The 57,149-nt window shown below is 64.1% G+C and carries 53 protein-coding genes (1 of these 53 only partly in view); 39 read left to right on the forward strand and 14 right to left on the reverse strand.

Annotation, left to right across the window (positions count from 1 at the left end; genetic code table 11):
- From CK215_RS22905 to CK215_RS22915, 3 genes are all read right to left on the reverse strand, one after another.
- A protein-coding gene (locus tag CK215_RS22905) for a glutamate--cysteine ligase (RefSeq protein ID WP_095832257.1) crosses the window boundary here: on the reverse strand, window positions 1-233 show its 5' end (the start). The gene continues 1,141 nt to the left of window position 1, outside the view; 233 of the gene's 1,374 nt are visible here — the first part of the coding sequence; its start codon is at window positions 231-233; its stop codon lies off the left edge, out of view.
- 105 nt (window positions 234-338) lie between these two features.
- Window positions 339-1,073, reverse strand: a complete 735-nt coding sequence (locus tag CK215_RS22910; protein WP_095832258.1) for a 16S rRNA (uracil(1498)-N(3))-methyltransferase — start codon at window positions 1,071-1,073, stop codon at window positions 339-341.
- A 31-nt stretch (window positions 1,074-1,104) separates the two neighbouring features.
- Window positions 1,105-1,752, reverse strand: a complete 648-nt coding sequence (locus CK215_RS22915) for a hypothetical protein (RefSeq protein WP_095832259.1) — start codon at window positions 1,750-1,752, stop codon at window positions 1,105-1,107.
- Window positions 1,753-1,840: 88 nt separating this feature from the next.
- Here CK215_RS22915 and CK215_RS22920 point away from each other — a divergent pair, with 88 nt between their 5' ends.
- Together CK215_RS22920 and CK215_RS32285 are read left to right on the forward strand one after the other, a co-directional pair.
- Window positions 1,841-2,539: a type 1 glutamine amidotransferase gene (locus CK215_RS22920; protein WP_095832260.1), complete on the forward strand. Its 699-nt coding sequence runs from the start codon at window positions 1,841-1,843 to the stop codon at window positions 2,537-2,539.
- Between the two features lie 288 nt (window positions 2,540-2,827).
- Window positions 2,828-2,959 carry a hypothetical protein gene (locus CK215_RS32285; RefSeq protein ID WP_275955501.1) on the forward strand — a complete coding sequence of 44 codons (132 nt, stop codon included), beginning with the start codon at window positions 2,828-2,830 and terminating at the stop codon, window positions 2,957-2,959.
- Window positions 2,960-3,005: 46 nt separating this feature from the next.
- Here the strand turns inward: CK215_RS32285 and CK215_RS22930 are convergent, their stop codons facing one another.
- The 3 genes from CK215_RS22930 to CK215_RS22940 are packed head-to-tail and all read right to left on the reverse strand — an operon-like array spanning window position 3,006 to window position 5,805.
- Window positions 3,006-3,782, reverse strand: coding sequence for a metallophosphoesterase (locus tag CK215_RS22930; RefSeq protein ID WP_095826931.1), 777 nt, complete (start codon window positions 3,780-3,782; stop codon window positions 3,006-3,008).
- 59 nt (window positions 3,783-3,841) lie between these two features.
- Window positions 3,842-4,978 (reverse strand): alpha-hydroxy acid oxidase, encoded by a 1,137-nt coding sequence (locus CK215_RS22935; RefSeq protein WP_095832261.1) that lies wholly within the window; start codon window positions 4,976-4,978, stop codon window positions 3,842-3,844.
- Between the two features lie 23 nt (window positions 4,979-5,001).
- Entirely contained in the window at window positions 5,002-5,805 is an 804-nt protein-coding gene (locus CK215_RS22940) for an FCD domain-containing protein (RefSeq protein WP_067327345.1), read from the reverse strand.
- A 208-nt stretch (window positions 5,806-6,013) separates the two neighbouring features.
- Here CK215_RS22940 and CK215_RS22945 point away from each other — a divergent pair, with 208 nt between their 5' ends.
- The 5 genes from CK215_RS22945 to glcF all read left to right on the forward strand — a co-directional run bounded on the left by CK215_RS22945 (window position 6,014) and on the right by glcF (window position 12,215).
- Window positions 6,014-7,330 carry a DUF3422 family protein gene (locus CK215_RS22945; protein WP_095832262.1) on the forward strand — a complete coding sequence of 439 codons (1,317 nt, stop codon included), beginning with the start codon at window positions 6,014-6,016 and terminating at the stop codon, window positions 7,328-7,330.
- A gap of 286 nt (window positions 7,331-7,616) precedes the next feature.
- The gene (locus CK215_RS22950; protein WP_095832263.1) at window positions 7,617-9,113 is read left to right on the forward strand and encodes an FAD-linked oxidase C-terminal domain-containing protein; all 1,497 of its coding nucleotides are present in this window, start codon (window positions 7,617-7,619) and stop codon (window positions 9,111-9,113) included.
- A 64-nt stretch (window positions 9,114-9,177) separates the two neighbouring features.
- Entirely contained in the window at window positions 9,178-10,434 is a 1,257-nt protein-coding gene (gene glcE / locus CK215_RS22955) for a glycolate oxidase subunit GlcE (RefSeq protein ID WP_095832264.1), read from the forward strand.
- On the forward strand, window positions 10,431-10,820 hold the full coding sequence (locus tag CK215_RS22960) for a DUF4870 domain-containing protein (protein WP_095826935.1): 390 nt from the start codon (window positions 10,431-10,433) through the stop codon (window positions 10,818-10,820). The genes glcE and CK215_RS22960 overlap by 4 nt, the downstream gene beginning before the upstream one ends.
- 69 nt (window positions 10,821-10,889) lie before the next feature.
- Window positions 10,890-12,215, forward strand: coding sequence for a glycolate oxidase subunit GlcF (gene glcF, locus CK215_RS22965; protein ID WP_095832265.1), 1,326 nt, complete (start codon window positions 10,890-10,892; stop codon window positions 12,213-12,215).
- Here glcF and CK215_RS22970 read toward each other — a convergent pair whose 3' ends face one another.
- On the reverse strand, window positions 12,216-13,136 hold the full coding sequence (locus CK215_RS22970) for a bifunctional 5,10-methylenetetrahydrofolate dehydrogenase/5,10-methenyltetrahydrofolate cyclohydrolase (protein WP_095781901.1): 921 nt from the start codon (window positions 13,134-13,136) through the stop codon (window positions 12,216-12,218). It abuts the gene before it with no gap.
- Window positions 13,137-13,476: 340 nt separating this feature from the next.
- Window positions 13,477-14,217, reverse strand: coding sequence for a L,D-transpeptidase (locus tag CK215_RS22975; protein WP_095832266.1), 741 nt, complete (start codon window positions 14,215-14,217; stop codon window positions 13,477-13,479).
- A gap of 215 nt (window positions 14,218-14,432) precedes the next feature.
- On the opposite strand from CK215_RS22975, the gene CK215_RS22980 reads away from it, so the two are divergent.
- A complete protein-coding gene (locus tag CK215_RS22980; RefSeq protein ID WP_095781899.1) occupies window positions 14,433-15,071 on the forward strand; it encodes a DNA-3-methyladenine glycosylase I in 639 nt (212 codons plus the stop codon).
- Window positions 15,072-15,196: 125 nt separating this feature from the next.
- Here the strand turns inward: CK215_RS22980 and CK215_RS22985 are convergent, their stop codons facing one another.
- Entirely contained in the window at window positions 15,197-15,433 is a 237-nt protein-coding gene (locus CK215_RS22985) for a hypothetical protein (RefSeq protein ID WP_066989234.1), read from the reverse strand.
- Between the two features lie 229 nt (window positions 15,434-15,662).
- Here CK215_RS22985 and hisS point away from each other — a divergent pair, with 229 nt between their 5' ends.
- The 6 genes from hisS (at window position 15,663) to CK215_RS23015 (ending at window position 23,079) form a co-directional block, all read left to right on the forward strand.
- Window positions 15,663-17,165: a histidine--tRNA ligase gene (gene hisS / locus CK215_RS22990; RefSeq protein WP_095832267.1), complete on the forward strand. Its 1,503-nt coding sequence runs from the start codon at window positions 15,663-15,665 to the stop codon at window positions 17,163-17,165.
- 174 nt (window positions 17,166-17,339) lie between these two features.
- Window positions 17,340-18,461: an ATP phosphoribosyltransferase regulatory subunit gene (locus tag CK215_RS22995; RefSeq protein WP_095832268.1), complete on the forward strand. Its 1,122-nt coding sequence runs from the start codon at window positions 17,340-17,342 to the stop codon at window positions 18,459-18,461.
- Window positions 18,458-19,156, forward strand: a complete 699-nt coding sequence (gene hisG / locus CK215_RS23000) for an ATP phosphoribosyltransferase (protein WP_095832269.1) — start codon at window positions 18,458-18,460, stop codon at window positions 19,154-19,156. Before CK215_RS22995 ends, hisG begins: the two co-directional genes overlap by 4 nt.
- A 70-nt stretch (window positions 19,157-19,226) precedes the next feature.
- On the forward strand, window positions 19,227-20,993 hold the full coding sequence (locus CK215_RS23005; RefSeq protein WP_095832270.1) for an AMP-binding protein: 1,767 nt from the start codon (window positions 19,227-19,229) through the stop codon (window positions 20,991-20,993).
- An 81-nt stretch (window positions 20,994-21,074) separates the two neighbouring features.
- Window positions 21,075-21,689 (forward strand): poly-gamma-glutamate hydrolase family protein, encoded by a 615-nt coding sequence (locus CK215_RS23010; protein ID WP_095832271.1) that lies wholly within the window; start codon window positions 21,075-21,077, stop codon window positions 21,687-21,689.
- 286 nt (window positions 21,690-21,975) lie between these two features.
- The gene (locus CK215_RS23015) at window positions 21,976-23,079 is read left to right on the forward strand and encodes a calcium:proton antiporter (RefSeq protein WP_095826944.1); all 1,104 of its coding nucleotides are present in this window, start codon (window positions 21,976-21,978) and stop codon (window positions 23,077-23,079) included.
- Between the two features lie 153 nt (window positions 23,080-23,232).
- Here CK215_RS23015 and CK215_RS23020 read toward each other — a convergent pair whose 3' ends face one another.
- Window positions 23,233-24,141: a hydrogen peroxide-inducible genes activator gene (locus CK215_RS23020; protein ID WP_095832272.1), complete on the reverse strand. Its 909-nt coding sequence runs from the start codon at window positions 24,139-24,141 to the stop codon at window positions 23,233-23,235.
- A 151-nt stretch (window positions 24,142-24,292) separates the two neighbouring features.
- Between CK215_RS23020 and katG the strand changes: the two genes are divergently transcribed.
- The gene (katG, locus tag CK215_RS23025; protein WP_095832273.1) at window positions 24,293-26,506 is read left to right on the forward strand and encodes a catalase/peroxidase HPI; all 2,214 of its coding nucleotides are present in this window, start codon (window positions 24,293-24,295) and stop codon (window positions 26,504-26,506) included.
- Between the two features lie 142 nt (window positions 26,507-26,648).
- Here katG and CK215_RS23030 read toward each other — a convergent pair whose 3' ends face one another.
- Entirely contained in the window at window positions 26,649-27,326 is a 678-nt protein-coding gene (locus tag CK215_RS23030; RefSeq protein ID WP_095832274.1) for an MIP family channel protein, read from the reverse strand.
- Between the two features lie 332 nt (window positions 27,327-27,658).
- Here CK215_RS23030 and CK215_RS23035 point away from each other — a divergent pair, with 332 nt between their 5' ends.
- From CK215_RS23035 to CK215_RS23055, 5 genes are all read left to right on the forward strand, one after another.
- Window positions 27,659-28,948, forward strand: a complete 1,290-nt coding sequence (locus CK215_RS23035) for an RsmB/NOP family class I SAM-dependent RNA methyltransferase (RefSeq protein ID WP_095832275.1) — start codon at window positions 27,659-27,661, stop codon at window positions 28,946-28,948.
- A gap of 93 nt (window positions 28,949-29,041) precedes the next feature.
- Entirely contained in the window at window positions 29,042-29,500 is a 459-nt protein-coding gene (locus CK215_RS23040; RefSeq protein WP_066989431.1) for a PaaI family thioesterase, read from the forward strand.
- Window positions 29,501-29,503: 3 nt separating this feature from the next.
- Window positions 29,504-30,142, forward strand: coding sequence for a 5'-methylthioadenosine/S-adenosylhomocysteine nucleosidase (locus CK215_RS23045; RefSeq protein ID WP_095832276.1), 639 nt, complete (start codon window positions 29,504-29,506; stop codon window positions 30,140-30,142).
- Between the two features lie 173 nt (window positions 30,143-30,315).
- Entirely contained in the window at window positions 30,316-31,872 is a 1,557-nt protein-coding gene (guaA, locus tag CK215_RS23050; RefSeq protein WP_095825772.1) for a glutamine-hydrolyzing GMP synthase, read from the forward strand.
- A 294-nt stretch (window positions 31,873-32,166) separates the two neighbouring features.
- Window positions 32,167-33,423 carry a site-specific integrase gene (locus tag CK215_RS23055; protein WP_095832277.1) on the forward strand — a complete coding sequence of 419 codons (1,257 nt, stop codon included), beginning with the start codon at window positions 32,167-32,169 and terminating at the stop codon, window positions 33,421-33,423.
- On the opposite strand, the gene CK215_RS23060 is transcribed toward CK215_RS23055, so the two are convergent.
- Entirely contained in the window at window positions 33,377-33,673 is a 297-nt protein-coding gene (locus tag CK215_RS23060; RefSeq protein ID WP_095832278.1) for an AlpA family phage regulatory protein, read from the reverse strand. The genes CK215_RS23055 and CK215_RS23060 overlap by 47 nt on opposite strands.
- A gap of 475 nt (window positions 33,674-34,148) precedes the next feature.
- Between CK215_RS23060 and CK215_RS23065 the strand changes: the two genes are divergently transcribed.
- The 19 genes from CK215_RS23065 to CK215_RS23145 all read left to right on the forward strand — a co-directional run bounded on the left by CK215_RS23065 (window position 34,149) and on the right by CK215_RS23145 (window position 55,145).
- A complete protein-coding gene (locus CK215_RS23065; RefSeq protein WP_095832279.1) occupies window positions 34,149-35,099 on the forward strand; it encodes a zincin-like metallopeptidase domain-containing protein in 951 nt (316 codons plus the stop codon).
- A 159-nt stretch (window positions 35,100-35,258) separates the two neighbouring features.
- Complete coding sequence (locus tag CK215_RS23070) at window positions 35,259-37,388, forward strand: ParB/RepB/Spo0J family partition protein (protein WP_095832280.1); 2,130 nt, start codon at window positions 35,259-35,261, stop codon at window positions 37,386-37,388.
- 161 nt (window positions 37,389-37,549) lie between these two features.
- Window positions 37,550-41,863, forward strand: a complete 4,314-nt coding sequence (locus CK215_RS23075; protein ID WP_095832281.1) for a strawberry notch family protein — start codon at window positions 37,550-37,552, stop codon at window positions 41,861-41,863.
- Window positions 41,863-42,900: a toprim domain-containing protein gene (locus CK215_RS23080; RefSeq protein ID WP_095832282.1), complete on the forward strand. Its 1,038-nt coding sequence runs from the start codon at window positions 41,863-41,865 to the stop codon at window positions 42,898-42,900. Before CK215_RS23075 ends, CK215_RS23080 begins: the two co-directional genes overlap by 1 nt.
- 331 nt (window positions 42,901-43,231) lie before the next feature.
- Complete coding sequence (locus CK215_RS23085) at window positions 43,232-44,155, forward strand: DUF2493 domain-containing protein (protein ID WP_095832317.1); 924 nt, start codon at window positions 43,232-43,234, stop codon at window positions 44,153-44,155.
- Between the two features lie 756 nt (window positions 44,156-44,911).
- Window positions 44,912-45,079: a hypothetical protein gene (locus CK215_RS31400; protein ID WP_170950363.1), complete on the forward strand. Its 168-nt coding sequence runs from the start codon at window positions 44,912-44,914 to the stop codon at window positions 45,077-45,079.
- Window positions 45,080-45,305: 226 nt separating this feature from the next.
- Window positions 45,306-45,650, forward strand: a complete 345-nt coding sequence (locus CK215_RS23090; protein ID WP_348628612.1) for a hypothetical protein — start codon at window positions 45,306-45,308, stop codon at window positions 45,648-45,650.
- A 593-nt stretch (window positions 45,651-46,243) separates the two neighbouring features.
- Complete coding sequence (locus CK215_RS23095; protein WP_095832283.1) at window positions 46,244-46,567, forward strand: DUF736 domain-containing protein; 324 nt, start codon at window positions 46,244-46,246, stop codon at window positions 46,565-46,567.
- Window positions 46,568-46,748: 181 nt separating this feature from the next.
- Window positions 46,749-47,009: a DUF2285 domain-containing protein gene (locus tag CK215_RS23100; RefSeq protein ID WP_095832284.1), complete on the forward strand. Its 261-nt coding sequence runs from the start codon at window positions 46,749-46,751 to the stop codon at window positions 47,007-47,009.
- A gap of 132 nt (window positions 47,010-47,141) precedes the next feature.
- Entirely contained in the window at window positions 47,142-47,351 is a 210-nt protein-coding gene (locus CK215_RS31885; protein WP_245418771.1) for a DUF6499 domain-containing protein, read from the forward strand.
- 172 nt (window positions 47,352-47,523) lie between these two features.
- Entirely contained in the window at window positions 47,524-47,907 is a 384-nt protein-coding gene (locus tag CK215_RS23105; RefSeq protein ID WP_336619372.1) for a DUF2285 domain-containing protein, read from the forward strand.
- A 140-nt stretch (window positions 47,908-48,047) separates the two neighbouring features.
- Window positions 48,048-48,329 carry a helix-turn-helix domain-containing protein gene (locus CK215_RS23110; RefSeq protein ID WP_095832285.1) on the forward strand — a complete coding sequence of 94 codons (282 nt, stop codon included), beginning with the start codon at window positions 48,048-48,050 and terminating at the stop codon, window positions 48,327-48,329.
- Between the two features lie 116 nt (window positions 48,330-48,445).
- A complete protein-coding gene (locus CK215_RS23115) occupies window positions 48,446-48,967 on the forward strand; it encodes a DUF2840 domain-containing protein (protein WP_095832318.1) in 522 nt (173 codons plus the stop codon).
- On the forward strand, window positions 48,964-49,509 hold the full coding sequence (locus CK215_RS23120; RefSeq protein ID WP_095832286.1) for a S26 family signal peptidase: 546 nt from the start codon (window positions 48,964-48,966) through the stop codon (window positions 49,507-49,509). The genes CK215_RS23115 and CK215_RS23120 overlap by 4 nt, the downstream gene beginning before the upstream one ends.
- Window positions 49,510-49,576: 67 nt before the next feature.
- Window positions 49,577-49,912: a DUF736 domain-containing protein gene (locus CK215_RS23125; RefSeq protein ID WP_095832287.1), complete on the forward strand. Its 336-nt coding sequence runs from the start codon at window positions 49,577-49,579 to the stop codon at window positions 49,910-49,912.
- A gap of 3 nt (window positions 49,913-49,915) precedes the next feature.
- A complete protein-coding gene (locus tag CK215_RS23130; protein WP_095832288.1) occupies window positions 49,916-50,689 on the forward strand; it encodes a lytic transglycosylase domain-containing protein in 774 nt (257 codons plus the stop codon).
- Window positions 50,690-50,932: 243 nt separating this feature from the next.
- Window positions 50,933-52,672, forward strand: a complete 1,740-nt coding sequence (locus CK215_RS23135) for a VirD2 family relaxase/mobilization nuclease (RefSeq protein WP_095832289.1) — start codon at window positions 50,933-50,935, stop codon at window positions 52,670-52,672.
- A gap of 35 nt (window positions 52,673-52,707) precedes the next feature.
- Entirely contained in the window at window positions 52,708-54,696 is a 1,989-nt protein-coding gene (locus tag CK215_RS23140) for a conjugal transfer protein TraG (protein WP_095832290.1), read from the forward strand.
- A 5-nt stretch (window positions 54,697-54,701) separates the two neighbouring features.
- Window positions 54,702-55,145: a CopG family transcriptional regulator gene (locus tag CK215_RS23145; RefSeq protein WP_095832291.1), complete on the forward strand. Its 444-nt coding sequence runs from the start codon at window positions 54,702-54,704 to the stop codon at window positions 55,143-55,145.
- A gap of 216 nt (window positions 55,146-55,361) precedes the next feature.
- Here the strand turns inward: CK215_RS23145 and CK215_RS23150 are convergent, their stop codons facing one another.
- Together CK215_RS23150 and CK215_RS23155 are read right to left on the reverse strand one after the other, a co-directional pair.
- Window positions 55,362-56,672 carry a type II toxin-antitoxin system HipA family toxin gene (locus tag CK215_RS23150; RefSeq protein ID WP_095832292.1) on the reverse strand — a complete coding sequence of 437 codons (1,311 nt, stop codon included), beginning with the start codon at window positions 56,670-56,672 and terminating at the stop codon, window positions 55,362-55,364.
- Window positions 56,672-56,926 carry a helix-turn-helix transcriptional regulator gene (locus CK215_RS23155; protein ID WP_095832319.1) on the reverse strand — a complete coding sequence of 85 codons (255 nt, stop codon included), beginning with the start codon at window positions 56,924-56,926 and terminating at the stop codon, window positions 56,672-56,674. Before CK215_RS23155 ends, CK215_RS23150 begins: the two co-directional genes overlap by 1 nt.
- Window positions 56,927-57,149 lie beyond the last annotated feature (223 nt).

The raw sequence follows: 57,149 nt of genomic DNA on the forward strand, positions 1-57,149 counted from the left end.
CCGGCATCCATGATCGGATCCCAGCCGAGCTTTTCCTGCATGCCTTCCAGGATGGCGCGGATGCCGCGCTCGCCGCCATAGGGCACCGGCGCGTTGCCATCGACATAGAAGGGGAACTTCTCGTGCTCGGTGCCGATCCGCCATTTGTCGCGCGGCTTGTTGCCGGCCGCCAGATAGCCGACGAGTTCTTCGATGCCTTCGATGGGCTGGATATCGGTTGTGTCGCGCGCCATAAGAAAGCCCTCCGCAGCCGTCAGCTAGCCGCCGGGCGCTAGATGGACGAAATGCCAGTAGCCGATCAAGCGAAAAATCCTGAGCCACGCCTCAACTGGATTTGATCACCAGTCGCCGATCGTCGCCTGGATCGCCGCGAGCGCCGCGACCGCCGCGGTGTCGGCGCGCAGGATGCGCGGCCCGAGCGGAATGGCGCTGACGAAGGGCAGCGCCCGCAGCATCCTGCGCTCGTCATCGGAAAAGCCGCCCTCCGGCCCCACCAGCAGCGCGAGTTTCTTCTCGCTTACCTTCTGCAAGGCTGGCAGTGGATTGTTGGTCGAGGCATCCTCGTCGCAGAAGATCAGCCGCCGTTCCTTGTCCCAGCCGCCGAGCAGCCGCTCCAGCTTCTCTGCTTCGCACACCTTTGGCACCGCCAGGATGCCACATTGCTCGGCCGCTTCGACGACATTGGCGCGCAGCCGATCAATGCCAGGCTTGGCCACTTGTGTGTGCTGAGTGATGACCGGTTGCAGGATGCCGGCGCCCATTTCGACCGCTTTCTGCACCAGATAGTCGAGCCGGCCCTGCTTCAGCGGGGCGAAGCAATAGACAAGATCGGGCAGCGGCGGCTGCGGCCGCTGCAGGGTAAGCACCTTGAGCCGCACGGCTTTCTTGGTCTTGCCGGCGATCGAAGCCGACCACTCGCCGTCGCGGCCGTTGAAGAGCAGGACCTCCGCGCCTTCGCCGAGCCGCATCACATGCGCGAGATAGTGGCTCTGCTGCTGTCCAGCATCGAATTCGAAGCCCGGTCCGAGATCGTCCGGCACGAACAGCCGCTGCATTTTGTAGTTGGCGCGCATGGCCGAGCAATGGGCGAGGCGCGGGTTGTCGTCAAGTATCGGCGGACGGATGCCAGACCGGCGCGTAACCATGTCTCAGCACCGAAACACTTGTGGCAGGCGTGAGCAGTCGCAGCGATCGCCCGGCGAGGCGATTGAACAAGACGGGCTCGGCATAGCCTGCGAAGGACCATTCGAGCGCCTTGCCGGCGCGGAGCGCATAGGCGGTCTCCCCCTCGGCCACGACTGCTCCATCCGGCAAACCGGCGAGTTCGTCCGATGAGACGGCCGGCGGACGCCCGCCGGAGGCCAGCCGCTCCTTGTGCAGCCGCTTGTCGACCATCGGCGCGCGCGGTTCGGCAATGCCGAAGACCTTTCCGAAGCGCCGCACGAAATCTCTCGCTTGGTCGCGCCGGCAGTAGAAGCAGGGCCGGTGACCGGCCGCGAGCGCCGTCACCTCGTCGAGAAAGAACAGCTCGGTCCAGCCGGCCTTTCCTCCAGGCCGATTGCGGCCCATCGGCTCGCGTCGCACGCCGCGGAATTGGCAGACGCAGATGATCCAGGCCGGCAGCGCCCAACGCTTCGTCAGAAGCGTTTTAGTCTCGGGGTCATGGATGATACCGCGATTGCCGGTGAAGAGGCCGCGCTCGGGCACGGCATGGATGACGCCGAACGGATCGACCCGGTTCTGCAGTGGCATAGCTTTCTCTCCGGCGCGCGGCTTGGCTGAAACCGAGGCGGCATGATATCGCTCCCACCGTCATTTTCATGTCAGCAGGGATTCGCGGATGCGGGTGCTGGTGGTCCAGAACTACGACAATACCGGCCTCGGCCAAGTCGGCGCCGCTCTCGCGGAGGCTGGCGCCGAGCTTGACTTGCGCCGCCCCTACCAAGGCGATCCGCTGCCCCGGGACGCGAACGGTCACGATGCCATGGTGGTTCTGGGCGGGGGGCAGAATGCGCTGGCCGACGACGACTATCCCTATTTTCCCGCCTTGCTCGAATTGACACGCGATTTCGCCGGCAAGGACCGATCGGTGCTTGGCATCTGCCTCGGCGGCCAGCTCGTCGCCCGCGCCTTTGGCGCCGACAACCACATCGGCGGTGCGGTTGAATTCGGCTGGTGCGGGGTGTCGCTGACGGCCGAAGCCAAGCACGACCCTGTTCTCGGCGCCTTGCCGGAAAAGTTCCCGACTTTCCAATGGCACGACGATACGTTCGACCTGCCCGAGAAGGCCGTGCGGCTTGCGGGCAATGATGTCGCGGCGAACCAGGCTTTTCGTATTGGCCGCGCCGTCTATGGCTTCCAGTTCCATTTGGAGGCGGATCGCCCGCTGGTGCGCGACTGGAGCACCTCCTTCGCGGCGCTGATCGCCGAGCGCCATCCCGACTGGACCGGCAGGCTCGACTACGAGATGGCTAGCAACGGACCGCACGCCGACGCCGCAGGGCTCGCGATCGCGCGTGCATGGGTGGCGACGATCTGACCGTCGCACCGCCGCGGAGCGTGACATAATTGGCACGCGGCGGCAGTTCCGCCTGGGGAAAACGCACTTCATTCTTGGTTTGTGTCCGGCCGCCCGCCTAAGAGGGCGCCCTCTGTATCGTCCGTGCAACCGCGATGAATCTGTTGTGTGATCCAAGCGACACACCGGCGATACAGAATCTGCTTAGAAGCGCGAAATCGTCGAAACATTGAGACGCATTTTATCGTTTCAACGCATTGGTAACCGCCTCGTGCACAGATGCAGAAAGCTCAACCAGAGATGACGTCCGTGAAAGCAGCGCTTTTGTCCTTTGTAATGCTGTCTGCCATCGTCGTGTGCGGCCTCGGCATTTATTCTGCCGACGCTGCAAACAATCACCAGGCCGTCGACGGCTACGGCGTCACCGCCGCGCTTCGCTAGAGCCTGATCCTTCCCGACAAACGGAAAGCTGATCCCACACTTGGGGTCATGGCCAGAACGCCATTCCCTCGACCGTCAGAATGCGCTTTTCAGCGCCGTCAACGGCAAGTGCGCTGAGCGTTCCCGCCTGCCAGGCGAGCGTGTCGAGATTGACGCGGTTGGCCATCACCTCGACGTCCGGCACCGGCGTATGCCCGTGCACGATCACTTTGGGATACAGCCCCGGGTAATCGTGGAAGACGTCGCGGATCCAGATCAGGTCCTGCTCGTTCTGGCTTTCGAGCGGCACCCCCGGCCGGATGCCGGCATGGCAGAAGAAGAAGTCGCCGAAGGACGCTGAAAAGGACAGCGAGCGCAGGAAGTCGACATGGGCTTGCGGCACTGCTTCGACCAGGGCCGCGTGTCCGTGCGCCAGCGCCTCGTCCGACCTGCCGAACCAACTGCTGCCGGTCGAGAGTTTCACCCCGTATGACGCCGCGGTCTGGACGCCGCCATAGCGCATGAACAGACCCTCCGGATCGGGTTTGGCAAGGAATTCGAGCATGCCGATGTCATGGTTGCCGGCAAGCATGATGTTGCGGCGATCACGGCTCCGCGCCTCGATGAGGAATTCGATGACGTTCCTCGAATGCGGTCCGCGGTCGACATAATCGCCGAGATGGATGATGCGCCAATCGGACTTTGGTCCGTACTCCAGATCGCTTGCTATCCGGCTGTGCATGGCGGCGAGCAGGTCATGACGGCCATGCACGTCGCCGATGGCATAGATGCGTATGCCTTTCGGCCCGCGCGCGTCGAGATAGTGGATGCCGGCTTCAGTCAAGGCGACGTCTTCCCGTGTCTGTCATCACGGGAAACTAGGGCGGATCGGTGAATAAGCCCCTAGCGCCGCAGCTGGTCCTTGCCCATGTCGGTTACCAGACGCTTACCGCACAGCGCCAGCGTGATGTCCATCTCCTTGCGGATGATCTCTAGCGCCTTGGTGACGCCCGCCTTGCCCATCGCGCCGAGTCCGTAAAGGAACGGCCGGCCGATATAGGTACCCCTGGCGCCGAGGCAGAGCGCCTTGAGCACGTCCTGACCCGAGCGAATGCCGCCATCCATATGCACCTCGATCCGGTCGCCGACAGCGTCGGCGATCTCTTCCAGCACCGAGATCGAGGAGGCGGCGCCGTCGAGCTGCCGCCCGCCATGGTTGGACACGATGATCGCGTCGGCTCCCGTCTCGGCCGCCATCAACGCATCCTCCTTGTCGAGGATGCCCTTCAGGATCAGCTTGCCGCCCCAGCGCTCCTTGATCCAGGCGACATCCTTCCAGGACAGCTGCGGGTCGAACTGCTCCGTCGTCCAGGACGACAGCGAAGAAACGTCGCCGACACCCTTGGCGTGGCCGACGATGTTGCGGAAGGTGCGGCGCGGCGTGCCCGCTATCCCCAGGCACCAGCGCGGCTTGAGGGCGAGATCGATAATGTTGGCGAGCGTCATCTTGGGCGGTGCCGACAGCCCGTTGCGCACGTCCTTGTGACGCTGACCCAGGATCTGCAGGTCAAGCGTCAGCACCAGCGCCGAGCATTTCGCCGCCTTAGCGCGGTCGATGAGATTGACGACGAAATCCTTGTCGCGCAGCACGTAGAGCTGGAACCAGAACGGCGTCTTGGTCACCGAGGCGACATCCTCGATCGAACAGATGCTCATGGTCGAGAGCGTGAACGGCACGCCGAATTCCTCAGCCGCCTGCGCCGCGAGCATCTCGCCGTCGGCATGCTGCATGCCGGTCAGCCCGGTCGGTGCCAACGCCACCGGCATCGCCACCTTCTCACCGATCATGGTCGATTCCAGCGAGCGGTTGCTCATGTCGACCAGCACGCGCTGGCGGAATTTTATCTTGCCGAAGTCCTCCTCGTTGGCGCGGTAGGTGCTCTCCGTCCAGGCGCCGGAATCGGCGTAGTCGAAGAACATCTTCGGCACCTTGCGGCGCGCCATGTCCTTGAGGTCGGCGATGGTGAGGATGTCGCTCATAATAGTCCCCGCGTGATCAGTGCTTAGGAGCGTTTGCGTGTCGGTTCGATGTCGCCGGCTTCCGAGCGCTGCCTGAGCCTCAGCCGTGACACGCGCTGCCAGTCGCCGCTGCGCTCGGCCTCAGCCATGGAGCGCTCGACATAGGTAATGTGGTCCATCGCCGCCTTGCGGGCGGCGGCAGGATCCGCCGCCTTGATCGCGGCGTGGATCGCCCGGTGCTGCTCAAGCAACGCCTCGCGCGCGCCGGGCACGGTGAAGACAAGCAACCGGTTCTGGAACACGCCTTCGGAGAGCAGCCGGTAGCAGGAGCGCAGCGTGTGCAGGAGGATGATGTTGTGCGCGCATTCGCAGACCGCGTGGTGGAATTCGACGTCGATTTCCGCCTCGTCGTCGAAGTCGCCGGTACGGTGCGCCTCGTCCATGCGCGCCATGATGCGGTCGAGCAGCGCCAGATCCTCGGGCGTCGCTCGCCGCGCCGCGTATTCGGCCGCGATTGCCTCGACCTCGCGCCGGTATTCCAGATAGTCGGTCACCGCCTTGCGGTGCATCGAGATCAGATCGGTCACCGGCTTGGTGAAAAGCTGGCCGATGACGTCGGCGACATGCGTGCCGCCGCCCGGTCTGGTGGTCAGCAGCCCGCGTCCTTCCAGCGCCTTCAGCGCGTCGCGCAGGATCGGCCGCGACACGTCGAACTGACGCGCCAGCTCGCGCTCGCCCGGCAGCCGGTCGCCGGTGCGCAGCACGCCCTCGAGGATCAGGCTCTCGATCTGCTGCACCACCTCGTCGGCGGTTCGCGAATGCTCGATCCTGGAGAAGATATCGCTCAATGGAAGCGCGCCTGGGAACGGAATGGATGTCGCGCAGATCTAAGCCTCTGTCGCCAACTGGTCAAATTATTTATCCAATTCGCCGGATCGGGTCGACTCCCCGTCGGCTCTGTGAATCGGCTGCAGCTGAAATTTGCTGTTTACGGCCCCTGCCGATTGCCGCAAGACAACGCGATTGCACGAAGGGTCGAAACCAGGGGGACCAGCCGTGTCGGACGCCAATCTCGAATTCCAGCCGCGTGCCCAGGGCAGCGTCATGGGCTTTCCGGCCCATGAGGGTCGCCCCGGCGCGCTAGGCGAGGTCCATGCTCGTCCGCACCCGCTGGTCGAGAAGCCGCGCGTGCTCATCCAACTCTCCTTCATGACCGAGGGCGGCTCGGCCGTCGACCTTGCCGTGCTGTCGGACCTGTCGCGGCGCTTGGGCATCGCAGCGCCCGAACGCCATGCCCGCCACCATGCCATGAAATGGGGCAAGGGCACCTTGCGCTGGGAACGGCACACGGAGTTCTCGACCTATCTCTGGGAAGGGCCGCTGGCCGAAAGCAGCCGGGGCCAGGAGGACTCGCCCTTCGGCAACGGCTTCTCGCCGCCGGGAACGGTGATCTCCGGCATCCGGCTCGAAATCCGCAAATGGACGCAGGCGAGCGAGAAGCTGATCGCCGGCTTTGACCCGACCAGCCTCTGCTATTCGCTGGTCGAGCGCGGTGCGGCGGCCATCGTCACGGACTTTCGCCAGGATGGCGACGGGCTGACCCGCATGCTGGTGCTCGACCGCGGCCTGACGCCGGCCAGCACCGGCGCCTTGTCACAACGGCTGATCGACATTGAGACCTACCGGACGCTTGCCATGCTTGGCCTGCCGCTGGCGCTGACGCTGTCTGGCCGCGCCCGCCGCATCGAGGACCGGCTGGCGCAGACGACGCTTGAAATGAAGGCGGCCGAGACCCGCGACAGCCAGACCTTGCTCGCCGACCTCACCGAACTTGCAGCCGAATTGGAGGCCGATGCGGCATCCAGCCTCTACCGTTTCGGCGCCAGCCGCGCCTATGACGGCATCGTCAGCGAGCGGTTGGAGGCGCTCGATGAGGAGTCGGTACAGGGCTACGACACCTGGGCAGGCTTCCTGCAACGGCGCATGGCGCCGGCGATGCGAACCTGCCGCTCGGTGGAGGAGCGCCAAGCGAACCTCTCGCGAAAACTCACCCGCGCCACCACGTTGCTGCGCACCTGGGTCGATGTCGACGTCGAGAAGCAGAACCGCGACCTGCTGGCCTCGATGAACAATCGCGCCAGGCTGCAGTTGCGCCTGCAGCAGACGGTCGAAGGTCTCTCCGTCGCTGCCGTCTCTTATTATGTCGTCGGCCTCATCGGCTATGTCGCCAAAGGCGCGTCGAGCTTCGGCCATGCCTTCGCGCCGGAAGTCGTCACCGCGGCTTCGGTGCCGGTCGCCATCCTGCTCGTCTGGTGGGGCGTGCGCCGCGTGCGCAAGATGCACTCCGAGCCGGCCAAGCATCCGGGCGAGTAAACTTCCCCTCGACCGGGAGATTTCCCGAAGACAACAGAGGGCCGCGGCGCGAGAAGCTCCAGGATCTTCCTCGACGCCAGACGAGCCGGCGGTTACGTGAGGCGAACCCCTGACCGCTTCGCGGCCATCTCCCCTCGAGGGTCCCTCAAGCGGGCAGAAGCCAGCGGCAGATTGCCGCTGCGAAAGCTCGGCCGTCGTTCGCCATCCGATTTCGACCAAAGCAGCGTTTGCAAGGAATGCTCCCGGCTGGTAAAGGATTTTGACCAGTCGAGTAGAGGAGGCTTCGATGCCCGGCCTTGCCATGCCCAAGCCAGATGCCGGGACGCTGCGCAAGCGCGCCGAGATCGTCGCCGACATGCGCATCATCGTGCCGGGCGAGGGCGTTGTCGACACGGCCACCGAGATGCGCGCCTTCGAGAGCGACGGCCTGACCGCCTACCGCCAACTGCCGCTCGTCGTCGTGCTGCCCGAGACGGTGGCGCAGGTCTCCCGCGTGCTGAAATATTGCAACGAGCGCAACATCCGCGTCGTGCCGCGCGGTTCCGGCACGTCGCTGTCGGGCGGCGCGCTGCCGCTCGAAGATGCCGTGCTTCTGGTGATGAGCCGCTTCAACCGCATCCTCGCGATCGACTATCCGAACCGTGTCGTCGTCGCCCAGCCGGGCGTCACCAATCTCGGCATCACCACCGCCGTCGAGCAGGAGGGCTTTTACTACGCCCCCGATCCATCCTCCCAGATCGCCTGCTCGATCGGCGGCAATGTCGCGGAAAATTCCGGCGGCGTGCATTGCCTGAAATACGGGCTTACCGCCAACAATGTGCTGGGCATCCAGATGGTGCTGATGAATGGCGAGGTGGTGCGGCTCGGCGGCAGCCATCTCGATCAGGAAGGCTATGACCTGCTCGGCGTCATGACCGGTTCGGAAGGCCTGCTCGGCGTCGTCACCGAGGTGACGGTGCGCATCCTGAAGAAGCCGGAGACGGCACGCGCGCTGTTGATCGGCTTTCCGACCAGCGAGCAGGGCGGCCAATGCGTCGCCGACATTATCGGCGCCGGCATCATCCCGGGCGGCATGGAGATGATGGATCGCCCGGCGATCCACGCGGCCGAGGATTTCGTCCATGCCGGCTATCCGCTCGATGTCGAGGCGCTGCTGATCGTCGAGCTCGACGGGCCGAGCGTCGAGGTCGATCATCTGATCGGTCTCGTAGAGGCGATCGCTTACCGCAATGGCTCGACCACCTGCCGGATATCGCAGTCGGAGCAGGAGCGGCTGAGCTTCTGGGCCGGACGCAAGGCGGCCTTCCCGGCCGTCGGCCGCATCTCGCCCGACTATTACTGCATGGACGGCACCATCCCGCGCAAGGAGCTGCCGAGGGTGCTCGCCGGCATGCGCGATCTCTCCGAAAAATACGGGTTGGGGGTCGCCAATGTCTTCCACGCCGGCGACGGCAACCTGCACCCGCTGATCCTCTACGACGCCAACGTGCCGGGCGAGCTCGACAAGGCCGAGAGTTTCGGCGCCGACATATTGCGGCTGTGTGTCGAGGTCGGCGGCGTGCTCACCGGCGAGCATGGCGTCGGCGTCGAGAAGCGCGATCTGATGCCCGAAATGTTCAACCAGACCGATCTCGAGCAGCAAATGCGCGTCAAATGCGCCTTCGATCCCAGCCATCTGCTCAACCCCGGCAAGGTCTTCCCGCAGCTCCGCCGCTGCGCCGAGCTCGGCCGCATGCACGTGCATCGGGGCCAGGTGGCGTTTCCGGACATTCCGAGGTTTTGATGGGAACGTCTCAGAACCTGGGTTCCTCGCCCCCGCTTCGCGGGGGGAGGAACCGGAGATTGCAATGACCACCTTCACCCCATCCAGCCCCGCCGAAGTCCTCTCCACCATCCAATGGGCCGCCGCGGAGGAAAGCCCGCTCGAAATCCTCGGCCATGGCTCCAAGCGCGGCATTGGCCGGCCGCTGCAGACCGAGCATACGCTCGACCTGTCGACGCTCACCGGCGTCACGCTCTACGAGCCGGCCGAGCTGGTGCTTTCGGCACGCGCCGGCACGCCACTCGCCGAAGTCGAAAAACTGCTTGCCGAGAACGGCCAGCAATTCGCCTTCGAGCCGATGGATTACGGGCCGCTGCTCGGCGGCGAGCCGGGTAAGGGAACGCTGGGCGGCGTGCTGGCTTCGAACCTATCCGGTCCGCGCCGGCTCAAGGCGGGTGCGGCACGCGACCACATTCTCGGCATATCGGCGGTTTCCGGCCGCGGCGAAGCCTTCAAGTCGGGCGGCCGGGTCGTCAAGAACGTCACCGGCTACGACCTTTCCAAGCTGATGGCGGGGAGCTGGGGCACGCTTGCCGTGCTGACCGACGTCACCTTCAAGGTCCTGCCGGCGGCGGAAACCGAGGTGACTTTGGCCATTCGAGGCCTGCTCGACGATGCTGCCGTTGCGGCCATGGCGCTGGCGCTGGGCTCCAGCGCCGAGGTCTCGAGCGCCGCGCACCTGCCCGAGCGGATCGCCGCGCGCGTCGCCGCCGGCCATCTCGGCAGCGATGCCGCGACGCTGCTGCGCGTCGAAGGCTTTGGCCCCTCGGTCGTCTACCGTGCCGAGGCATTGCGAAACCTGCTCAGCAAGGCCGGCCCGCTGCAGGAAATTGCCGGCGAAGCGTCGAAGGCGATCTGGCACGACATCCGCGACTGCGCGCCCTTCGCCGATGGCGGCGCAGGGCCGGTCTGGCGCGTCTCGATGCCGCCGTCTGAGGCCCATCACATGGTGATGGCGCTGCGCATGCAGGCGGCGGTCGACGCCTTCTACGATTGGCAGGGCGGGCTGGTGTGGCTTTCGATGCGCGAGGATGATCCGGAGGCGGAACTGCTGCGCGCATTGATCCGCCAATATGGCGGCGGTCACGCGACGCTGGTGCGGGCGTCTGCCTCGCATCGCGCGGCGCTCCCCGTTTTCGAACCGCAACCGCCGCATTTGGCGGCGCTTTCCGCGCGGCTCAAGGCCGAGTTCGACCCGAAGCACATTCTCAACCCCGGCCGCATGGCGCGTACTTCCAGCTCTGCTACTCTTCCTCAGTCAACGGAGGGAGCAGCACCATGAGCAATGCCAATCCAGGCCCGGGCAGCAGCGCGCGCCAGACCGATCGCTGGCTTGAGCCGGGCCAGACCAACGCGCTGGTCATCTACATTCTCTATCTCGCCAGCCTTGTCATCGGCGTCACCGGCATTATCGGAATCGTGCTTGCCTACATCAATCGCGGCAAGGCGGGCGGCTATGTCGAAAGCCACTACACATTCCTGATCAGGACGTTCTGGATCGGCCTTCTCTACGCGCTGATCTCGGTGGTCCTGATGATGCTCGCGATCGGTTTCCTGCTGATGTTTGCGGTTGCCGTCTGGTTCATCGTCCGCTGCATTCTGGGCCTGCAGGCGCTGCAGCGTGGCGAGCCGATTAGGGACCCGCAAAGCTGGCTTCTCGGGCAATGAGAGCATGATCCCGCAAAGTGGAAACCGGTTCGCGGAAAAGATCATGCTTAGACGATAAGGACATTTTTCGTGCAGACCAATTTTTCAGCAGCGCAGCTCGCTGACCCGCATGTCGCGGAATCGGAGAAGATCCTGCGCAAATGCGTGCATTGCGGCTTCTGCACCGCTACCTGCCCGACCTATGTAACGCTCGGCAACGAGCTGGATTCGCCGCGCGGCCGCATCTATCTCATCAAGGATATGCTGGAGAACGGCCGGCCGGCGGACAAGGAGATCGTCACCCATATCGACCGCTGCCTCTCCTGCCTTGCCTGCATGACGACATGCCCGTCAGGCGTGAATTACATGCATCTGGTCGATCATGCCCGCGCCCACATCGAGCAGACCTACAGACGGCCGCTGCTCGACCGGCTGACCCGCGCCATGCTGGCTTTCGTGCTGCCTTATCCGGGCCGCTTCCGCGCCGCGCTGAAGCTCGCCCGATTCGGCCGGCCGTTGATCGGCCTGTTGGAAAAGCTGCCGACCCTGAAGCCGGTCGCCGCCATGCTGAAGCTTGCGCCGTCGTCGATCCCGCCGGCATCGCCGATCGCCTCGCCCGCCGTGCATGCCGGGCAGGGCACGAAACGTGGCCGCGTCGCCATCCTCACCGGTTGCGCCCAGTCGGTGCTCGATCCCGCCATCAACGAGGCGACCGTCTCTTTGCTGACGCGGCTCGGCGTTGAGGTCGTGGTGCCGGAAGGCGAGGGCTGCTGCGGCGCGCTTGTGCATCACATGGGCCGTGAGGATCAGGCATTGGCTTCGGCCAGGCAAAATGTCGACGCCTGGATGCGCGCAGTCGACCAGGGCGGGCTCGACGCCATCATCATCACCGCGTCCGGTTGCGGCACCACGATCAAGGATTACGGCTTCATGCTGCGTGTCGATCCGGCCTATGCGGAAAAGGCGGCTCGTGTCTCGGCGCTGGCTAAGGACATGACCGAATATCTCGCTGCCCTCGACCTGCCCGAGCCGGTGCGCAAGCCGGGCACGATCGTCGCCTATCATTCCGCCTGCTCGATGCAGCATGGCCAGAAGATCACCCGTCAGCCGAAGGAGCTTTTGGCCAAGGCGGGCTTCATGGTGCGCGAGCCGCGCGAGGGGCATCTCTGCTGCGGCTCGGCCGGCACCTACAACATCCTGCAGCCCGACATTTCGGCCAAGCTGCGCAACCGCAAGGTGAAAAATATCGAGGCGACCGGCGCCGAAATCGTTGCCACCGGCAATATAGGCTGCATCACACAGATCGCGTCCGCGGCCAAGCTGCCGGTGGTGCACACGATAAAATTGCTCGACTGGGCCTATGGGGGCCCGAAGCCCGATGGCGTTTCCGAGAGCAGCCTGGGTGGCGCGGAATAGCTACTCAGCCGCCAGCTGGTCCGCCACACCGTAGGTCGCGCGGTAGAGCGCGCGCTGACGGCTGAGCGCCACCATGGTGTTGCGCAGCAGGATCGCCACCGTCAGCGGGCCGACGCCGCCCGGCACCGGCGTGATCCAGGAGGCGACTTCCTTGACGCTCTCGGTGTCGACATCGCCGACGATGCGGCTCTCGCCGTCCGGGCCGATTTCCGAATTGATGCCGATGTCGATGACGCAGGCGCCGGGCTTCACCATCTCGGCCTTGATCAGCCGCGGCCTGCCGACGGCGACGAACAGCGCATCCGCGCGCCGCGCATGCGCCGCCACCGAGCGCGTCATGTGATGGCACACCGTCACCGTCGCCCCCTCGCTCATCAGCAGAAAGGCGATCGGCTTGCCGACGATCTCGGAATGGCCGACCACCACCACCTCGAGCCCCTTGAGGTCCAGGCCGGTCTCCTTGAGAAGCTCGACCGATGCGGCCGCCGTGCAGGGCGCGAGATCGAGCTGGTTGTAGACGATGTTGCCGATCGAGGCCGGATGCATACCCTCGACGTCCTTCAGCGGGTGCACCGCCGCCTGCAGCGTCTTGATCGGGATATGCGCCGGCACCGGCCGCTGGATGATGATACCGGTGACGCGCGGATCGGCGTTGAGGCCGTGAATGGCGGCTTCCAGCTCGCCCGCGGTGATGTCGGCGGCAAAGCGCCGTTCCTCGAAGCCGATGCCGGCAAGCCCGGCCTTGGCGCGCTGGTTGCGCACATAAACGTCGACCGCGTCGGTGTCGCCGACGGTGATCGAGACCAGCTTCGGCGGGAAGCCTTCCGCTGTGGCGATGGCCGCTTCCTCGCGTACCGAAGCGATGATGCGCTGGGCGACCGGACCGCCCCTGAGATAGCGGCTGTCGTCGGACCGGGTCATAGGTGGAACCTCTGCCTTCTGGAGCAACTCCAGAAGGGCGGTTTTCCGTCCGGAATTGCGTAAAACCAAGATTGTGCGCTGCAATAGCAGAGGTGCGCCGGGAAATCAGCCCCGAATGCGAAACATGCTGCTTCCGGGGCGACCCGTTGACGGGCTTGAAACGAAAAGGGCAGCGCGGTCTCCCGTGCTGCCCTTTCGTGACTGACCGTATCCCCACACGGCCCGTCCCCCGTTAACTCGATGCCAGTCTAAGCATGTCTCGCCAAATCGCGCTATGGCTTGAGGGCAACAGCAAGCGCCAAAACTGCTCGGCGCCGCCTAACCGGCTGATTCGCAGTTACTATATCACCTCGACGGTTGTTCCGACATTGACGCGCTCATAGAGGTCGACAACATCCTCGTTGCGCATGCGGATGCAGCCGGAGGACACCGCGCCCCCGATCGTCCAGGGCTGGTTGGTGCCGTGGATGCGGTATTCCGTGGTGCCGAGATAGAGCGCGCGCGCGCCGAGCGGGTTCTCGATGCCGCCGGCAAGGTAGGTCGGCAGGTAGCGGCCCTTGGCCGCCTCGCGGGCGATCATCGCCGCCGGTGGGCGCCAGTCCGGCCACACTTTTTTGTCGGTGATCTTGTGCGTGCCCGACCATTCGAAACCGGGCTTGCCGGTGCCGACGCCGTAACGGCGCGCCTTGCCGTCCTTCTCGACCAGATAAAGGAAGTTCTGGTGGGTATCGATGACGATCGTGCCCGGCTTCTGCGGCCCGCCATAGGCGACTTCCTGAGGCAGGTAGATCGAGTTGATCTGTGGCCTCATCACCATGCGCTTGGCAGGCTGCCGCACGGCTGCGGTGCGCTGCTGGTCGGGCTGCGCCTGGAAAAGCCGCCGCAGCGGCTGCTGGGTCGCCTGGCGGCTCGGGCGCACGATCCCTGGCGCATGGCCGAGCTGCAGCACCCAAGGCGCTGAAAGGTCGGGGCTCACCATCACGGGCGGCCTGTCGGCATAACGGTCATTGGCGAAAGAGGTCGTCGCGCCGGCGGCAAGCACCGCGGCTGCGCCGAGCACGAAAGTGAACGCTGTCTTCATCGGAACGCACCTTGATCGTCGAACTCGTCCGAGGGCAGGGAAGAGGCCTCGGCGTGGCGATCCTTGGCGCTGAGCGGCAAGCAAAACATGAATCGAAATGCGTAAAATGCCGACTTGTCAGTAAACTTTGCGGTGTGGTTACCGGCCGGTTCAGGAATCTGGTAAAGCCACGGTAAAACCGACGCTTTGGCGCATTAACGGACGGATTTCCGACAATGGAACAAGAACATGCCGGCCTGCTCGACGGCCCCGACGGTATCACGCGCTGCTTCTGGCACGGCAATCTGCCGGACTATCTGCACTATCACGACCATGAATGGGGCCGGCCCGTGGCGGACGATCGCCGGCTCTTCGAAAAGATCTGCCTCGAAGGCTTCCAGTCCGGTCTCTCCTGGCTGACCATCCTGCGCAAGCGCGAGAATTTCCGCGAGGCTTTCGCCAATTTCGACTTCGACAGGGTGGCGGCGTTCATCGACAAGGATGTCGAGCGTCTGCTCGGCAATGTCGGCATCATCCGCCATCGCGGCAAGATCGTCTCGACCATCAACAACGCTAGGCGCGCCCGTGAAATGGCAGATGAATTCGGCTCGCTGGCCGCCTGGTTCTGGAAGTTCGAGCCGGGGCCTGACGAGCGGCCGACGGTTGTCGACCTTGCGCATCTGCGCGCCAATCCGACGACGGCGGTCTCGGTCCGGATCTCGAAGGAACTGAAGAAGCGCGGCTGGAGCTTCGTCGGCCCGACGACCGTCTACGCCTTTATGCAAGCGATGGGCTTGGTCAACGACCATCTCGAAGGCTGTGTCTGCCGGGCAGAGGTGGAGGCCGAGCGGCAGAGGTTCAGGAGACCGAAATAGCGTCACCTCTACCCGCCCCTTATGGCCCCTTGTGGGCAGGTCGCGCCGAAGGCGCGGGTCGGGTCGCAAAACCGAGCTCATCGCCTCCGACGCTACGCGTCCGCACATTGTGAGGTGGGGGAAGATCAGAGGCTGCCGGCGCTTGTCAGAAACAGCCCGGCGATGATGGCCGCCACGGCCGCAAAGGCCGGGTAGATCACCAGCAGTCCGGTCACCAGCGCGTCGCGCACCGTCGGCTTGTGGGCTTCCGCCACGACCTCGAACGGCCCTGCAGGCTGCTGCGCCGGCTTGGGGGTGGCGCTGCCGGCCGGCCGGAGCTTGGCAACCGGCTTGCTCTCGATGATGTCTTCCGTGGTCGTCATGGCCCGAACCCTTATTTCGGCGCGCTTATATGGTCCTCGATTGTGTCGGCAGCATGCCGCGCCGGTGACGCGATTGTTTCGTTCTTGGCGCCGTTTTGTTTCGAAGGCGCGGCCTTTCCTTCTCGCACAAGGAGAAGGGAAGGCGCCAACCCTTGCCGCCCAAGGCGGTATCGTCTAGGACACGCCCGCTCGAAATAAGTCAGCGTTCACATAGCGAAAAGACCCATCCATGGCCGACAAATCGGAAAAGACGAAAGCGCGCCTGCCGCGCGGTTTTGCCGACCGCAGCGCAGAAGACATTCGCGCCGTCGAGAAGATGATGGCGACTATACGCTCGGTCTATGAGCTTTACGGTTTCGAGCCGGTCGACCAGCCGATGATCGAATACACCGACGCGCTGGGCAAATTCCTGCCCGACCAGGACCGGCCGAACGAAGGCGTCTTCTCGTTCCAAGACGATGACGACCAGTGGCTGTCGCTGCGCTACGACCTGACGGCGCCGACGGCGCGCTTCGTCGCCGAGAATTACGACCGCCTGCCGAAACCCTATCGCAGCTACCGGTCCGGCTGGGTGTTCCGCAACGAGAAGCCGGGCCCTGGCCGCTTCCGCCAGTTCATGCAGTTCGACGCCGATACGATCGGCACGCCGGGCGTCGCCGCCGACGCCGAGATGGCGATGATGATGGCCGACGTGATGGAGGCGCTTGGCATCAAGCGCGGCGACTACGTCATCCGCGTCAACAACCGCAAGGTGCTGGACGGTGTGCTGGAGGCGATTGGGCTTGGCGGTGAGGAGAATGCTGGGCGCAGGCTGACGGTGCTGCGCGCCATCGACAAGCTGGACAAGCTCGGCCCGGAAGGCGTGAGGCTGCTGCTTGGCCCGGGACGATGGGATGGCGGCAAGGAAGGCGAAGGCGATTTCGCAAAGGGCGTGGGGCTGAATGACGCGCAGGCCGAAGCGGTTCTTCTCGCAACGGCAAGGAACGGACAGGCTGGCCAGGATTCCACCGTCGGTGCCAACGCTGTGTATCAGGAAGGCGTCGGCGAACTTGCAACGATTGAAGCTCTGGTCAGGGCTGCAGGATATGGCGAGGACCGCGTTGCGATGGACCGCTCCGTCGTGCGCGGCCTCGAATATTACACCGGCCCGGTCTTCGAGGCCGAGCTGCTGGCCGAGATCCCCAACGAGGACGGCCAGATCGTGCGCTTCGGCTCGGTCGGCGGCGGCGGCCGCTATGACGGGCTGGTCTCGCGTTTCCGCGGCGAGCCGGTACCGGCGACCGGCTTCTCGATCGGCGTCTCGCGGCTAATGACGGCGCTGAAGAACCTCGGCAAGCTCGACACTTCCGACGTCATTGCTCCGGTCGTCGTTCTGGTCATGGACAAGGATACGGAAAGCCTCGGCCGCTACCAGAAGATGGTCGCCGATCTGCGCGCCGCCGGCATTCGCTCGGAGATGTATCTCGGCGGCGCCGGCATGAAGGCGCAGCTGAAATATGCCGACCGCCGCGGCAGCCCGATCGCCGTCATCCAGGGCGGCGACGAGCGCGTCAAGGGAGAGGTGCAGATCAAGGACCTCATCGAAGGCGCGCGCCTGTCGGCCGAGATCACCGATAACGCCGAATGGCGCGCCGCGCGCCCGGCGCAGGTGACGGTGGCGGAGAGCGAGCTGGTCGCCGAGGTGAAGAAGATCCTGGCAGCGCAGGCCGAGGAGCGGGCACGTGGCAAGTAGGGCGCCAACCTCTCCTTCTCCCCTTGTGGGAGAAGGTGGCCGAGCGAAGCTCGGTCGGATGAGGGGTGTTCCAGGGAGCGCCAGCGTCTCATTCCGCCCAGCACCCCTCATCCGTCTCGGCGCTGCGCGCCAATCCACCTTCTCCCACAAGGGGAGAAGGGGAGGTGGCGCTTTATGACTTCCCGCTATCCCGCCATCGCCGCCGACGTCGCAAAACTCTTCGCCGCGCGCGACACCCACGCGGTCGAGGTGGCGGTGCTGCAGCCGGCCGATCCGTTCCTCGATATGGCGGGCGAGGATCTGCGCCGCCGCATCTTTCTGACCGAGAGCGAGACCGGCAAGACGCTGTGCCTCAGACCCGAATTCACCATCCCGGTCTGCCTCGACCACATCGCCAGCCAGGCGGGCACGCCGCGGCGCTATTCCTATCTCGGCGAAGTGTTCCGACAGCGCCGCGAGGGCGGCAACGAGTTCTTCCAGGCCGGTATCGAGGATCTCGGCGATCGTGATACCGCCGCCGCTGACGCGCGCTCGCTGGCCGACGCGCACGCGCTGCTCTCGCTGGTGCTGCCCAGCGTGCCGCTCGCCATCACGCTCGGCGACCAGACCTTGTTCGAGGCGGTGCTGGCCGCGCTCGGCCTGCCGCGTGGCTGGCGCATGCGCCTCGCCCGCGCCTTCGGCTCGGCGTCGATGCTGGAAGCGGCCCTTGCCGACCTCGCCAATCCGCCGCGCAACAGCCAGCTGTCGGGTCCGGTGGCCTTGCTGGTGCTCGACAGCGATACCGACGGCCTCGCCGCTTATATCGCCGCCGGCATGGAAGAGGCCGGGCTGTCGGCCTCCTCGGGCCGCGCCCCGGCCGACATCGCGCGGCGGTTGATCGAGAAGGCGCAACTGCGCAGCGTGCGGCTGTCCGACGAGGCGTTCTCGGCGTTGAAAGGATTTCTCGAGATCGACGTCGCGCTGGGCGGAGCAACTGAGGCGCTGGAAAAATTCGCCGCCGCTGCCGGCCTGTCCCTTGGCGCGGCGCTCGAAAATTTCGCCGCCCGCGCCGAGGCGATCGCGGCGCATGGCCTGCCGGTCGAAAAGATCCGCTACGACGCCGCCTTCGGTCGTCCGCTCGATTACTATACCGGTCTCGTCTTCGAGATTGCTGCCCAGGGCGGCGACCGTCCGCTGGTGGGCGGCGGTCGTTACGATCGGCTGCTGACGCTGCTCGGCGCGCAGAAGCCTATCCCCGGCGTCGGTTTCTCGGTCTGGCTCGACCGCATCGAAGCATTGCGGGAGCCCGCGCGATGATCACGCTGGCGATCCCATCCAAGGGCCGTCTCAAGGAGCAATCGCTTGAAGTCCTGGCCAAGGCCGGACTGGCGGTCACCCTGCCCGAGGACGACCGCAAATACCGCGCCCGGATCGAGGGCTTCGACAATGTCGAGGTGGCCTTCCTCTCCGCGTCCGAGATCGCCGGCGAGATCGGCCAGGGCGCGGTCGATCTCGGCATCACCGGCGAGGATCTGCTGCGCGAGAACCTCGCCGACTGGGAAGCGCGCGCCGAGATCGTTGCCCGTCTCGGCTTCGGTCATGCCGATGTCGTCGTGGCGGTGCCGGATATCTGGCTCGACGTCGATACCATGGCCGATCTCGACGACGTCGCCGCCGATTTCCGCCAGCGTCATGGCCGGCGGCTCAGGATCGCCACCAAGTACTGGCGGCTGACCCAGCAGTTCTTTTCGCTGAAGCACGGCATCCAGGTCTACCGCATCGTCGAAAGCCTCGGCGCCACTGAAGGCGCACCGGCGGCCGGCCTTGCCGACGTCATCGTCGACATCACCACCACCGGCTCGACGCTGCGCGCCAACCATCTCAAGGTGCTGGGCGATGGAATAATCCTGAAGTCGCAGGCCTGTCTCGTTGCTTCCAGGAAGGTCCGCGACGCGGCCGATGAGGCACAGTTGCGTGGCATCGCAGCGAAGATGGCTGCGCTGGTCGCTTAACCGGTACCTTCGGCGGGTTTCCACCGTCCCGGCAGGCTGATAGGCTGGCTCATCCCGGGAGGAGACGGCGATGGCGATCAAACTCGACGAGCTCATGAACGCCACCAATCTGCGCGGGCGCGGAACGCATGGCACCTTCATTGCTCCGATGGACGGCAGGGCGCATGTCTCGGGCGACCGTTCGGCGCCGTTGCTCGACAAAACCATTCCGGAACTCTTCTCCGATACGGTGAGCAGATACGCCACGCTCGATGCCGCCGTCTTCGTCGGGCAAGACAAGCGCTTCACCTGGAGCGAGCTGTCGGATGCGGTCGACGCGCTGGCCGCCGGCTTCCTGGCGCTCGGCCTGGAGAAGGGCGATCGCGTCGGCATCTGGTCGCCCAACCGCTGGGAATGGCTGGTGACGCAGTTCGCCACCGCGCGCATCGGCCTGATCCTGGTCAACATCAACCCGGCCTACCGGCTGAGCGAGCTGGAATATGCGCTCAACAAGATCGGTTGCAAGGCGCTGGTCACGGCGGTCAGCTTCAAGACCTCCGACTATCTCGGCATGATCGAGACGCTGGCGCCGGAGATCGCCAAGGCCGAGCCCGGCAAGCTCGAGGCAAAGAAGCTGCCGTCGCTGAAGATCGTCATCCGCATGGGCGAGGACAACTCGCCCGGCATGTTCAATTTCGGCGATGTGCTGGCAATGGCCGGACGCGACGAGCATGACAGCCTCGATCGCATCTCCGAAAGCCTGAAGCCCGGCGACGCCATCAACATTCAGTTCACCAGCGGAACGACGGGCGCGCCGAAGGGCGCGACCCTCACCCATTTGAACATCGTCAACAACGGCAGCTTCGTCACCTCGGCGATCGAGCTCACCGTCGACGACCGGCTCTGCATCCCTGTGCCGCTCTATCATTGCTTCGGCATGTCGATGGGCACGATGGGCTGCGTCACCAAGGGCGCCACGATGGTCTTCCCGGGCGAAGGTTTTGACGCGGGCGCGACGCTCAGAGCCGTCGCGCAGGAACGTTGCACCGGCCTTTATGGCGTGCCGACCATGTTCGTCGCCATGCTCGATCATGCCGATTTCTCTAGCTTCGACCTCTCCAGCCTGCGCACCGGCATCATGGCCGGCTCGCCATGCCCGATAGAGGTGATGAAGAAGGTGGTGTCGCTGATGCATATGGCGCAAGTGACCATTGCCTATGGCATGACCGAGACCAGTCCGGTTTCTTTCCAGAGCAGCGTCGACGACCCGCTGGAAAAACGCGTCTCCACGGTCGGCCGCATCCATCCGCATGTCGAGGTCAAGGCGATCGGCGCCGATGGCGCCACCGTCCCGGTCGGCGAGCCGGGCGAGCTCTGCACACGCGGCTATTCGGTGATGAAGGGCTATTGGGACGACGCGGAAAAGACCCGCGAGGCGATCGACGCGGACGGCTGGATGCACACCGGCGACCTCGCGACGATCGACGCCGAGGGCTATTGCAACATTGTCGGCCGGGTGAAGGACATGGTCATCCGCGGCGGCGAGAACGTCTATCCGCGCGAGGTCGAGGAATTCCTCTACCGCCACCCCAAGATCAAGGAAGTGCAGGTCTTCGGCATTCCCGATGACAAATATGGCGAGGAGATCTGCGCCTGGATCGTGCTGAAGCCCGGCCAGATCGCCACCGCTGAGGAGATCAAGGCCTTCTGCGACGGCCAGATCGCGCATTACAAGGTGCCGCGCTACATCCGTTTCCGCACCGAGCTGCCGATGACGGTGACCGGCAAGCCGCAGAAATTCCTGATGCGCGAGGCGATGGTCGAGGAACTGGGGCTGGTGGCGCAGAAGACGGCGTGAGGCAGGATTGATCCGGAGATATTCAGCCCTCGCAAAACGCGCTCGAAGCACGAACTGCCGACCACGCGTTTGGATGGGATTATGGACAACGAGTTCCCAAATTTCGCGGCGCTGAAGGCCGCCAAAATTGAAAACGTGGACTATCGCATCGTCGTGCGGCGTGGCGCTCGAACCGGCAATGCGATCGTCCTCGCCCCGCACGGTGGGAAAATCGAGCCCCGCACTTCCCTGATTGCCGAGACGATAGCAGGGAGCGATCTGGATCTGTATTGCTTTGAAGGACTGATGCCGCAAAACAATCGCGAGTTGCACATAACGTCAAATAACTTTGACGAGGTATCCGCGCTCGACTTGGTGCGGGCGAAGTCGATTGTCGTTGCTATCCATGGTCGCCAGGATCGGGACGATCCCTCGACAATCTATATGGGCGGCAAGGACGCCGCGCTGATTACAGAGATAGTTCGGCGCCTCCAGGAAGCCGGCTTCAACACCAAAAGGGACAACCATATTTTTCCAGGCATCGGCGATTTGAACATCGTCAATCGTGGATTGACCGGCAAAGGAGCGCAACTGGAGATACCCTTCTCCCTGCGCCAGCGGCTGGGCAACGAGCCGGAACTTTTGCGAAAATTCTGCACGGCGGTTCGCAAGGCGATTGACACCGTCGATGCCAGAAGCCGTTCGATCGTGTCCTAAAGCCGCCTCACCCTAGACCGGCAAGGGGAGCACGTCACGCACGCGTGAATTCCTGGCGCGGATGCTTTGAGGTCGGTCATTGCCGGGGCGTAGACCACGGCATCTCGACGTTTCGGTGCGCTGGAACAGCCGGCGCCGCAACTCCTCGAGCATCCTCGGCAGCAGCGGATCGGCTTCCCGGAAGAAGTCGAACGCCGGGTGATCGGTCCGTCCGCTTCGCAATGATGTCGGCTGGGGTGCTTCCCACAGGCTTTTCCGCTAAATTCGCCGAAACGCAGGGGCTTCAATGACTGGTTTCGCGCGGTCGGTGACTTCCTACACAATGCCATTGGCCGCCCTGGTGATGGCTGTCGCGGTCAGAGCCAGCGGCCTTTCGGTGGACGAAGGTTCGCTGAGCATCAGGATTGTCGTTGGAGCGCTTTCGAGTGCGATCATGTTCATCACCATTTTCGTGGTGCTCGACCACGCCGAGGCCGTGGCCCGGCGCGTGGGGGAGCCGTACGGGACGTTGGTGCTGACCTTTGCCGTGACGGCAATCGAAGTGTCGATCATCGTTTCCATGATGCTGCATGGAGAGAACAACCCGACATTGGCGCGCGAATCGGTTTTCTCGACAGTGATGATTATCTCCACCGGCGTCGTCGGTACGTGTCTCACGCTTGGCGGCTGGCGTCATCGCAAGCAGGCAATCGTTCGGCAAGGGACCAGCGCGTATCTCGCGGTTCTGATCGCGCTGACTGTCATGACGCTTGTCCTGCCGACCTACACTCAAACCACGGATCCAGGCACGTTTTCGGCAGGCCAGCTTGGTTTTGTGAGCGTCCTTTCAGTGCTGCTCTATGCAAGCTTCGTGTTCGCCCAGACCGTTCGGCACCGGGACGACTTCGTCCAGGAACAGGCGCACGACGTTTCGATGCGAACTGCCCTTCCCGAAAGCCTTTCTGTCGGCGTTCTGCTGCTGCTGAGCGGGCTGATCGGCATCGTCATGCTGGCCGAGCAGGTCGCCGCCGGTGTCGAGGATACGCTCGTTGCCTACCAGGTGACCCAGGCCGACAGTATCGTGGGAGCGATGATCGCCGGGCTGGTTTTGATGCCGGAGGCCATTTCGGCGGTTCGCGCCTCGCTCAACAATGAGCTGCAGCGCGGCCTCAACGTTGCGATGGGTTCGGCCTGCGCCACCATCGGTCTGACGATACCGGCGGTCGCGGCCGCCAGCCTGCTGACAGGCCGAGGGTTAACCCTTGGGCTTCCGGCGGCTGATGCGGTACTTTTGGCCCTGGCTCTTTTCATTTGCAGCGTAAGCTTTAGCACCGAAAGAACGACATTCCTGACCGGAATGGTTCATATTGTGGTGTTCTTTACCTACGTATTTCTCATATTTGTGCCGTAAAGGCTGGCAATCGAACGCAGGGTAGAGAACACGAGGTTGGGAACCGCACTATCGGATTTTCGAAGCGGGCAGCGTTAGCTCGGGTAAGCAGCAGAAGCTTCCGATACCAGGCGTTGGCTGAGAACTGAGATTGGGAAAGTTCAGAATCCAGGGTCAGCTCGCCAGCACCGCCTGATCCAATCCCCGTATGATCTTTGCCAGTTCCACGCATTCGTCCTGGCGCACTTTGTTGCGCCGCCATGCGAGGCAGATCATGCGCTGCGGCATCGGCTCCTGGAACGGCACGATCTTCAGGTCCGGCATGACGCCCGCGGCGTTTGCCGCCATTTCCGGAACCAGCGTCACGCCCAGCCCATGCGCCACCATCTGCAAGAGGGTGGTGAGACTGGTGGCGCCATAGCTTGCCATCGCCACCGGTCGAACATTGCCACAGACGGCCAGAGCCTGTTCGCGCAGGCAATGGCCTTCCTCGAGCAGCATCAGCCGTTCCAGCGCCGGGCTTTCCGGCGGCACGGGCGGCGAGGCGAAAGCCGGATCGCCGGCGGGCACCGCAAGGAAGAAGCGGTCCGGGAAGAGCTCCTCCGTGACAAGCCCCGGATGGTCGAGCGGCAGCGCGGCGATGAAAGCGTCGAGCTTGCCCGAGACATTGTCCTCGACCAGCGATGACGTCACCGCCTCGCGCAGTTCGAGCTGCAGGCCCGGGAAATGCTTCTTTAATTCCGGCAGGACCCGCGGCAGGAGATAGGGCGCTACGGTCGGGATGATGCCCAGCCGGAAGCGGCCTTCCATCGCGGGGCGGCCGCGCCGGGCGGTCGTCTCGACGTCACGTATATCGGCAAGAATGCGCTCGATGCGCGGCTGCAGCACAAGCGCTTCGTCCGTCATCCGCACCGTCTTGCCGCCGCGCTCGAACAGAAGACAGTTCAGCCGCTCTTCCATTTCGGCGATCTGGCCGGAGAGCGCCGGCTGGCTGACGCCGGCAAGCTTCGCGGCGCGGCCGAAATGCAGCGTCTGCGCCAGCGCGTCGAAATAAAGCATCTGTCGCACGGTGAGGCCGATCATAAGGAAAGCTTATCAAAACGAACGGGAAAGGCAATTTGTCTTTATCGCCAAGCCGGCCTAGGCTGGAATCATTCCAGATTGGCGCGGCCGCTGGTCGGCCCCGAAATCTGCGCAGAATCAATCTCGGAAAATCAAAACCCTGGAGAGTAAGATGGACGCGAAAACCGACGACAACAGCGCTGGCAAATGCCCCGTGGCGCATGGATCCGCCGGCAGGACCAATCGGGATTGGTGGCCGAATCTACTCGACCTCGGCGTTCTTCATCAGCAGTCGAGCCTCTCGGACCCGATGGGCGAGGATTTCGACTATGCCACGGAATTCCGGAGCCTCGATCTCGATGCCGTGATCAAGGACCTGCACCATGTGATGACCGACTCGCAGGACTGGTGGCCGGCCGATTTCGGCCATTACGGACCGCTCTTCATCCGCATGGCCTGGCACAGTGCCGGCACCTATCGCATCGGCGACGGGCGTGGCGGCGCCGGTGCCGGCCAGCAGCGGTTCGCGCCGCTGAACAGCTGGCCGGACAATGCCAATCTCGACAAGGCACGCCGGCTGCTGTGGCCGGTCAAGCAGAAATACGGCCGCAGTATCTCCTGGGCCGACCTGATGATCCTGGCCGGCAACGTCGCGCTGGAATCGATGGGTTTCAAGACCTTCGGCTTCGCCGGCGGCCGTGCCGACGTGTGGGAGCCGGAGCAGGACGTGGATTGGGGCTCCGAAACGAAGTGGCTGGACGACCAGCGCTATTCCGGCGACCGTGAACTGCAGGGCCATCTCGGCGCCGTTCAGATGGGCCTGATCTACGTGAACCCGGAAGGCCCGAACGGCAAGCCGGATCCGGTCGCCGCGGCCCGCGACATCCGCGAGACCTTCCGCCGTATGGCCATGAACGACGAAGAGACCGTGGCGCTGATCGCCGGCGGCCACACCTTCGGCAAGACCCATGGCGCCGGCGATGCCTCGCTGGTGGGCGTGGAGCCGGAAGGTGCCGGCATCGAAGCGCAGGGCCTCGGCTGGTCGAGCAAACATGCCACCGGCATTGCCGGCGACGCCATCACCTCGGGCCTGGAAGTCACCTGGACCACGACGCCGACCAGATGGAGCAACAATTTCTTCGACAACCTGTTCAACTTCGAATGGGAGCTGACGAAGAGCCCGGCCGGTGCCAATCAGTGGACGCCGAAGGGCGGCGCCGGCGCCGGCACGGTTCCGGACGCGCACAATCCCTCCAGGCGTCATGCTCCGGCCATGCTCACCACCGATCTCGCGCTGCGCTTCGATCCGGCCTATGAGAAGATCTCGCGTCGCTTCCACCAGTATCCGGACCAGTTCGCCGACGCTTTCGCCCGCGCCTGGTTCAAGCTCACCCATCGCGACATGGGCCCGGTGGTTCGTTATCTCGGCCCGCTCGTGCCGAAGGAAGAGCTGATCTGGCAGGATCCGATTCCGGCGATCGACCACGAACTGGTCAGCGAAGAGGATATCGCCGCGTTGAAGGCGAAGATCCTGGCCTCCGGCCTCACGGTTCCTGAACTGGTCTCAACTGCCTGGGCCTCGGCCTCGACCTTCCGCGGCTCGGACAAGCGCGGCGGCGCCAATGGCGGCCGCATCCGTCTCAGCCCGCAGAAGGACTGGGAAGTCAACCAGCCGGCCCAGCTTTCGAAGGTGCTGGCGAAGCTCGAAGCCATCCAGCAGGAGTTCAACTCAGTGCAGGCTGGCGAGAAGAAGATCTCGCTCGCCGACCTGATCGTGCTCGGCGGCGCCGCCGCGATCGAGAAGGCCGCGAAGGACGGCGGCAATGAGGTGAACGTGCCCTTCACGCCAGGCCGCATGGACGCTTCGCAGGAGCAGACCGATGTCGAATCCTTCGCGGCACTCGAGCCGAGGGCCGACGGCTTCCGCAACTATGTCCGCGGCAGGCTGCCCATGTCGGTCGAAGCGATGCTGGTCGACCGTGCGCAGCTCCTCACGCTGACGGCGCCGGAAATGACGGTGCTGGTCGGCGGCCTGCGCGTGCTCGGCGCCAATCATGGCGGCTCAAAGCACGGCGTGTTCACCGACAGGCCGGGCACGCTGACCAACGACTTCTTCATCAACCTGCTCAGCATGGCGACCATCTGGGATCCGGCGGCCGGCTCCGAGCCAGACTCGGATGAGGTCTATGAGGCGCGCGACCGCAAGACCAAGCAAGTCAAGTGGACCGGCACCCGCGCCGACCTGATCTTCGGCTCGCACTCGCAATTGCGTGCGCTGGCCGAGGTCTACGGCTCGGCGGATGCCAAGCAGAAGTTCGTCAAAGACTTCGTGAAGGCGTGGACGAAGGTGATGAATCTCGACCGGTTCGAACTGGTCGCGAAGTAAAGCAGGTCTCCCGAGAGTGGGAACCGGTTTCGGGACAAAGGCAACTAAAGCGCACGGAGCGAAACTGAAAGATCGCAATGCGCTTTAGGTCTCATCCTCCCCAGAAGGCGCGCGTTCATGCCCGCGCCTTTTGCATTAGGTATCAGTCTTTTTCGAAGATGCCAGTCTTGGCAACGATGCCGGCGATCGCCCCGCCGATCAGTGGCGCGACGATGAACAGCCAGAGCTGGCCGAGCGCCGCCCCGCCCGAAAACAGCGCCGGGCCGATCGAGCGCGCCGGATTGACCGAAGTGCCCGTCACCGGGATCATGGCAAAGTGGAGCCCTGCCAGCGTTAGGCCTATCACCAGGCCGGCAAAGGCCGTCATGTGCTTGGCGTTGGTGACGCCGAGAATGACGGTGACGAAGGTGAAGGTGCCGATCAGCTCCCACAGGAAGGCCGAGCTGATGCCCCATTTCGCCTCGTCCCAGCCATTGGCGCCGAAGCCCCCGGTGTGGCCGCCGGCCTGACCGGTGACGACGATCCACAGCGCCAGCGAAGCGATGATGGCGCCGATGATCTGCGCGATCCAGTAAGGCACGACTTCCCTCGCCGGCATCCGCCCCGCAAGGAACACCCCGAGCGTCACCGCCGGATTGAGATGCGCGCCCGAGATCGGGCCGATCGCATAGGCCGCGGCGATCAGGCCGATGCCGAACGCCAGGCCGATGCCTTCCTGTCCGAGCGGCAGCGCGCCGCCGAAGCCGCCCGTGACCACGGAGGCCGTGCCGATGAACACCAACAGAAACGTGCCTAGAACTTCTGCCAGATAAGTCTTCATTGCCCTCTCCTCATAGGGATTTGCCAAAACGCGTTTTCCGCGTCGCGAATCACAGACGAAAGAGTATTCCTGCCGGAAAAACTTGGAAAGCTGAGTGTTGAGGCAGCGGTCTTGCTTTGCATTCGCCAGTCAAGACATTAGAGAAGTTTCATGTGCGAGGCGCTTTTCTTGTTATCCGCTGACTGCCGACTGCCGCGAAAGAACCTTCCGTCCGTTGCATGGACGCGATGGTATGGGACAGGTCGTTTGGCCTCAGCGAAACAGAAGGGTTTCAATCGGAGCCGGAAAGGCTCTAAGAGCAGGGATGGAAGCAACGATAGACGGAAGCAGGAATGAGACTGGGCGGAAGGCTGGCGGCGGCCATCGAAGTGCTTGAAGACATCGGCCGGCGGCATCGGCCGGTGGCCGACGCCTTGCGCGACTGGGGCTTGTCGCACCGCTTTGCCGGTGGCGGCGACCGCGCGGCGATCGGCAACATCGTCTACGACGCGCTACGCCGCAAGCGCTCGGCCGGCTGGCTCTTCGGCGAGGAGACGCCGCGCGCCATCGGCTTCGGCGCGTTGCTGCTGGAATGGGGCCAGACGGCGCGGTCGCTGAATGACGCTCTCGACGGCGACAAATTCGCGCCGCCGCTGCTCAGCGCCGCCGAACTGAAAGCGGCAGCCTCCGGCAGGCTCGCCGATGCGCCGGATGCCGTGCGGGCCGATGTTCCGGACTGGTGCGCGCCGCTTCTCGAACACGCCTTTGGCGATGCCTGGGTCGAAGAGGGCGCGGCTCTCGCGATGCGCCCGCCGCTGGACCTCAGGGTCAATGCGCTGCAGGCAGACCGCGGCAAGGTGCTGACGGAACTCCAGGGCACCGGTGCAGCAGCTGCCGCAATCGCGCCGCACGGCATTCGCATCCCGCCGATCAATGGCGACGGCAGGCATCCGAACGTCCAGGCCGAGCCCGCCTTCCAGAAAGGCTGGTTCGAGGTGCAGGACGAGGGCTCGCAGCTTGCGGCAGCGCTCGCCGGCGCCGAGCCGGGCATGCAGGTGCTCGACTATTGCGCGGGCGCCGGGGGCAAGACCCTGGCGCTTTCGGCAGAGATGGACAATCGCGGCCAGGTCTTCGCCCATGATGCGGAAAAGGTGCGGCTGGCGCCGATCTTCGAGCGCATCCGCCGCGCGCACAGCCGCAACATCCAGGTCGTCAGCAAGCCCGCGGAACTCGCGCCGCTCACCGGTTATATGGACCTCGTGCTGATCGATGCGCCCTGCACCGGCAGCGGCACCTGGCGGCGGCGCCCGGACGCCAAGTGGCGGCTGACGGACAGACAGCTCGATGCCCGCAAAGGTGAGCAGCAGGCGATCCTCGACATGGCGCAGGCTTTCGTGAAGCCCGGCGGGCTGCTCGTCTACATCACCTGCTCGGTGTTCGATGCCGAAAACGGCGAGCAGGTCGCCGCCTTCCGAGAGCGCCACGGCGATTTTGCGCCGGTCGACCACCGCCAACTCTGGGACGGCCGTTTCCCCGGCCACGAGGGCGCTGCGCGTATTGGCGAAGCCGGTGGCATCTCGCTGTCGCCGGCGCTCAGTGGCACTGACGGGTTCTATTTCCACGCCCTGCGCAGGGCCGCATGAGGGCAGCCGGCATTTGCTGCGCTGCAACATAAGCGATTGCCTGTCCTGCCTGCCTCTGCAATAAGCTTCGCCAGCAAAAATGAGGCGAAGGCCATGGCAGCCAAAATCGTACCCGCTCCCGATTATGAGGATCGCGTCAGGACTTCCTTTGCCCGCCAGAAGGCCATGGCCACCATCGGTGCGGAGCTGACGCTGGTCACGCCCGGCATCATCGAGATCGAGATGCCCTATGCCCCTTCGCTCACCCAGCAGCACGGCTTCCTGCATGCCGGCGTCATCTCGACCGCGCTGGACTCGGCCTGCGGCTATGCCGCCTTCTCGTTGATGCCGCAGAATTCCAGCGTGCTGACCATCGAATTCAAGGTCAACCTCTTGGCCCCGGGGAAGGGCGAGCGCTTCCTGTTCCGCGGCTCGGTGACCAAGCCAGGCCGCACCATCATTGTTGCCGACGGCCAGGCCTATGCTTTCGCCGCCGATGGCGAGGCCAAGCTGATCGCCACCATGACCGGCACAATGATGACGGTGGTCGGCCGCGACGGCATCGAGGGGTGATCCATGGCGAGCGTTGCGCGGATAGGGGAAAAATCCGTCCTCTTCGTCATGGCGGCCGAGGCCGAATACGGTCCGCATCTCAAAAAGCTGTTCACGCCGCTGATGACCGGCGTCGGCCCGGTCGAGGCCGGCGTGCGCCTCGGCGCCGAGCTCGCCACGTTGAAGGCCGAGGATGCGCTGCCGGATCTCGTCGTCTCGCTGGGCTCCGCGGGGAGCCGAACGCTCGAACAGACCGAAATCTACCAGGCCGTGTCGGTGAGTTACCGCGACATCGACGCTTCGCCGCTCGGCTTCGCGAAGGGCGCGACGCCGTTCCTCGACCTGCCCGTGACGGTGCCGCTGCCCTTCGTCATTCCCGGCATCAGGACCGCGACGCTGTCGACCGGAGGCGCCGTCGTCACCGGGGCCGCCTATGACGCGATCGACGCCGACATGGTCGACATGGAGACCTTCGCCTGCCTGCGCGCCTGCCAGCTGTTCGGCGTGCCGCTGCTCGGCCTGCGCGGTATTTCCGACGGCGCGGTCGATCTCAGGCATGTCGGCGACTGGACCGAGTATCTGCACGTCATCGACGAGAAGCTGGCGGCGGCGATAGGTCTGCTAGAGCAGGCGATTGCGTCCGGCGCGATCGGCCTTACTTAATGCATGTCGCCCAAAAGTGCGCAGCGGTTTTGGGAGAACGACATGTATCAAGACGAAACTTGAAGCTCGTCGCCTGGGCCCGTTCGACGCGACGCGCTTTAGGCGTTTTGGCAAGACCGAACGTCGCAACGCGCACCATTGCGCCGAATCGGTTCTTTCTTTAAAGGCTCGCCATGACGACACATCCCGACACCGTTCTCATCATCGACTTCGGCAGCCAGGTCACGCAGCTGATCGCGCGGCGCGTGCGCGAGGCCGGGGTCTACTGCGAGATCGTTCCGTTCCAGTCAGCCGCAGAGGGCTTCCGCCGCATCCGGCCGAAGGCCGTCATCCTGTCGGGCAGCCCGCACTCGACTGTCGACATCGGCTCGCCCCGCGCGCCCGACGAGGTCTTTTCGTCCGGCATTCCGGTGCTCGGCATCTGCTATGGCGAGCAGACGATGTGCGCTCAGCTCGGCGGCAAGGTCGAGGCCGGCCATCACCGCGAGTTCGGCCGGGCTTTCCTGGAGATCGAGGACGACTGCGCGCTGTTCGACGGTGTCTGGGCCAGGGGCACGCGTCATCAGGTCTGGATGAGCCACGGCGACCGCGTCACCGCCATTCCGGAAGGATTCAAGATCGTCGGCACCTCCACCGGCGCGCCCTTCGCAGCGATTGCCGACGAGGCACGGAAGTTTTACGCGGTGCAGTTCCATCCCGAGGTCGTCCATACCCCGGACGGCGCCAAGCTGCTGAGCAACTTCGTCCACCATATCGCCGGCCTCAGCACGGGCTGGACCATGGCTGCCTATCGCGAGCAGGCGGTCGAGGCGATCCGCAAGCAGGTCGGCAAGGGCAAGGTGATCTGCGCGCTGTCGGGCGGCGTCGATTCCTCGGTCGCTGCGCTCCTGATCCACGAGGCGGTCGGCGATCAGTTGACCTGCATCCTCGTCGACCACGGCCTGATGCGGAAGGACGAGGCGAAAAGCGTGGTGGAGATGTTCCGCCAGCATTACAACCTGCCGCTGATCCTGGTCGACGCTTCCGACCGCTTCATTTCGGCGCTGGAAGGCGAGAGCGATCCGGAAAAGAAGCGCAAGACCATCGGCCGCCTGTTCATCGAGGTGTTCGAGGAAGAGGCGAAGAAACTCGGCGGCGCCGACTTCCTGGCGCAGGGCACGCTCTATCCCGACGTCATCGAAAGCGTCTCCTTCTCCGGCGGCCCGTCGGTGACGATCAAGTCGCATCACAATGTCGGCGGCCTGCCCGAGCGCATGAACATGAAGCTGGTCGAGCCGCTGCGCGAGTTGTTCAAGGACGAGGTGAGGGCGCTGGGCCGAGAGCTCGGCCTGCCCGAAAGCTTCATCGGCCGCCATCCGTTCCCGGGTCCTGGCCTCGCCATACGCTGCCCGGGCGGCATCACCCGCGAGAAGCTGGAGATCCTGCGCGAGGCCGACGCCATCTACCTCGACGAGATCCGCAAGGCCGGCCTCTACGATGCCATCTGGCAGGCCTTCGCCGTGCTCTTGCCGGTGCAGACCGTCGGCGTAATGGGCGACGGCCGCACCTACGAATTCGTCTGCGCGCTGCGCGCTGTGACCTCGGTCGACGGCATGACGGCCGATTTCTACCACTACGACATGAACTTCCTGGGCGCCGCCGCCACCCGCATCATCAACGAGGTGAAAGGCATCAATCGCGTCGTTTACGACGTTACGTCGAAGCCCCCGGGCACCATCGAGTGGGAATGATTCAGGCCCATCCGAACACCGCCGAAATTGCGCTAGAGTTCGATCTAAGTCACTGAAATCAAAAATAGTTTTGGCCGGCAACTTTCGCCGGCTATCGGCGTGCGTCGTTTGGATTTGCCGTACCGGTTGCCGGACCTCACCCATATTGCCACGATTATTTTTTGACAGTACCGTCACGTCATAGAGGGTTTCTGACGGTACTTTTTTCACACTAAGTACCTGAAATTTAAGGGAAAAATCCGCCGCCAGCCCTCAAAAACCTGACGACGGTACTTTTTGGAAAGGCAAGTCGGGATGCTGACGGACGCCGCTCTCAAAGCGTTGAAACCAAAAGATAAAATCTACAAAGTGGCGGACCGTGACGGAATGTATGTCCGCGTTATGCCGAGCGGCGCGATCTCGTTCCGGCTGGATTACAGGCTCAATGGCCGTCGGGAGACCGTCTATCTCGGCAAATACGGTCGCGATGGAATCTCTCTCCTCCAGGCCCGAGAAAAATGCCTCGATGCCCGTCGAGCGGTTAGAGAGGGTCGCTCTCCCGCCATCGAGAAGCAACGAGACAAACGGCGGCTGAAAGAAGCCAAAAGCTTTGGCCAGTTCGGAGAGAAGTGGCTGACGGCGGCGCCGATGGCAGACAGCACGCGATCAATGCGTCGATCAATTTTCGAGCGCGAGCTCCTCCCGATTTGGCGCAATCGGCTGCTGACCGAAATCAGACCGGACGATCTCCGCGGCCAATGTGCCAAGATCGTCGAGCGCGGAGCGCCGGCAACCGCGATCCATGTCCGTGATATCCTCAAACAGATCTACGGCTTTGCCATTCTCCATGGCGAGAAAGTATCCAATCCGGCCGATGACGTCGGGCCGGCATCGATCGCGAACTTTGTCCCAAGAGATCGGTCGCTATGTCCAACCGAAATCCGTGTCATGCTCAAGGTGCTGGAGAAGGTCGCCACTTTGCCCACCATTCGTCTCGGCCTTCGCCTTATCCTGTTCACGATGGTGCGAAAGAGCGAGCTTCAGGACGCCACCTGGGATGAGGTTGATTTCGAAAATGCGGTCTGGTCCATCCCAAAGGAACGGATGAAGCGATCGAAGGCCCACAACGTCTACCTGTCGCGCCAAGCAGTCGACATCTTTATTGCGCTCAAGACCTGTTCGGGAAACTCACGTTTCGTGCTGCCGTCGCGCTACGATGCGGATGCGCCAATGTCGCGCGCAACCTTCAATCGCGTGACCTATTCGGTCGTCGAACAAGCAAAGAATGAAGGTCTGCCGCTTGAGCCGTTCACCGTGCACGATCTTCGGCGCACGGGTTCCACGCTTTTGAATGAACTAGGGTTCAACAGCGACTGGATCGAAAAATGCCTCGCCCATGAGGATGGTCGCTCCTCCCGCGGCGTCTACAACAAGGCGGAATACGAAATGCAGCGTCGCCACATGATGCAAGAATGGTCGGATATAGTGGAAGCTTGGGTTGAGGGAAGAAAACGTCCCGTCGTCCTTATGCCCCCGACGATGGCGATCTTCGAGCCCGATCCTGCGCTTTGACTGGACTGGTCTTTCGCAAGCTTACATCGGGAGCTTTGGCGCGCCTGATAGGTACCGCCCGGCGAGCACGCAGCCACGCTTCGACCTCGGCCAGGTCCCAAACGACGCAACGAGGAGTCAGCGCGAAGCGGCGCGGGAACTGCCCCCGTTGTTCCATCTCATAAATCGTACTGTCGGCCAGAGGTATCATTTCACGCAGTTCCCTGCGGCGAATTGTTCGTGTGGTCTCATGTTTCGTGTGAATCGTCATCGCGCGGCTCTCTCCTTATGGCGCTGCGAAGATTGAAACCGAGACTTCGCGAGGATGGAACGACAGAAAGCTGTGCGGGATACTCTGGGCTACGATTTCGCACATATCGGTCGGTAGGACCCCAGGATTCAGTGCGTAGACCGAGGCAAAGGACATCCATGTCAGAAACACTGATTCAAACGGCGCCCTTCGCCGGGGGCTGTCGGTCCCGCATCCCGCCTGACGTCGGCGCTATGCTGATGCTCCTTCGGCCGCCCTGTTGAACCGGTCTCAGGGCCACGAACTTTCTCCAGCCCGAACTGACTTGGTCCCGCTGGCGGGCATTTCGGTGCTTCCGCCTTGTACGCCCTTGTTTGCTTAGGTCGGGAGAGAGGCGCGGCCTTTCTCCCGACGAAAGTCAGAGGAGGAGCGGGTTTTCGATGACGGGTTGAGAGCCAGAGGAGAGTCCTCCGGCGCCCGTCGCGGAGAAACCGCGATGCCTTGTCGAAACGATCCAGTCCGCGCCGTCGCCGATCGCAGCAACCTCTATGAGGGTATCACCAACAAGATCATCGCCGAGCTGGAGGCCGGTCGCTTTCCCTGGGTCCAGCCCTGGGGGACAGCCGCTGCAAAGGCGCCCTTCTTGATGCCGAGAAACGCCTCCACCGGCAGAGCCTATAGCGGGATCAACGTGCTTATCCTCTGGGGCGCCGTCGTCGAACAGGGGTTTCCGACGCAAAGCTGGCTGACCTTTCGGCAGGCCATCTTGCTCGGTGGAAATGTCCGGAAAGGCGAGCGCGGTACCACTGTCGTCTACGCTGATCGCTTTGTTCCCGATGACGAGAAGAAGCGCGCCAGCGAGAATGGCGAGGATGCCCGAGCGATCCCGTTCCTCAAGCGTTTCACGGTCTTCAATGTTCAGCAATGCGAGAATTTGCCTGACGAGACCGCTATTCAACCGCCGCTGCCGGATCAGAGCTTGATCGAGCCGCGGGTCAAGGCCCTAATCGACGCCGCCGGCGTTGAGTTTCGCATCGGCGGAGACAGAGCCTGCTACATGCCAATCCCCGACTATGTTCAGGTGCCGCCGCCGCAAGCCTTCTTCGATCCAATTAACTGGCATCGTACGGCCCTCCACGAACTTGGTCATGCAACCGGCCATACAACACGGCTTGCTCGTGATCTTTCCGGGTCTTTCGGCACCAAGAAATATGCGTTCGAGGAACTGGTGGCCGAGATCAGCGCCGCTTTCGCCTGCGCGGCGCTTGGTATCTATCCCACGGTACGGCATGCCGACTACATCGGGTCCTGGCTCGAGGTTTTACGAGAGGACAATCGCGCAATCGTGCGCGCCGCCAGCCAAGCCAGCAAAGCAACTGACTGGCTCCTCAGCCATCTGCCTGAGGACGTCGATATACCGATCTCGGCTTATGCCGAGCTGCCTTAGCCGCCAAAGCATCCCGAGGGTGAACGGCTTCTGCGAGCCGCTGCTGACGGACTGCGGCGGCCGTCATGCAGGCGAAGGAGAGGGAGAGATTTGAGTGGGTTTTCGCGACGGGTTCAGGACTGAGAGAGAGGCTCTCGGCGCCCGTCGCGGAGCACCCAGATGACCACAGCCGTTCAGAAGATCACCTTGTCGTCCGCGCGCGACATTCCTTTCAACAAGCTGGTGCTTGCCCAGACCAACGTTCGGCGCATCAAAGCCGGCGTCTCGATCGACGACCTCGCTGCCTCGATCGCACGCCGCGGCCTAATCCAGAGCATCCATGTTCGTCCTGTTCTCGATGCCGACGGCAACGAGACCGGCATGTTCGAGATACCGGCTGGCGGACGCCGCTACCGCGCACTTGAAATGCTGGTGAAGCAGAAGCGGCTTGCCAGGACCACACCGGTTCCCTGCGTCGTCGGCAATGCGTCCAGCTCGGTCCTAGCCGAGGAAGTCTCGCTTGCGGAGAATATCGAGCACGCGCCGCTTCATCCGCTCGATCAGTATCAAGCCTTCAAGGATCTGCGTGAAAAGGGCATGTCGGAGGAGGAGATCGCGTCGGCCTTCTTCATCTCGGTCAACATCGTCAAGCAGCGCCTCAAGCTCACCGCTGTGTCGCCAGCGCTCCTCGACATCTATGCCGACGACGGCATGACCATCGCCCAGCTCGAGGCGTTCTCGGTCAGCAACGACCACGCTCGACAGGAGCAGGTCTGGGAAGCGATCAAGAACAGCTGGTCGAAAGAACCATATCAGATCCGCCGCATGTTGACCGAGAACACCGTGCGCGCTTCCGACAAGCGGGCCGTCTTCGTGGGCCTCGACGCCTACGAGGCGGCGGGCGGCGACGTACTGCGCGACCTCTTCCAGTCGGACGATGGCGGATGGCTGCAGGACGCACCACTGCTCGACCGCCTCGTTACCGAGAAACTTAAGACGATCGCCGACGAAATCGCCAATGAGGGCTGGAAATGGATCGAGGTCGCGGTGAGTTTCCCCTATGGCGCGACGAATGGCTTGCGTGAACTCGAAGGCACGCCGGTCGACCTGTCCAAGGACGAGCAGGCAACGCTCGATGCGCTGCGGAATGAGTTCGATAAGCTGCAAGCTGAATATGAGGAAGCCGACGAGTTGCCAGACGCGGTCGATCAGCGGTTCGGCGAACTTGAAACGGCCATCAAAACGCTGCAGGCGCGTCCCGTACGCTTCGAACCAGCAGACATGGCGCGCGCCGGCGTGTTCATCAGCGTGGATGCGGACGGGTCGCTTCTCGTCGAACGTGGCTATGTGAAACCCGAAGACGACGTTCCGGTTGCGCCAGAGACCGACAGCGAGCCTGACGTCGTTGGATCCCACGATCCAGCAACGACGAGCTCGATACAGCGGTCAATAATCACCCTCGGTGCCCAGTCGACCGAGCCGGAGGACGATGACGAGGATGCCATCAAGCCATTGCCCGATCGGTTGATCATGGAGCTGACCGCCGAGCGCACCTTGGCGCTGCGGGATAAACTCGCGAATGAGCCGGCGACGGCGTTCCTTACCGTGCTTCACAAGCTCGTCCGGGACGCGTTCTTCCGCCACAGCTCGCAAGGCGTCGCGATGGAAGTCTCGGTACGCAACACTGTCTTTTCGGCGCAGTCTGCCGATCTTCGCGATACGCCCTATGCGCGGTCAATCGAAGCCCGCCACAAGGCGTGGGAGGCACGTCTTGCGGGTGATGTGGCCGACCTTTGGGACGTGCTCACAGGTCTCACCGACACTGAACGCGCTGAACTGTTCGCCCATTGCGCATCCTTCGGCGTGAATGCCCTTTATGAACGGGCCGATCGCTATGGCAATGGCGCCATCTCCGCGCACGGCGTCCAGCAGCGCCTTGCGGAAGCCGACCATCTTGCCCGCGTGCTCGGATTGGACATGGCACAGGCTGGTTGGCGGCCAACAGTTGGCAATTATCTCGGTCGCGTCACCAAAGCCCGTATCCTTGAGGCCGTCCGGGAAGGCGAGGGGGAGCGCGCGGCCCAGCTGATCGATCACCTCAAGAAAGGCGACATGGCCAAGGAAGCGGAACGACTGCTTGCGGACAGCGGGTGGCTTCCTGAACCACTGCGGCTTGCCGACATCGATGCGCAGTCAGCCGCCTCCGACTCGCACAATGAGGGCGAGCCGCTGCCCGAATTCCTCGCGGGCGACGAGGAAGATGAATTGGCCGACGCCCAAGAGGAACAGCAGCTCGACGCCGCCGAATAGGTATCCCTCCACGCAGGTCCTGGCCGTCCGGCGCGCGCAAGCGCGCCGGACATTTCCTTGCTGGACAGACCCAGAGTGAAAGTTCGGCCGAGGCGGGTTGAGCCCGTGCGGTCAGAGAGAGCTGGCGGGCTTTCCCACTGTCGCTCTCCGAGGTCTTCCCGATGAACGTTTTGCTTCCTACCGCCACCGCCAATCCCGTCTTATCTGCGTCGACACCTCGCAACCCAGCTGCTGCCATCCATGCCGCGGCCTTGCGGCTTGTTCCCCATCTTGAACGCGGCCAACGTATCGAGGCAGCGGTATTGCGCAGCGCGATGGAGGCGTCATTTGGCGCGTCCGACACCAACGGCGCCTGGGACTGGAAGATGGCCTACGATGCCTGTGAGGCGGCGACCGTACTATTCCTGCGCAAATACGGAAAACCACTTTTCCGCAAAGCCGCTTCCCCGGCCGCACGGCTCTCTGCATTGGCCAAGATCGCCGGGTTGCTTCCGACCCATACACGCCGATCCGAGGAGGCCCAGGCGTTCCAGCAGTTCTCGACGCCGATTCCGCTGGCCTTGGCCAGCATGACCGCGGCGTCGCTCTCGCCAGCCGACCGGGTTCTGGAGCCCTCCGCGGGAACCGGATTGCTTGCGGTTCTCGCCGAGGCCGCCGGTTCCGGTCTCATCCTAAACGAGCTCGCCGAAACCCGCGCCGAACTGCTCGCGTTCCTCTTTCCGGCGATCTCCGTCACGCGCTTCGACGCTGCCCAGGATCATCTCAATTGCGCTGCCGTTCCCAGCGTGGTCATCATGAATCCGCCATTCTCGGTCATGGCGAACGTCTCCCGACGCATGAGAGACGCCGTCTATCGCCACATCGCCTCGGCACTGGCGCGACTTGCCCCGGGCGGCCGGCTGGTCGCGATCACCGGGGCGAACTTCTCGCCCGAGCTGCCTGTCTGGCGCGACTGCTTCGTCCGGCTGCAAGAGCGCGGCCGCGTCGTATTCACCTCTGCCATCGCGGGCGCGGTCTATGCCAAGCACGGAACAACCATCGAGACGCGGCTGACCGTCATCGACAAGGCGCCGGCCGAGATCGCGGCCCCTTTCCCCGAATCGGCCGGTATCGCGCCGGACGTAGCGACGCTACTCGCCTGGATACAGCGCGATGTCCCGCCGCGGATGCCAGTCACGCTGCCGAAGGTCTCGCCCGACCAGGCGCCGCGCATGACGGGGGGTTATGTCGCCCGGGCCTCGTCCGCCGCATACGCCCGCCGCATCTCTGAGATCGAGGGAGTGCCACTCGACTATGAGACGGTGGACTGGACGCCGCCCGCGGGCGGCCGGCTGTCGGACTCGATCTACGAGCCATATGCGCTCCAATCGATCCGCATCCCGGGCGCGCAGCCGCATCCTACCAATCTGGTGCAGTCGGCCGCGATGGCATCGGTCGCGCCGCCGAAGCCGAGCTATCGCCCGACGCTTCCGGCCGCGATCATCACCGACGGCATGCTCTCCGACGCGCAGCTCGAGACGGTGATCTATGCCGGCGAGGCCCATAGCGAATATCTCGCTGGCGCCTGGACGGTGGACGAGACCGGGGATTTCGTCAGCGCTGCGGCAGACACCGCGGCGAGTGCCGTCCGATTCCGCCGGGGCTTCATGCTCGGCGACGGCACCGGCGCTGGCAAGGGTCGCCAGTCGGCCGGCATCATCCTCGACAACTGGCTCCAGGGCCGGCGCAAGGCGGTCTGGATCTCCAAATCCGACAAGCTGCTCGAGGATGCGCAGCGCGACTGGTCAGCGCTCGGCATGGAGCGCCTGCTGGTCACACCGCTCTCGCGCTTCGCGCAAGGGACGTCGATCCGGTTGGACGAAGGCGTCCTTTTCACCACCTACGCTACTCTACGGTCTGACGACCGCGGGGAGAAGCTTTCGCGTGTCAAGCAGATCGTCGAATGGTTGGGGTCCGATTTCGACGGAGTGATCATTTTCGACGAGTCCCACGCGATGCAGAACGCCGGCGGCGGCAAGGGAGAACGGGGCGACGTAGCCCCGTCGCAGCAAGGCCGTGCGGGGCTCCGTCTCCAGCATGCCCTGCCGAGTGCTCGCGTGGTCTATGTCTCGGCGACCGGCGCGACCACCGTCCATAATCTCGCCTACGCCCAGCGGCTCGGTCTGTGGGGCGGCGAGGATTTCCCGTTCGCCAACCGCGCCGAATTCATCGAGGCGGTCGAGAATGGCGGCGTCGCGGCCATGGAGGTGCTCGCCCGCGACCTGCGCGCGCTCGGCCTCTACATCGCGCGGTCGCTCTCCTTTGACGGCGTCGCATACGAGCTGGTCGAGCATAAGCTCACAGCCGAGCAGACCCGGATCTACGATGCCTATGCCGGCGCTTTTGCGATCATCCACAATCATCTCGACGCGGCGATGCAGGCCGCTAACATCACCGGAGAGAGCGGCACGCTGAACCGGCAGGCGAAGTCGGCCGCACGCTCGGCCTTCGAGAGCGCCAAGCAGCGCTTCTTCGGCCATCTGCTGACCAGCATGAAGACACCAACGCTGGTGCGCTCGATCGAGCGGGACCTGGCGGACGGCCATTCCGCCGTCATTCAGATCGTCTCGACCGGCGAAGCCCTGATGGAGCGCCGCCTGGCCGAGATCCCGACCGAGGAATGGAACGACATCCGCGTCGACATCACACCGCGCGAGTATGTCCTCGACTATCTCGCCCATTCCTTCCCGGTTCAGCTCTACGAGCCGTTCTCGGACAGCGAGGGCAATCTGTCGTCGCGACCCGTCTACCGCGATGGCCAGCCCGTCGAGAGCCGGGAAGCCGTCGCGCGTCGCGACGAGCTGATCGAACGGCTTGCATCACTGCCGCCGGTCCCCGGCGCGCTCGACCAGATTGTCCAGCGCTTCGGCACCGATGTCGTCGCCGAGGTCACGGGGCGCTCGCGTCGCGTGGTGCGCAAGGGCGAGCGGCTTGTGGTGGAGAACCGGGCCGCTTCCGCCAATCTCGCCGAAGCCGCCGCCTTCATGGATGACGACAAGCGCGTCCTCGTCTTCTCGGACGCCGGCGGCACCGGCCGCAGCTATCACGCCGACCTTGCCGCCAGGAATCAGCGCCTGCGCATCCACTACCTACTGGAGCCGGGCTGGAAGGCCGATGCCGCGATCCAGGGTCTTGGTCGCACCAATCGGACCAACCAGGCGCAGCCGCCGCTTTTCCGGCCGATCGCGACCGACGTGAAGGCCGAGAAGCGGTTTCTCTCGACGATCGCGCGTCGGCTCGACACGCTGGGCGCCATCACGCGAGGCCAGCGCCAGACCGGCGGCCAAGGCCTGTTCCGGCCCGAGGACAACCTCGAATCGCACTATGCGCGTGATGCTCTGCGCCAGCTCTACTCGCTGCTCGTCCGCGGCAAGGTCGACGGATGCTCGCTCGAACGCTTCGAGTCCGCAACCGGCCTGAAGCTGATGGATGACAATGGCATCAAGGACGAGCTGCCGCCGATCACCACCTTCCTCAATCGTCTGCTGGCGCTGACCATCGACTTGCAGGGCGTGTTGTTCACGGCGTTCGAGCAGCTTCTCGCCGCCAAGATCGAGGGCGCCATCAGAAGCGGCGTCTATGACGTCGGGCTCGAAACACTGCAGGCCGAGAGCTTCGTCGTCACCGACAGCCAGGTGATCCACACGCATCCGGGCACCGGCGCGGAGACGCGGCTGCTCACCATCACCCGCCGCGAGCGCAATCGTCCGATGACGGTCGCGGCCGCGCTGGCCTACCTTGCCGATCGGCGCGCGTGCCTGCTGGTCAACGGCCGCTCCGGCCGCGCTGCCGTCCAGGTGCCCGCGCCGTCTATGATGCTCGATCACGGCGAGATCGAGCGCCGCATCTGCCTGATCCGGCCGATGGAGCAGCACTACGCACCGCTGCGCATGATGGAGGAGAGCCATTGGGAGGAAGCCGATCGCGACCGTTTCGCCGCCGCCTGGGAGGCCGAGCTGGCCGGCGTCCCAGAATACTCCGACAGCACGATCCATGTGGTGGCGGGCTTGCTCCTTCCAATCTGGAAGCGCTTGCCCGAGGAATCGACGCGCGTCTATCGCCTGCAGACAGACGCCGGCGAGCGCATCATCGGTCGCCGTGTCTCGCCGGCCTGGGCCGCCAATGCAGCATCGTCCGGCATGAGCAAGCTGGCGCCTGCAGATGCCTTCACTGCTTTGATGGACGGCAAGACGGTACTCGATCTCGCCGAGGGTCTGCAACTCCGGCGCGCCCGCGTCATGAGCGTCTATCGGCTGGAGCTGACCGGCTTCACCGAGGCGATGCGCGACCGGCTGCGGGCCTACGGTCTCTTCAGCGAGATCATCTCATGGAAGCTCCGCTTCTTCGTCCCGGTCGACGCTAGCGGCCCGACCGTGCTCGCCAAACTGCTCGACAGCTATCCGGTCGCGCGCATCTCCGATCGGGAGGCTGCGTAATGGGCCGTCAGGACGCATCCGACCTCGCGCATCGTCTCGGCCAGCAGGCCGAGGCGGTGTGCCGTCATTATCTCTCAAGGGGCCGCCGCGAAGGCCGCTACTGGCTGGTGGGCGATGTGGGCAACACGCCCGGCCGCTCCATGTACGTACGCCTGAAGGACTCGCCGAAAGGCCCGGCCGGAAAATGGACCGACGCCGCAACCGGTGAGCATGGCGATCTCCTCGACGTGATCCGGGAGAGCTGTGGTCTCATCGACTTCAAGGACGTCGCCGACGAAGCGCGGAGGTTCCTCTCCATGCCGCCCGCAGAGCCGGAGGCGCACGCATCCAGGCAGCAAGCGCCTGCACCGCACGGATCGCCAGAGGCGGCCCAACGCCTCATCCGCATGTCGCAGCCGATCATCGGCACGATCGTGCAAGCGTATCTCCGCGAACGTGCAATTACGGATTTGCGCGAAACCGGAAGCCTGCATTTCCACCCGCGCTGCTACTATCGCCCGGACGAGCATTCGCCGACCGAGACCTGGCCGGCGATGATCGCGGCCATCACCGATCTCGGCGGCAGGATCACCGGAGCGCATCGCACCTGGCTCGACCCGCGGCGCCGGGACAAGGCGCCTCTCGACACACCGCGCCGGGCGATGGGCGATCTTCTCGGCAATGCGGTCCGCTTTGGCATCGGCGGCGAAGTGATCGCGGCCGGCGAAGGCATCGAGACCGTGCTGTCCGCACGACAGGTCTTGCCCGACATGCCGATGATGGCAGCGCTCTCGGCAGCGCATCTCGCTGCCATCCTGTTCCCGGACACACTGCGCCGGCTCTACATCCTGCGCGACGACGATCCTGCCGGTGACGGCGCCCGCGATACCTTGGTCGAACGGGCGAATGCGGTCGGCATCGAGGCGATCGTCATCTCTCCCCAGCTCGGAGACTTCAACGAGGATCTCCGCACCTTCGGCGTTGATACGCTCCGCACCCAGACGCGGATGCAGATCGGTGCGCAGGACGTCGCACGCTTCATGACGCTGACGGCCTGACCGGCACGAGGGCACGTTGGGCGGTGCTGCCGTGCCCCTCCGGATGCGTCATTCCGTCGGAGAGGACCGCGCCTCGGCCTTCGATAGGGCGATCGACCCACAAGCCGGCCAGCCCGGCAATGACGGCGCCCGACTATTTTCCGGCGGCCCAAGTCCACCCCACGCGGGCAGGCCGCGTGGGGACCCCGGCTCGAGCCTTTCCATCGCGAGACAAAATAGTCGGCCTTAGCCATCGAGCCCTGCGCTGCGCTCCGGGTGCCGGGCCGTCCGGCCCGTGGGCTTCGTCGCCATGAAGGCCGCGACGGTCGCGGTCCAACCGACGGAGCATCCCATGAGCGAGCACGACGACTTCGAACCGCATCACGAATCCTCACCGACCGACCATGTCCTCAACGAACTGCAGCTTCATGGCTATCGGCCCTTCGCCGACGAACCCGATCAGCGGCTCCTGCCGGACGGCAACGCGGTCGCGGGGGCCATCGCCGATATCTTCGACGCCTTGATCGTGACCCTGGAGGACACGCGCCTCGAACCTGACCTCGACGATCTGCTCTGGTCGACTGTCAACGTCTTTCACCGAGCCGCCGCGCGGATCGGGCACGAGCTGGACGACAACGAGCAGGCCCAGAAGCGCTCCCAGCGTGAACAGGACGGCAGCGAGGTGAAGTCGGTTGAGCTTGAACGACTCATTGCCGAGGGCAAGACACTGATCGAACGTCAGAACGCCTTCGAGCTGATGCGCGACCAAGCTGCCGAGCACTACGAGCGCCAGGTCGGCAAACCTTGGCTCCCGCGCAGCGGATCGAAGCTCAACCATCGCAATCTCACCTCAGCGCTGATCGACAGCCGCGACTTTCTCATGGCGAAGAGGCGCGCCGAGCAAGAGATCCTTCTGCCTCCAGGCCCCAAGATCGTCGTCACCGGCGGGCTCGACTACGACGATCACCGCCTCATTTGGGCGAAGCTCGACCAGGTGCATGAGAAGCACCCGGACATGGTGCTGGTGCACGGCAGGTCGCCGAAAGGCGCCGAGAAGATCGCCTCGCTCTGGGCGAAGAACCGCAACGTGCCGCAGATTGGCTTCGCGCCCGACTGGACCAAGCACGGCCGGGCCGCACCGTTCAAGCGAAACGACGAGATTTTGGGGATCGTGCCGAAGGGCGTGATGCACTTTCCGGGCACGGGCATCCACGACAATCTCGCCGACAAGGCGAAGAAGCTCGGCATCCCGGTCTGGAAGTTCGGCGGCGCGTGAGCGCCGTCAGACTTCAGCCTTCGCCGCTCCCGTAGCGAGAGGTGCCGATCAGTTTCCAAGTGTGTGCTGCGCCATCACGAACTTTGACTTCCAAACCGCACAAAGTCTGGACATCGGCCAAGCGCAGATTCACCCCGTTCGCTGGCTCAAGTCAGTCTGACGACCCACCGAATGATGATGCGTGAAGCAGCCGCACATCCGGCAGTGATACCAGCGGAGTTTCGCTTCTCCCCACAGACAGCTCTCAAACGTGCCGTTGGGAGCAGTGATGCTTACCGTCCGCGCGACGTAGTAGGCGAAGGGGGCTGCACCCTGATGCACATCGAGCAATGCATGCGGTAAGCGCGCGCGGACGACGCGGAAGCCTGATCGCAATGGCACTGCAGCGGGATGATACTTCAAGCATTGCCCTCGTCGCACGTCATCCGGGAATGCGGCAGTCTTACACGTCATCGAAGCCTTTAGCCGCTTTGCTGCGAACGACTGACTACTCGAAGGGCGATCTGCATCTGGCTGTTCAGAGCGAGTGCGTGCCGATGGGTCGCATCTGGCACCGTCGCACGGCACCATGCCTCCGCTTCATTGCGCTGATCCTAGGTCAGACTGATCGCTTGTCGCCATCAACCCGTAAAGGGTCGGCTATGCGAGCATGCCGCCGCTGCGGCTGCGCCTGCGCGGTGATTGCAGCGCTCAGTCCGACACATCGGGCGCCTGTCAGCGGGGAATGGTCCTCCGCTCGAAACAGGAGCCGGATCGATGTCCCTCAATGACGCTCACGCCTTCGCCTTCAGCCTCGCCACCACCCTGATGGCCACCATCATCATCTTCCGGGCCGGCGACGGCACGCTGTCGGTTACCCTCGCCAGCGAATATGACGGCGACACCGCCGCCATCGTCCATGAAATCGATCCCTTCGCCCCCTGAACGGACGGCAGGGGCGCCGGGAGCGGAAATCGTCGGCTATTTCCGCGCCCGGCGCTCGCGCTCTTACGCTATACTTCAACCGAGCCGTGGTGGTGGAAAGCGCGACGTCAGACCTTGTCCTGACGGAGACCACCACGATGATCGTCGTCGCAATGCTTGCATCTCTCGTAGCGATCGGTCTGCTGCTGTTCACGCTGGCCGTCTTCGCGTGCCTGGGTTTGTCGGAGTGACCGCGGGCGCGTGGGCGTATGGCACGGGCGCCGGCATTTCCGGTGCCATTGTTGTCGGCGCGGTCGCGGCAGCCATAACGCTCGCGGCGGGGCATCTGCTCATCAGCCTCGTTCATCTAATGTGGCTGAAGCTGATCGTGGCGGCAGCCTTCGCCGCGCCGGCGGCGATCGCCGGCTTCCATGCCATCCACGGCATCGTGAAGCATCTCATGCTGTCCGACGCGTGGCAGATCATGTTCTCCGTCATCGGCGCGGTCGCAGTCGGCATCACCGCCTCCGTACGGGCCGCTGGATTTGCGGCGGCACCGGCCCCGTCCCGCCGGGATCTTGCGCAGGCCTGATCTGCGTCATCGCCGTCAGCACGACCAGGGCAGCAATGGCGTGGTCGCCCCACGTCTCGTGCCTTTGCGATGGGCGTGTGCGGCGCGAAGCGACGCTGGCCCGGAAAAGCGGTCTTCGCTGGAGCGCTGCAGGAGCAGAGCCTTGTGTCGGCGGGGCACCCGACAGCCGGCATGGCGATCGCCGTGGTGACGCTGGGAGGCGAGCATGCAGCAGCATCGGCCTGGGGGAGAAGACGAAGCCGGCGAGACTACGCCGGCACCTTGCCGATGTCGGACGGGCGCCATCCTATCCGTTATCTGGCCGTGACGCGACCGCTCCAAACGGCCTCTTCAATGGCCTGATCTGGCCGAAGGCCGGCTGCGCCTCGATCGCCTATGACGCAACAGCCGCGTCAAACTTTCTTCCCCTGCCGGACCCACCCCACGCGACAGGCCGCGTGGGGACCCCGAGGCGCCGCCATTCCTCGCGAGACAAGAAAGCCCTCCTTGGCTGTCGGGCCCCTTCGCGGTGCGCCGTCGATCGCCTCCGGCCTGCCGATCGCCATCGAGGCCGCAATGGTGCGGGCTCGGAAACACCAAAACGGAGACATAAAATGGCTACCATCGGCTCTTTCAAGAAGACCGGCTCGAACGAGTTCACCGGCGAGATCGTCACCCTTAGCGTCCAGGCCAAGAACGTGCGCATCGTCCCCGACCAGCGCGCCACGGGCGAGAACGCTCCCAGCCACCGGGTCCTGGTCGGCCGCGCCGAGATCGGCGCCGCCTGGACGAAGCGCTCGGGCGAAGGTCGCGACTATTTGGGCCTCAAGCTCGACGATCCGAGCTTCAACGCCCCGATCTACGCCAACCTCTTCGACGACGAAGAGGGAGAAGGCTTCTCGCTCATCTGGTCGCGGCCGAGTGCGCGGCGCGACTAAGAGCCCAAGAAGGCCCCGGCCGGAGCGCCGGGGCCTTCTCCCGCGAGCAACTGGCTGAGTTGCTTCCGCAAGAGGAAAGGCGATGCCGGGATCGCATCGCCTGATGCTATCGAGCGGGCCTCCGCTCAGAAGGCTGCTTCTGTAAAATGCAACCTTCACTCTGTTGATGCGATGGCCAGCGATGATTGAGCCGTTTGACGAGGCCGCGCCGACGGCCGATGAACTTACCGAGTATGATCGCGAACACATCAAGCTCTATGCGCGCCTGCTGGACGCCGCCGATGACGGCGCGGACTGGCGCGAGGTGGTGGAAATACTCTTCGGCATTGATTTGACGAAAGAGCCGCAGCGCGCCCGGCGCATTCATGACAGCCATCTGGCGCGAGCGCGCTGGATGGCACGCGCCGGCTACCGCCATCTCCTTCGTAAAACCGGCAGGTAGCGCCACCGTCGCTACCGGTCGCAGATGATGCCGAAAGGGCATCACCTGATGCCCAGTGACGGGCTTCCGTCACTCGCCGCGAGTCGAAATGTTTGAGACGGGGGCTGCGCTGTATTGCGAGGAGCTCTTCAGATGAGGCCGGATACGTCGCAATGGCGAGACCATGACAGCTACGACTATTTCGATGCTTTACCAATCGAAGGGCTCGCCTGGGAGTGCCTGCGGCGTCACGAGCCCTATCAACGGCACTATCGGGCGCTCCTGAGAACAAGCTCGCAAAAAGCGCCAATGCCGCCCGAGGAGCAGCGGATATGGGGGCTGCGATTTCCCGGCCAGGCCTGACTTATCCGCATTGGCGCAAGAGGTCCTCTGGTCGCCTGACGTCGATCCAGCGGTAGTTCCTCTTGTCCGCGTGCCGGATTTCCTTTCATCGGCAGCGCTTGCGCCGTTGACGGCTCTGGGTGAGGAACACGATAGTCCGGAAGGACGCCACACAATTCACAAAGCCGGTGCGGTGACCCAGCTTCTTCTCCTGCCTGGCAGCGACACGCACGGTCAGCTGGCGGCGTTGGTTCCGCTGGACGCGCAGACCTTGGGCCGGATCGAGGCGCTTACCCGCTTCTGGCGTTCCTGGCAGGGCCGCCCGGCACCGCCTGACACGCGAATGACCCCGCAGCAGCGACGCCGATTTCGCCTGATGATGCGGGCCGCCGACGGCCGTTCAAACGGCGCCAGCTATCGCGACATCGCAATCGCTCTCTACGGGCTTACCCGCATCGCCGCCGATCCCTGGAAAACCTCCGCGCTTCGCGACGCGGTGATCGGCCTGGTCGAGGGCGCCACCTCCCTGATCGCCGGCGGCTATCTGCAGATATTGCGCCATCGACGCCGGGCGTAGCCCTCCGGTTCAGCCACGGGGTGGGATTTTTGGCACCCCGCAACTTCCCCATCCCTTCCGCAGCCCATCCTCCGCCACCGTGGTCACCGTCCGCCGCTGGTCGTCAGCGGCCGCTCGAAACCCCACGGAGCTGCGATCCAATGCGACCCGATACCGCCGTGTTGCCGCCGCGCTTTCTGCGCACCAAGGAAGCTGCTGATTTCCTCAGCCTGTCCGCCCGGACTCTCGAAAAGCACCGTACTTACGGCACAGGCCCTGCTTACAAAAAGCTCGGCGGCCGCGTCGTCTATGCTGTCGACGATCTCCAAGCCTGGGCCGAGCGCGGCGCCGTCACCTCGACGTCAGATCCTCGCGGCTCGGTCTTGCCGGCCAAGCGACATACGCCCGCGCCAGCCGCGCATGACAGGCGATACTCGCGCTGACTGTGCGCGGATGACGCGCGGCCACGCACGGCATCGCCGGTGTCCGGCGCGGCTTCGCCATCCCTCGATCCAGCGCCAGATGCGCGCGAATCCCTCGCAAAACCAGGAGCATGTTCATGACGGGTATTGCCGCCACTAGCCTGCGCCGTGCGCTCCCAGAAGGGCCCCAGCTCTCTGACAATCTCGTGCATGTCGAACTGATTTGGAGGGAAAGGATACAGGAGAACTGGATACGGTTCGGCACGCACACCCAAGAGCAGATCGTCGATCGCCGCCGGCGCATCCTGTCCTACCGGCCCGGCGCGGTCTTCGCCTTCGCGCGCTGGGCAGCAAACGACTTCGGAACGGTCACCTCTCGAATCGAGATCGTCCGAGCCGTGGCACCCGGCGAGCACTATCAGACGCTTCCCTTCGTGCGCCCAGGTGGCGAAATCCTGCTGAAGGTCGAGAGCTGGCCCCGGGTTGAACGCGTTCTGCAGGCGATCGACGCGATCGAGCGCCTCGGGATAGAACCTGCGTCGGTATCGCCGGATCATTGGCGCAATATCCACCACCGCATAACAGCCGGGCAGGCGCCGCGCGCCTATACGCTCGACCAGCATCGCGCAGCCTTGCTGCGCAGGAGGGTGGGGTTGTGACACGTGCCGCCATCATCCTGGCCGGTGCTGCCGCAAGCATGGCCATCGGCTTTCCGGCCTTCGTTCCGACGCCAGTCAGATTGGTCTGGAACGCGTCGGCCAGCGCGCCGCGCGGCCTTTACCTGATCGACTCCGACGGACCACCCGCGGTCGGCGATCTAGTCGCCGTGAACGCGCCCGAGCCGCTCGCCGCCTTCCTCGCCGATCGCGGCTATCTGCCGAAGGGCGTGCCACTTCTGAAGCACATCCTTGCGACATCCGGGCAAAGCGTCTGCCGCTCGGGCCTCACCATAACTGTCGATGGCGCTGTCGCTGGCATGGCGCTGCAGCGCGACCGAGCTGGCCGTGCCTTGCCGGTCTGGACGGGCTGCCGACGCGTCGCGACCGGTGAAGTCTTCCTTATGAACCGTCAGGTCCGCGACAGCCTCGACGGCCGGTACTTCGGTCTCATTCCCACTGATCGGATCATCGGCCGCGCGCTCCCGCTGTGGACCCGCGGGAGCGGCGACGGCCGCTTCGAACGGCGCGCGCCAATGCGGTGAGCGCGCGAGCGGCGGCGCTCCCGTCGCCAACCTCATCACCGCACCGTCACAAGGACAGGAGCCTGACATGCTGCAGATCGGAGAGTTCACGCGCCAGAAGACTGGCTATTGCGGGCGCATCCATACGCTCAGCCTCAACCTCGACATCGCCATCGTGGCGGCAGAGGCAAACGACACTGAAAATGCGCCTGACTACCGTGTCCATGCCGGCAATGAGGACGGCCCCGAGATCGGCGCCGGCTGGAAACGCTCAAGCGAGAAGGCCGGCGACTTTGTCTCGATCCAGCTCGACGACCCCATCCTGGCGCAGCCGATACGCGCGAGCCTCTTTCGCAACGACAACGACAAAACGTCGTGGTCGCTACACTGGTCGCGCCCGCGCGAGCGTGGCGAGAAGGAGTGAACGATGCGCGCTCGCCGTCAATCGACGAGCCGTCACAATGCGCCCGGGCCGCTTCAGGCTGCCCGGCGTATGGCTTGCTCCCTGCTTTGTGGGCTGTCCGTCGCAACGGCCTTGCCGACAACGGCGGTGGCGCAGGACCCGGCCTTCGCACGACCGTCCCAACGCGACCCGTTTGCCGCGCACATCAGCGAAGCCTCGCATCGCTTCGGCGTTCCGACCGCGCTGATCCGCGCCGTCATGCGCCAGGAGAGCGCGGGCGACGCGCGCGCCGTGTCCAGCGCAGGCGCCCGCGGCCTGATGCAGATCATGCCTGGCACATGGGACGATCTGCGCGCCCGCTGGTCCCTCGGTGCCGACCCCTTCGACCCTCGCGACAACATTCTGGCTGGCGCGGCATATTTGCGCGAGTTGCATGACCGCTTCGGCTCACCGGGGTTTTTGGCCGCCTACAACGCGGGACCCGCGCGCTACGAAGCCTATCTCGCCGGGCGTCCGCTGCCGGCCGAGACTCGAGCCTATGTCGCAGCGCTTGCTCCGCTCGCGCGAGGTCTGGCGACCGCTCGCCCTTTCGCCTTCGCCTCCGCCACGGCAATACCCTGGAAGCATGCCGCGCTCTTTGTGCGCCGGCCGGATCGCGCGCCACCGGTCGGCTTCGCGGCCGCCGGCCGGCCGCTGAACAACCCTGTCTCTGCAACAATCGTGCGCGATGGATCCGGGATCGCGCCGCCGTGGGCGGGCCTCTTCGTGGCGCGGACGGGCGAAGGGATCAAGCCATGACCACGCGCCATCCTTTTCGCGCAATCGCGGGTTCCAGCGCACCATGGCGTGCATGCAGGCGGGAGGCACCCAGACCAACCGGGAGATGGCTAGATAAAAGCGCGCACATTGCGCGTTGGCCGGTCGCTAGGTTTTTTCGGGTTCCGAGGCGCGATGCGCACATTGCCGCCGTTGGTCGCAATGTACGTCGCACATTCAAGGCTTTGTATCCGCACCGACTTTTCCACATTGCGGGGCAGCGACATGGCTGGTGAGCGCGAGTTCCGCATTCGACCCGGCCGGATTCGCTCCAACCGCGCTCAAGCTGCGCGGCCGTTTATTGCACAGGCGTTGGCGGCGGCGAGGAAGGCGGGCGGCAGCATCTCTCGTTCCGGTCGAATCAGCCCTGGCAACGGATCGCGCTTCGGCCGGGGTCGGGTCGCCAACGTCCAGGCCAACCGTCTGCTGACAGGCCGTTCCCGCGTCACGGTAATTAAGACCCGCGTCGTCCGCCATTCCACGCGCGCCGTGCCGCTGGCTGTCCACCTCAGTTACCTGCGGCGCGAGGGCGTCACCCGTGACGGAGAACATGCACGCATGTTCAGCTCCGGAACCGACGATGCGGATGTCAAGGATTTCGCTGAGCGCTGCGGTGACGACCGTCATCATTTCCGCTTCATCGTCTCGCCCGAGGACGCCATCGACATGACTGATCTCAGATCCTTCACCCGCGAGCTGATGAGGCAAATGGAGAAGGATCTGGGCACGACGCTCGATTGGATCGCGGCTGACCACTGGAACACCGACAATCCCCACATCCATATCATCCTGCGCGGCCGCGCGGATGACGGGCAGGACCTCGTGATCTCGCGAGACTACATCAAGCAAGGGATGCGCGCGCGTGCCGCCGATCTCGTGACGCAAGAGCTCGGCCCCCGTTCCGATCTCGACATCCGCCATAATCTGGAGCGCCAAGTCGGCGCCGACCGCTGGACACAACTTGACCGGCAGCTGCTACGCGACGTCCCCGACACGGGCGTCATCGATCTTGCTCCGGGTGCTCATGGCCAACCTGACGAATATCACGTGCAGAAGGTCGGCCGCCTGCGCAAGCTACAGGCCCTTGGCCTTGCCAGCCAGGTTGCGCCAGGCCAATGGGTGATCGATGACAAGGCCGAGGCGACCCTGCGCGAACTCGGTGAGCGTGGCGATATCATCAAGCGGATGCACCGTGCGCTCGCCGAGCAGGACATCGAGCGCGGCTCGGCCAGTTACGTTCTGGCAGCCGAAAACATCGACGCTCCCGTCGTGGGCAGGCTGCTCGACCGCGGTCTCGACGACGAGCTGAGCGGGACTGCCTATGCCGTGGTCGACGGCGTCGACGGACGCACGCACCACATCAGACTGGCCGATCTGAACGCAGCGGGAGACAGCGACCCCGGATCGATCGTGGAGCTACGCAAGTTCGATGATGCGCGAGGCCGACAGCGAGTTGCGCTCGCGGTCCGCTCTGATCTTGGCGTGCATGAGCAGGTCACCGCAATGGGAGCAACCTGGCTCGATCGCCAAGCCATCGCTCGCGAGCCCGGCCTCTTGGGCTCGGGTGGCTTCGGCGCCGAAGTGGATCGGGCCATGGAACAGCGGGCCGATCACCTGGTCGGGGAGGGCCTCGCGAAGCGTCAAGGCGGACGCATTGTTTTCAACCGAGACCTGATCGAGACGCTGCGCCGCAGGGAACTCGAACTCGTTGGCGAGAGGCTCGCAGCCGAGACCGGACAGCCCTTCAATCGAGCCGGCTCGGGCGATTTTGTTGCAGGCTGCTATCGCCAGCGCTTGTCGCTCGCCTCCGGACGCTTCGCCATGATCGACGAAGGCCTCGGCTTCCAACTCGTGCCCTGGAGCCCCTCCCTTGAAAAACATCTCGGCCGGCACGTCTCCGGTGTCGCCCGCGGTGACGGCGGCATCGATTGGAGCTTTGGCCGCAAGCGCGGGCTCGGTCTCTGACGGGAGGAAGAACAACAGGAAGAAATGAGCTCGCCATGTCCGCCACGAAAATCCTCTGGGGTCAGATCCTCACCGTCTTCTTGATCGTCCTGTCGACGACCTGGATGGCGACGCAGTGGACCGCCTGGAGGCTCGGCTTCCAGGCCGGGCTCGGCCCGCCGTGGTTCGAGCTCGCCGGCTTGCCGGTCTATTATCCGCCAGCGCTGTTCTGGTGGTGGTACTTTTACGACGCCTATGCCCCGAATCTCTTCGTGGAAGGCGGATTGATCGCCGTTTCCGGCGGCTTTCTCTCCATCGTGGTCGCGATCGGCATGTCGGTGTGGCGCGCTCGCGAGGCCAAAAATATCGTAACCTACGGTTCGGCGCGGTGGGCCGAGAGGAGGGAGGTGGAAGCTGCGGGGCTGCTTGGCGCGGACGGTGTGGTGCTTGGACGCTACGATCGCCACTACCTCCGCCACGACGGGCCCGAGCATGTGCTTTGCTTTGCCCCAACCCGATCGGGCAAGGGCGTCGGGCTGGTGGTGCCTTCGCTGCTGACCTGGCCGGACTCTGCGATCGTCCACGACATCAAGGGCGAAAACTGGCAACTCACCGCCGGATTCCGTGCCCAGCATGGGCGCGTGCTGCTCTTCGATCCGACCAATTCGCAATCGTCCGCCTACAATCCCCTCCTGGAGGTCCGTCGCGGCGAATGGGAGGTTCGCGATGTCCAGAACATCGCCGACATTCTGGTCGATCCGGAAGGAAGCCTGGAAAAACGCAACCACTGGGAAAAGACCAGCCACGCGCTGCTGGTCGGTGCGATCCTTCATGTCCTCTATGCCGAGAACGACAAGACGCTCGCCGGCGTCGCCGCTTTCCTTTCGGATCCGAAGCGCCCGATCGAGGCCACGCTTGCCGCTATGATGAAGACTGCGCATCTGGGAAATGCCGGCCCGCATCCCGTCATCGCGAGTGCCGCGCGCGAGCTTCTCAACAAATCCGAGAACGAGCGGTCGGGCGTACTGTCCACCGCGATGTCGTTCCTCGGCCTCTATCGCGATCCTGTTGTCGCCGAGGTGACCAGGCGCTGCGATTGGCGCATCAGCGACATCGTCGGCGAGAGGCAGCCGGCGACGCTCTATCTCGTCGTGCCACCTTCAGACATCAATCGGACCAAGCCGCTTGTTCGCCTCATCCTCAACCAGATCGGACGTCGATTGACGGAAGACCTGAAGACAGGGACGAGCCGCCGCCGGTTGTTGCTTATGCTGGATGAGTTTCCAGCCCTTGGCCGCCTCGACTTCTTCGAGAGCGCGCTAGCCTTCATGGCGGGTTACGGGCTGAAGAGCTTTCTCATCGCGCAGTCGCTGAACCAGATCGAGAAAGCCTACGGGCCGAACAACTCGATCCTCGACAATTGTCATGTGCGCGTGAGCTTCGCCACCAATGATGAAAGGACCGCCAAACGTGTCTCCGACGCGCTCGGTACGGCGACCGAAATGCGGGCGATGAAGAATTATGCCGGCCATCGGCTCTCGCCATGGCTCGGGCACCTGATGGTGTCGCGACAAGAGACCGCCCGTCAGCTGCTGACCCCTGGCGAGATCATGCAGCTTCCTCCTGCTGACGAGATCGTCATGGTGGCGGGCGTGCCACCGGTCCGGGCGAAGAAGGCGCGCTACTATGAGGATGTTCGTTTCAGGGAACGCATTCTGCCGCCGCCCGAGCTGACCCGGTCCGAAGAGACCCGTCCTGACGACTGGAGCTGCTTGCCGATCCTGGTGCAGCCTGGGATGGCGGAAGGTTCCGGCATGCTGCGGCCGGGCGATGATGATCCGACCGAATCCGAGCGGCGTCGACAACCCGAACTCAACCGGGTGCGGCCGGTTGAGGAAACAGCTCCGATCGAAAATGAGTTCGAGCTCGATCCGGCCGACGACGATGGAGACGATGATGCTGTCCGCAATCGACGCCTGGCCCGCCTCGTCCAGGGTGTGGCGCGGCAGGTTTCGCTCGACCCCGACGATGGCATGGAATTGTAGGCGTCATGATCAGTCGAAAGAAGAAGGCGCAGATCTCCGTCTACCTGGATCAGGCCATTCTGAAGACGCTCTCGGACTATGCGGCGCGGCGCGAACAATCCCAGTCGATGATCGCAGAGGCCGCGATCGCTTCATTCCTGTCGCCGGACGCGGACGAGCGTCGCGAAGCGGCAATCGCCAAACGCCTCGACCAGGTCGACAGGCGGCTCACCCGTCAGGAGCGCGATATCGGCATCGCGGTCGAGACGCTGGCAGTATTTGTCCGCTTCTGGTTGGCGACCACCCCTTCCTTGCCCGAACCGGCCGCGCAGGCCGCGCGCGCCAAGGCGGCCGAACGCTACGAGGCTTTCGTTGCGGCGTTGGGCAGGCGCCTGGCCAAGGGACCGAAACTGCGGCAGGAGATTTCAGAAGATATCGATCCAATGGACGTCGAGAAGAGGCAGTCTTAGCCGCGGCGCACGATACCGGTGTGGCCGCACCGCGGGATTTTGGCGCTGTTGAGGCTAACTTTCGCGTATTAGAGGTGCCAGTCGCTGGTATGGCCACTGCTTCGAGGCTCCGCGAACTGTTTGCCCATGCCCGGTGCATGGCTTGCGCTGATGATGTCGATGTGGAATGCCGATCGGGTAGCCTGAATTTCTGGTCTGAGCGTCTATAGAGCTTGATCAGTGGGTCTCAGAGAGAAGCATCGCGCGCTTGGCTATTGCCGACCTGACCGAGCCGACGAGTTGCGCGGGAAAGTGACGCGGCAGTTTGGAAATCACGACCTCGGCCCGCCTCTCAGCATTTCCGGCGATATCTTCGACGATTTTGCGCATCAGCGATGTCCCCACGCCTGCAACCTGGGCGGTCTGCAGGAAATAGCGGGGCATGATCTCATGCATCGAATAGTGCCGTCTCTTGCCGACGGACATCGCTAGCTTGAATTTCTTGCGAGTGATTTGCCCGGCATCGAGGCTGGGCTGCGCGGTCAGCACGTCGTAGAGCGGCGTCATGCGAAACCGGCCGCCTGGACTTAGAAAAATGCTGAAATTCTTGGCGTGGCCATCGGTCGCGCCGATCAGCCAGAATACGATGCAAGCCCGCAGAAAGACCGCTATGTCGTCTTCGGGCCGGTCGCTGCCTTTCAGAAGCTCGATAATCTCAGCGATGCCGGGGCCGCCCTCTGACTGGTACTTGCGTGTCGGTGGCACTGACAGCGCTTGACAGATGTCCTCTTGCGGCAGGCGCAGGAGGCGGCCGTCGCGGGCCCAAAGCCGGTCGAATCGCTCGACGATCAGCGTGCGGCGCTCGCCGAAATCGGCAATTTCTGCCCGGGCGGCAGGAACGCCGAACGCCTCGAGGAGCATAAGGCACAGAAACTCGTTCTCGACGCTGTTGGAGAGGTCGATGCCGTTGGGCAGACGGCCGATCTGTGGTTTCAGGATGTGGGTGGTTGCCGCCGTGCCGATTGGCTTGAACCAGCGCCCGTCCTTGCGTAACAGCGCCGTCTTTTCCTGGGCGCCTGCGATCGAGATGCGGAAATCCTCGTCCTCACCGACGCCAAGGGGAGCGCTAGCGAGGTTGTCGATTATCCCGGCGATGTCCCTTTTGCTGACCGGCTTGCCATCGCTGCTGCCAGTGTTGCCGGGACTGATGCCGTCGAGCAAGAACTGCAGCGCGCCGACACAGTCATGGCCGACGGCGGCGAGCATGCTGTAGGCGTCGGTGCCATCCGCGCCGACGCGTTCGGCAACGCGCCGGCGGACGGCCTCACTATCGGGAAGCAGGTTGTCGAAGACGTTGATCACTGGAGCGCCGATATAGCGGTCCTCCCGCAAAGGGAGCGAGAGCGAAACCGGGAAGGTGCCGTGCCAGTCCAGCCATTCGCTATCGTACTGGAAGTCTATCGCGCCCGTCGGTTCCCTGCGCAGCACGCCCACCAGGCGCCCGTTCAGGAAGACGTTCAGCGGCGCGTGAACACGGCGCCGCGCCATCAGAACAGGTCCTCGATGTCAGCGGCGCTGCCCTTGCTGCGTGCGCGCACGACGAGTTCGAGATCTAGGGCGGAGAGGGCCGCCATCAGTGTACGCAACTGCACCGCCGGCTCGCCCGCTTCGAGGCGAGATACCGTACCCTGCCGCAGGTGGATCTGATCGCCAAGCGCTCCTTGCGTGAGGCCGGCCTGTCTGCGGGCGCGGCGCAGGATGGCGCCGAGTTGCTTTTCATTGCGGGCAATTGGATCTGTCATAGCGAGCCTCCGGACGGCAAAATACGCGATCGCGTATAATTCGTCAATATACGCGATCGCGTATATATTTTGCTGAATACGCATTCGCGTATAATCCAGAAATATACGCTGTCGCGTATAAATCCACAAACGCCGGCAGATCCGAAAGAGGAGGCGTGAGCGGGCGAAAGCGCAACGGCGCCAGTCGTGGTCAGCCGTACCGAGTCGGCTGGCGAGGCTACTC

The sequence above is a fragment of the Mesorhizobium sp. WSM3864 genome, from assembly GCF_002294955.1.
GTDB lineage: Bacteria > Pseudomonadota > Alphaproteobacteria > Rhizobiales > Rhizobiaceae > Mesorhizobium.

Bases quoted from the DNA above. Each gene is read 5' to 3' on its own strand.
- CK215_RS23145 (WP_095832291.1), top strand. From the start codon at position 54,702: ATGATCAGTCGAAAGAAGAAGGCGCAGATCTCCGTCTACCTGGATCAG.
- hisG (WP_095832269.1), top strand. From the start codon at position 18,458: ATGATCACGCTGGCGATCCCATCCAAGGGCCGTCTCAAGGAGCAATCG.
- CK215_RS23130 (WP_095832288.1), top strand. From the start codon at position 49,916: ATGCGCGCTCGCCGTCAATCGACGAGCCGTCACAATGCGCCCGGGCCG.
- CK215_RS23065 (WP_095832279.1), top strand. From the start codon at position 34,149: ATGCCTTGTCGAAACGATCCAGTCCGCGCCGTCGCCGATCGCAGCAAC.
- CK215_RS23040 (WP_066989431.1), top strand. From the start codon at position 29,042: ATGGCAGCCAAAATCGTACCCGCTCCCGATTATGAGGATCGCGTCAGG.
- CK215_RS23140 (WP_095832290.1), top strand. From the start codon at position 52,708: ATGTCCGCCACGAAAATCCTCTGGGGTCAGATCCTCACCGTCTTCTTG.
- CK215_RS31885 (WP_245418771.1), top strand. From the start codon at position 47,142: ATGAGGCCGGATACGTCGCAATGGCGAGACCATGACAGCTACGACTAT.
- CK215_RS22975 (WP_095832266.1), bottom strand. From the start codon at position 14,217: ATGAAGACAGCGTTCACTTTCGTGCTCGGCGCAGCCGCGGTGCTTGCC.
- hisS (WP_095832267.1), top strand. From the start codon at position 15,663: ATGGCCGACAAATCGGAAAAGACGAAAGCGCGCCTGCCGCGCGGTTTT.
- guaA (WP_095825772.1), top strand. From the start codon at position 30,316: ATGACGACACATCCCGACACCGTTCTCATCATCGACTTCGGCAGCCAG.
- CK215_RS22960 (WP_095826935.1), top strand. From the start codon at position 10,431: ATGAGCAATGCCAATCCAGGCCCGGGCAGCAGCGCGCGCCAGACCGAT.
- CK215_RS22935 (WP_095832261.1), bottom strand. From the start codon at position 4,978: ATGAGCGACATCCTCACCATCGCCGACCTCAAGGACATGGCGCGCCGC.
- CK215_RS22970 (WP_095781901.1), bottom strand. From the start codon at position 13,136: ATGACCCGGTCCGACGACAGCCGCTATCTCAGGGGCGGTCCGGTCGCC.
- CK215_RS22995 (WP_095832268.1), top strand. From the start codon at position 17,340: ATGACTTCCCGCTATCCCGCCATCGCCGCCGACGTCGCAAAACTCTTC.
- CK215_RS22920 (WP_095832260.1), top strand. From the start codon at position 1,841: ATGCGGGTGCTGGTGGTCCAGAACTACGACAATACCGGCCTCGGCCAA.
- CK215_RS23135 (WP_095832289.1), top strand. From the start codon at position 50,933: ATGGCTGGTGAGCGCGAGTTCCGCATTCGACCCGGCCGGATTCGCTCC.
- CK215_RS23030 (WP_095832274.1), bottom strand. From the start codon at position 27,326: ATGAAGACTTATCTGGCAGAAGTTCTAGGCACGTTTCTGTTGGTGTTC.
- CK215_RS23125 (WP_095832287.1), top strand. From the start codon at position 49,577: ATGCTGCAGATCGGAGAGTTCACGCGCCAGAAGACTGGCTATTGCGGG.
- CK215_RS23110 (WP_095832285.1), top strand. From the start codon at position 48,048: ATGCGACCCGATACCGCCGTGTTGCCGCCGCGCTTTCTGCGCACCAAG.
- CK215_RS23085 (WP_095832317.1), top strand. From the start codon at position 43,232: ATGAGCGAGCACGACGACTTCGAACCGCATCACGAATCCTCACCGACC.
- CK215_RS22985 (WP_066989234.1), bottom strand. From the start codon at position 15,433: ATGACGACCACGGAAGACATCATCGAGAGCAAGCCGGTTGCCAAGCTC.
- CK215_RS23010 (WP_095832271.1), top strand. From the start codon at position 21,075: ATGGACAACGAGTTCCCAAATTTCGCGGCGCTGAAGGCCGCCAAAATT.
- CK215_RS22915 (WP_095832259.1), bottom strand. From the start codon at position 1,752: ATGCCACTGCAGAACCGGGTCGATCCGTTCGGCGTCATCCATGCCGTG.
- CK215_RS23070 (WP_095832280.1), top strand. From the start codon at position 35,259: ATGACCACAGCCGTTCAGAAGATCACCTTGTCGTCCGCGCGCGACATT.
- katG (WP_095832273.1), top strand. From the start codon at position 24,293: ATGGACGCGAAAACCGACGACAACAGCGCTGGCAAATGCCCCGTGGCG.
- CK215_RS23155 (WP_095832319.1), bottom strand. From the start codon at position 56,926: ATGACAGATCCAATTGCCCGCAATGAAAAGCAACTCGGCGCCATCCTG.
- CK215_RS23005 (WP_095832270.1), top strand. From the start codon at position 19,227: ATGGCGATCAAACTCGACGAGCTCATGAACGCCACCAATCTGCGCGGG.
- CK215_RS23055 (WP_095832277.1), top strand. From the start codon at position 32,167: ATGCTGACGGACGCCGCTCTCAAAGCGTTGAAACCAAAAGATAAAATC.
- CK215_RS23075 (WP_095832281.1), top strand. From the start codon at position 37,550: ATGAACGTTTTGCTTCCTACCGCCACCGCCAATCCCGTCTTATCTGCG.
- CK215_RS23150 (WP_095832292.1), bottom strand. From the start codon at position 56,672: ATGGCGCGGCGCCGTGTTCACGCGCCGCTGAACGTCTTCCTGAACGGG.
- glcE (WP_095832264.1), top strand. From the start codon at position 9,178: ATGACCACCTTCACCCCATCCAGCCCCGCCGAAGTCCTCTCCACCATC.
- CK215_RS23100 (WP_095832284.1), top strand. From the start codon at position 46,749: ATGATTGAGCCGTTTGACGAGGCCGCGCCGACGGCCGATGAACTTACC.
- CK215_RS31400 (WP_170950363.1), top strand. From the start codon at position 44,912: ATGTCCCTCAATGACGCTCACGCCTTCGCCTTCAGCCTCGCCACCACC.
- CK215_RS23095 (WP_095832283.1), top strand. From the start codon at position 46,244: ATGGCTACCATCGGCTCTTTCAAGAAGACCGGCTCGAACGAGTTCACC.
- CK215_RS23045 (WP_095832276.1), top strand. From the start codon at position 29,504: ATGGCGAGCGTTGCGCGGATAGGGGAAAAATCCGTCCTCTTCGTCATG.
- CK215_RS23080 (WP_095832282.1), top strand. From the start codon at position 41,863: ATGGGCCGTCAGGACGCATCCGACCTCGCGCATCGTCTCGGCCAGCAG.
- CK215_RS23020 (WP_095832272.1), bottom strand. From the start codon at position 24,141: ATGATCGGCCTCACCGTGCGACAGATGCTTTATTTCGACGCGCTGGCG.
- CK215_RS23115 (WP_095832318.1), top strand. From the start codon at position 48,446: ATGACGGGTATTGCCGCCACTAGCCTGCGCCGTGCGCTCCCAGAAGGG.
- CK215_RS22950 (WP_095832263.1), top strand. From the start codon at position 7,617: ATGCCCGGCCTTGCCATGCCCAAGCCAGATGCCGGGACGCTGCGCAAG.
- CK215_RS23060 (WP_095832278.1), bottom strand. From the start codon at position 33,673: ATGACGATTCACACGAAACATGAGACCACACGAACAATTCGCCGCAGG.
- CK215_RS22980 (WP_095781899.1), top strand. From the start codon at position 14,433: ATGGAACAAGAACATGCCGGCCTGCTCGACGGCCCCGACGGTATCACG.
- CK215_RS23015 (WP_095826944.1), top strand. From the start codon at position 21,976: ATGACTGGTTTCGCGCGGTCGGTGACTTCCTACACAATGCCATTGGCC.
- CK215_RS23035 (WP_095832275.1), top strand. From the start codon at position 27,659: ATGAGACTGGGCGGAAGGCTGGCGGCGGCCATCGAAGTGCTTGAAGAC.
- CK215_RS22910 (WP_095832258.1), bottom strand. From the start codon at position 1,073: ATGCGCGCCAACTACAAAATGCAGCGGCTGTTCGTGCCGGACGATCTC.